The following is a 55,575-nucleotide window of genomic DNA, read 5'->3' as shown; positions in this document are numbered from 1 at the left end:
CCGCATCCGCATGGAGATCGACTCCAAGCCGGAAGTGCTGGACCGTCTGGAGCGGCGCCTGATTCAGCTCAAGGTTGAATCCCAGGCCCTGAAAAAAGAAGACGACGAGGCCGCGATCAAGCGCCTGGAAAAACTCCAGGAAGAGATTGTCCGCCTGGAGCGTGAATACGCTGACCTGGAAGAAGTCTGGACCTCGGAGAAAGCCGAAGTGCAGGGTTCTGCGCAGATCCAGCAGAAGATCGAGCAGTCGCGCCAGGAACTGGAAGCGGCGCGTCGTAAAGGCGATCTCAATCGCATGGCCGAGCTGCAGTACGGGGTGATTCCGGACCTGGAGCGCAGCCTGCAGATGGTCGACCAGCACGGCCACAGCGAGAACCAGTTGCTGCGCAGCAAGGTTACCGAGGAAGAGATTGCCGAAGTGGTGTCCAAGTGGACCGGCATTCCAGTGTCGAAAATGCTAGAAGGCGAGCGCGACAAGCTGCTGAAGATGGAAAGCCTGCTGCACGAGCGGGTGATTGGCCAGAACGAAGCCGTGGTGGCGGTGGCCAACGCTGTGCGCCGTTCCCGAGCCGGGTTGTCCGACCCGAACCGGCCCAGCGGTTCGTTCATGTTCCTCGGCCCGACCGGCGTGGGTAAGACCGAACTGTGCAAGGCCCTGGCGGAATTCCTCTTCGATACCGAAGAGGCCATGGTGCGGATCGACATGTCCGAGTTCATGGAGAAACATTCCGTGGCTCGCCTGATCGGTGCGCCACCAGGCTATGTCGGTTATGAAGAGGGCGGTTACCTGACCGAAGCCGTGCGTCGCAAGCCGTACTCGGTGATTCTTCTGGACGAAGTCGAGAAGGCGCACCCGGATGTGTTCAACATCCTGCTGCAGGTCCTGGAAGATGGCCGTCTGACGGACAGCCACGGGCGTACCGTGGATTTCCGCAATACGGTGATCGTCATGACCTCCAACCTGGGCTCGGCGCAGATCCAGGAACTGGTAGGGGATCGCGAGGCACAACGTGCGGCGGTGATGGACGCGGTGTCCACCCACTTCCGGCCGGAGTTCATCAACCGGGTCGACGAAGTGGTGATCTTCGAGCCTCTGGCACGGGATCAGATCGCCGGCATCACGCAGATCCAGTTGGGTCGCCTGCGCAGTCGCCTGGCGGAGCGCGAGCTGAGCCTGGAACTGAGCGACGAGGCCTTGGACAAGCTGATCGCTGTGGGTTACGACCCGGTGTATGGCGCACGGCCGCTGAAACGGGCCATCCAGCGCTGGATCGAGAACCCGTTGGCGCAGTTGATCCTCTCCGGCGGTTTCCTGCCGGGAGCCACGGTTACCGCCTCGGTGCAGGACGACGAAATCGTCTTCGCCTGATCACTGATCGGTGGGTTTATAGAGGAGGCCTCGCATTGCGAGGCCTTTTTTTTCACTAGGGCGTTGAACTGTAAGGAAAAGGCTTGTAAAGTGCGCCCCGCAGTCAGTCACCCCCGAGGTTTTTTCTGATCAAGAAGAAACCGGCAATGAAGTCGCAAATCATTGTCTTAAAAGCAATTTAAGGGGTTGACAGGGGTTTTTAAGATTGTAAAATAGCGCGCCTCAGAGACATGAACGTAGCGATACGAACAAGTCGAAGAGGATGAAGTAAAAAGTTGTAACTTGAAATATGTAGTTCCGTGATAGCTCAGTCGGTAGAGCAAATGACTGTTAATCATTGGGTCCCAGGTTCGAGTCCTGGTCACGGAGCCAATTTCAAACCGGGGTATAGCGCAGTCCGGTAGCGCGCCTGCTTTGGGAGCAGGATGTCAGGAGTTCGAATCCCCTTACCCCGACCATTTTTGGGTCGTTAGCTCAGTTGGTAGAGCAGTTGGCTTTTAACCAATTGGTCGTAGGTTCGAATCCCACACGACCCACCATTTTTGAAACCAGTTAGCGCTGGAATCGAATCTTAAGAACAGAGGCCAAAAGCGCTGTTCGAAGAAGGCGCCTCTAGAAGGTGCCTTTTTTTTACCGGGGTATAGCGCAGTCCGGTAGCGCGCCTGCTTTGGGAGCAGGATGTCAGGAGTTCGAATCCCCTTACCCCGACCATATTCACGAAAAAGGGCACCTCAATGAGGTGCCCTTTTTCGTATGCCCGTGGAAAAGTTCGCAGGCCCGCTGGCGTCGAGCCTGGGTAGGGTACCTACAGCCCTTGATGCCTCGATTGTGCTTGTGCTGAATGTTCTCCGTCGCTGTATTTGGCTGATGACTCGAGTCATGGCTGAAGCGGCGAGCCCTCTTTGTGGGGGAGGGCGTTTTCCAGGCAGTTGAGTCAACTGCCAATGATGTTGTACCGCGGTCCGTACGGCAGCCCGGTGATATTGCACGCACCGTGCTCGTCGACGATCAGGATGTCGTGTTCCCGATAACCGCCGGCACCGGGCAGGCCTTCGGGCAGCCTGATCATCGGTTCGATGGACACCACCATGCCGGGCTCAAGAATGGTCTCCACATCCTCACGAAACTCCAGCCCGGTCTCGCGCCCATAGTAGTGGTTGAGGATGCCGAACGAATGGCCATAGCCGAAGGTACGGTATTGCAGCAGGTCGTGCTCCAGGTAGAGGGCGTTCAGTTGTCGAGCGATATCGCTGCAGCGTGCGCCGGGCTTGACCAGTTGCAGCCCGGCTTCATGCACCTGGACGTTGATCTCCCACAATCGCAGGCAGGCGTCGGGGCAATGGCCGAGGAACAGCGTGCGCTCCAGGGCGGTGTAGTAGCCGGCGATCATCGGGAAGCAGTTGAGGCTCAGCACTTCTCCTGGGCTGACCCGTCTCGAGGTCAGTGGATTGTGTGCGCCATCGGTATTGAGCCCGGACTGAAACCAGGTCCAGGTATCCATCAGTTCGGCCCCCGGAAACGCCTCGGCAATCGCCCGCACCATGGCCTGGGTGGCGTGTCCGGCCACTTCGTATTCCGGTACCTGGTCGTGCAGGGCTTCGATGGCGGCGGCCCCGCCGATGTCTGCAATCCGCGCCCCCTGGCGGATCAGCGCTTGCTCTTCGGCGGACTTGAGCATGCGCAGGTTCATGCAGGGCGTGGCGATGTCCAGTAACTGTGCCTGGGGATAGAGCTCGGCAAAGGCCCGGTGATTGGGCAGGGTCAGATGATCGAACTCCAGCCCCAGGCGCGAAGCGCGGGGCAGGGCCTGCTTGACCGCGACGAAGAAATTGCCTCGCTGCCAGTCGGTGTAGATCACCTGGGCATCGCAGGTCGCCCGCCGCCCCGGTTGGCCGCCGTCGATATTGGCGCTGATCAGCACGCTGTGTTCCTGGGTCACCACGAGGGCGTACTGGCGGCCGAAGGAGCAATACAGGAAGCCGGCGTAGTAGTTGATGTTGTGGTACGAGGTGAACAGCGCGGCGTCAATGTCCTGTTGCGCCATGTAGGCCCGCAGGGCGCCCAGGCGTCGAGCGTATTCTTTGGGGGAGAAGGTGGCAGGGGCTTTGTCACCGTTGTGCAACTCAAGCGTCTGGGGCATCTGCATGGCCTGGGTCCTTGTCTGCTATGAGCGATGCATGGCGCCACACGGGGTGGGCCGTGACACTGCATTGCAGCAGATAGGGCGGGGGCAGGCATGTGCGGTACCGACCTTGAGCTGGTTGTCAGCGCTGTTTTGCGGGTCATGGCCATGGGCGCCGATGACGCTGGGGCAAGCGCTGGTTGTGCCGCAAACCTGGTATTTCTTATAGGTTTTGCCTGGCCCGTTGCTGCCGGGCGTGGCATTCTGGCCCTTCGCTGTTAAGGATCAACAGTAAGGAAGCGGCAAGGATGCAGAGCAGGCTCGCGGAATTTGATACCCATCTTTTGTCCGGAAACTCGCTGCATGAGCGAATGACGGGAACCATGACACTGGCCTCGGAACTGGGTTTCGATGCCCTGGTTTATGACTACAGCCCGGTGCCTTTCGATCAGGCAGGCGAGCTGATCATCCCCAGTGCCATGGTCTGCAATACCCCCAGAGACTGGCTGGAGCTCTGGTGCGATCAGGGTTACTACCATATCGACCCGGTCCAGCAGGTTGCTCTGGACAGCTCCTCGCCCTTTATCTGGTCCTACAAGCCCGAGGCGGAAACCGTCCTGCGTCAGGCCCTCGGGCAGCAGCACGCTCCGGTATCCAGTTACCTGCACCATCATCAAATGGCCCACGGCATGACCGTGCCCATCCATTTACCCAGGGGCGGTTTCGCCAGCCTCACCGGTTTGCGCTCCGGCAATGCCACGGTGGCATTACAGGACTTGCAACAGGTTCAGGGCCACTTCACCCTGCTTGCTCATGCGTTGCAGGAGCATCTCTATCCACAGCTCAGCAAATGCGTTCGCAGTTATCCGGTTGATCTGACCCGGCGTGAACGCGAGTGCCTGAAATGGGCTGCAGAGGGCATGACTTCCGGCGAGATTGCCGAGCGCCTGCAGCGTTCGCAGGCCACGATCAACCTGCACCTGACCTCGGCGATGCACAAGCTGGGCGCCAGGAATCGGGTTCAGGCGGTGGTTCGCGCGGTTCACTATCGCCTGCTGGGTAACTGAGGCGAGTAGCACAGGCTCTGCCGCACTGGAGGCGTCGGAGCGCGGAACGGAAGATTGAACGACACAGGCTGATTGTCATCAGGGAGCGATGCGCAATGAATGCAAGCAAACCACCACTGGAAGGCTATGCCTCCTTTGGCGTCCATCAGACGTGGTATCGGGTCACCGGGGATCTGCACAGCGGACTTACGCCCCTGGTGATTCTGCACGGCGGTCCGGGCTGCACCCATGACACCCTGGACGCCTTCAGGGATGTGGCCGCCAGTGGTCGGGCGATCGTTCAATTCGATCACCTGGGAAGTGGCCTCTCCACTCGTCTGGATGGCAAGCCGCCGTCGTTCTGGAGCCTTGAACTCTACCTGGAGCAGCTGGACAACCTCCTGGACCACCTGCGCATCAGCCAGGACTACGCCCTGCTGGGTCACTCCTGGGGAGCTGCGCTGGCCAGCGAGCACGGGGTGCGCGCGCCGGCCGGCTTGCGTGCGCTGATCCTGGCCAATGCGCCAGCCGACATGCGCACCTGGGAAGCCGAGACCCTGAAACTGCGCGCAGCCCTGCCTGAGGAGGCGTTGCAGGTGCTGACCTGGCATGAGCAGCCGGGCTCCCCTCGTGGCGCCGAATATGTGCAGGCCTGGCAGTTGTACTTTGAACGGCATGTATGTCGGCTGCGCCCGTGGCCTGAAGAGGTGGCGCGGATGTTTGCCCAGGGCCGTGGTACCGATGGCGCGGAGCGGGGGGGAGGTTTTCCGCTGATGGACAACCTGCGGGACTGGAGCATCGTCGAGCGCCTGGGACGCATCGAGGTGCCGACGCTTTTGATCTGTGGCCGCTACGATGAAGCCACGCCAGTTGTGGTCAGCCCCTACCTGGAGAAGATTCCCGGCATTCGCCTGGCGTTGTTCGAACACTCCAGCCACATGCCCCACGTCGAGGAGCGGGTCGCCTGCATGGGCACCGTCGTGAATTTTCTCGATGAATGCCTGTAACCGTACGCCAGCAGCCCCCGCTACGTTACGTAGCGGGGGCGTGGTTTTTCAGGGGCCTAGTGCAGCTTCAGGCGTGGATCGGTACCGCGGCCGATTCGGCTGCCAAGCATCAGCATCGCGGTGCGGAAGACTCCGTACAGCGCCATCTGGTGCATGCGATACAGCGAGATGTAGAACATCCGCGCCAGCCAGCCTTCGAGCATCACGCTGCCAGTGAGGTTGCCCATCAAGTTGCCCACCGCCGAGAAGCGCGACAGCGAGATCAGTGAGCCGTAGTCGGTGTACTTGTAGGTCGGCAGGTCCTTGCCTTCGATGCGCAGCTTCAGCGACTTGGCCAGCAACGAGGCTTGCTGGTGCGCGGCCTGGGCCCGTGGCGGCACATTACGGTCGCTGCCTGGTTGCGGGCAGGCGGCGCAGTCGCCGAAGGCAAAGATGTTCTCGTCGCGAGTGGTCTGCAGGGTCGGTAGTACCTGCAGTTGGTTGATGCGGTTGGTCTCCAGGCCGTCGATGTCCTTGAGGAAGCCTGGCGCGCGAATGCCCGCGGCCCAGACCTTGAGGCTGGCGGGAATGGTCTGGCCGTCGGCGGTGATCAGGCTGTCGGCGGTCACTTCGCTGACCGAGGCGTTGGTCAGCACCTTGACCCCGAGTTTCTCCAGGGTCTTGTGCACCGGGCCGCTGATGCGTTCGGGCAGGGCAGGCAGCACCCGTGGCCCGGCCTCGATCAGGGTGATGTGCATGTTTTCCGGGAGAATCCGGTCCAGCCCGTAGGCCGCCAGTTCATGGGCCGCGTTGTGCAGTTCTGCCGCCAGTTCCACGCCAGTGGCGCCGGCGCCGACGATGGCCACGCTGATCTGCTCCACGGCATCGGTCTGCCCGGCATGGGCTCGCAAGTAGTGGTTGAGCAGTTGCTGGTGGAAGCGCTCGGCCTGCTTGCGGGTGTCGAGGAACAGGCAATGCTGGGCCGCGCCCTGGGTGCCAAAGTCGTTGGTGGTGCTGCCCACGGCGATCACCAGGGTGTCGTAGCCCAGCTCCCGGGCCGGCAACAGCTCCACGCCTTCTTCGTCGTAGGTGGCGGCCAGTTGGATCTTCTTGCGCTGCCGATCGAGCCCGCTCATGCGGCCCAGCTGGAACTCGAAGTGGTTCCATTTTGCTTGGGCGACGTAGTTGAGTTCGTCTTCGGAAGAGTTCAGCGAACCGGCAGCCACTTCGTGGAGCAGCGGTTTCCAGATGTGGGTCAGGTTGGCGTCCACCAGCATCACACTGGCGGTGCCGCGCTTGCCCAGAGTCTTACCCAGGCGGGTCGCCAACTCCAGGCCGCCGGCGCCGCCGCCAACGATGACAATACGATGAGTCATGGGGATATCTCGCAAGGCTAAAAGAAATCGGTGCAGTCAACCGAGCGAGCGCGAAGCAGCTCATAGCGTCAGGTAACTGATGAAACGGCTCAACAGGCCCAGGGCGACAGTCACCGCAATCACCACCACGAGGAGCATCCACGGCCGGAAGGGCCGGCGCTCGACTCGATGCTGGGGCAGTTGCAGGTATTCTTCGACATGGCGTTGGTCGTCGGGGTTCAGGCGGCTGCTCATAAAAGACCTCGTCAGATAGACGTCGCAACGTTGAGGAATGTTACAGCGCGGTGTTATCCGGCATGAACGGAGCATAGCCGCTGCCGCGTGAGGGCTCGCTGGCACGGGCCCGGCGTTGGCAGGCAAGTGTGCTTTTTTACCATTGCCGGGCGGATTGCGCCATGGCTACACAGGCCGCATTGACCGGCGTTACAAACTGATGCCGACGTCGAAGAGGATGCTGCGGCCCAGGTTGCTGCGCAGGAACTCCGGCGCATCCGGGTGGGCGAACAGCACGCGGGCGAACGTCGGCCCCACCAGGGACAGCGAGCGCCAGCCCTGGCGCAGGTATTCGGTGGGGGGCGGGAAGTGGCTGTTGAGATCCAGGACTTCGCGTTTCAGGGCGGCGAAGGCAATGATGTCCAGCTCGCCGAGGTTCATTCCGCGCTCCTGATAGTTGTGGGCCTTCTTGCGCAAGGTCGGTGCCAGGCGCAGCAACAGTTCGCTGGCCGGGATGCGCTTGGGCTTGGCTTCGCGGCGCACCAGCTGGCTCAGGGAGAACGCGCTGCGCCGGCGCTGCAGTTCGTCGCGCCATTCATCGTTGAGCCTGCGGCCTTCGTCGAGGACGAAGAACACTTCGAAGCTGGCCTCGCGAAACAGCACATCGGGGGGCTCTTGCCCGGCGGCGGTGAACTCGTCGTTGCGGTAGGGAATGTTCAGGCCTTGCAGCAGGCGCTGGCAGACCCAACGCTCACGCTCCCATTTGCGGGCATTGGACAGGAACGCGTTGGCTTGTTCGGCCTGGATGGTAAGCAGGCGCAAAAAATCTGAGTCATCCATACCCCCAAGCTTAGCGCTCAAATATGACCTTAAAAACCACGGCCGTGCAAAAACCTCCGCAGGCGTTGCCGGCAACCTCGCTGGAGCCTGTCCAGGGGCGGTGTAGACTGTCTGCCGTCCAACCATTCGATAAGGAGTGCGCAGTGAAGCGCTGGTCAATGCTGTTGCTGGCCCTGTTGCCGTTGTGGGCCCAGGCCCTGGAAATAGGAGAGCGCCTGGCGCCCTGGACCCTGCTGGATCAATTCGACCAGCCCTACAGCCTCGATTCCCAGGCGCGGATCCTGTTGGTGGCACGCAGCATGGACGCCGCCAAAGTGGTGAACGCGGCGCTCAAGGACAAACCCAAGGGCTACCTGCAGGAGCGTCACGGGGTGTTTGTCGCCGATATCCAGCGCATGCCGACAGTGATCGCCAAACTGTTTGCGGTGCCGGCCATGAAGGATTACCCCTACCGAGTGATGCTAGATCGCGATGGGCGCGTGGCACCACGCTATCCCGCCGCCGAGGATCAGGTGCTGTGGCTGCAGCTGCAGGATGGGCAACTGGTCGCCCGGCAGGCGTTCGCCACGGCCGCGCAATTGGCTGCGGCGCTGGAGCGGGCCCAGCCATGATCAGCGCGGCGCTGCTGTCGCCGCAAAGCCTGATTGGCGGCTGGCTGCTGTATGTGCCAGTACTGATCTGGGCGGTACTGCGGGCGCCCTGGGTCGAGCTGTTTACCGACAGCCGGCGCCAGCACTTGCTGTTTGGCACGGTGTTCGCCTTGTTTCTGCTGTGGCTGGTGCGCCGGGATTTCGACACGGGGGTCTCCTACCACTTCATCGGCATGACCGCAGTAACCCTGCTGCTGGACTGGCCGCTGGCGATAGTTGGCGGCTTGATCGCACAGTTGGGCCTGCTGGCCCTGGGCCGGCAGGACCTGGCGGCGCTGGGGGTCAATGGAGCCTTGCTGATCCTGCTGCCGGTGGCGGTCACCGAGGCCTGCGCCTGGCTGGTGGAACGGGCCCAGCCGCGCAATCCCTTCGTCTATATCTTCTGCTCGGGGTTCTTTGCGGCGGCACTCTCGGCATTGTTATGCCTGCTCTGCGGCCTGGGCCTGCTGTGGTTCGACGAACGCTTTGCCATGCCCGAATGGCTGGAAGATTTTGTCGGCTACCTGTGGCTGATCATCTTCCCGGAAGCCTTTATCAACGGCATGGTGATCAGCGCCCTGGTGGTGTTCTGCCCGGAATGGCTGGAAACCTTCAACCGTACCCGCTACCTGTCGGCGCCCTGGAAAGACGAGGATCCGCGCCCTTGATCCATATCAATCCACGGTGTTTTGCCGGGCTGCATGCTCGGCAAAAATCTCAGGAGTGCGGTCATGAGTGTCTACCAGTGGGCCCGGCAGGAAGTGCGCGACAGTCTGCACAATGCTCAGCAGGAAGGTTTTGAACCGGGGTTGAGCCTACGCGCCCTGCTCAGTGCGGTGGTGCAGCAAAGCAAGAGTGTGCGCAGCATCGAGGACCTGGCAGACGAGCTGCAGTTTCTTGCGGAGAACCTCGACGACGATCAGGACTACAGCTTCATGCGGCCCTGACCGGCGCCGGGGTGAGCACTCAGTGAGCGCGAGGGGGCAGCTCTTCGGAGAACAGGTCGTCCTCGGCATCCGGGCTCACCGGAATCTTGTGCTCCTCGGCAGCCCAGGCGCCCAGGTCGATCAGCTTGCAGCGATCGGAACAGAAGGGCCGATTGATGTTGGCCGCGGTCCATTCCACAGGGGCGCCACAGGTTGGGCATTCGACGGTCAGGGGTTGGCTCATGACTGGCCTCCACGCAAAGTTAGGTAAAAGTGATGCAGGCGCTCGACCTCGCTGCGCAACCAGGCGTGGTCGCGGTCGTTGACCAGCACGTCATCGGCATGGCGCAGGCGTTCCTCACGGCTGGCCTGGGCCTGGAGAATCGCCTGGACCTGCTGTTCGCTGATCTGGTCGCGCTGCAGGGTACGCTCGATCTGCAGTTGCTGGGGCACGTCGATCACCAGAATCCGCTGGGTCATCCGCGACTGGCCGGATTCGATCAGCAGCGGCGACACCAGGATTGCGTAGGGCGATTCGGCGCGGGCCAGGTGGCTGACAATTTCCTCGGCGATCAGCGGGTGCAGCAGGGCTTCCAGCCAGCGACGCTGTTCGGGCACCTCGAAGATCAGCTTGCGCAGAGCCGCGCGATCCAGTTGGCCGTCGGCCTGCAGCACGCCTTGGCCAAAGTGCCGGGCAATCTGTTCCAGGGCCGGGCGGCCGGGCTCCACCACCCAGCGGGCGGCATGATCGGCATCGATCACATGCACCCCCAGGTCGATGAAGTGCTGGGCGGCGGCACTTTTGCCGCTGCCGATGCCGCCGGTCAGGCCGAGGGTCCAGGGTGTGTTAACGGAGCGAGTCATTGGAAACCGACAAACTGCAGATAGAAGTCGGTTATTTGACCACCCCAGAGCAAGGCAATCCAGCCGGCAATGGCCAGAAAGGGTCCAAAGGGGATTGGCGTCGAAGTCTTTTCCCGGCGCAGGCGCAGCAGGATCGTGCCGAGAATCGCCCCCAACAGGGATGACAGTAGCAGGGTCAGCGGCAGGATCTGCCAGCCGCCCCAGGCCCCGAACAGGGCCAGCAGCTTGAAATCACCGTGGCCCATGCCCTCCTTGCCGGTCAGCAGCTTGAACAGCCAGAACACCGACCACAGGAACAGGTAGCCGATCACCGTCCCCCACAGCGCATCCTCCAGGCTGATCAGCAGGCTGAAGCTGTTGGCGATCAGCCCCAGCCATAACAGTGGCAGCACCAGCACATCCGGCAGCAGCTGGTGATCGGCGTCGATCAGGCTCATTGCCAGCAGCCCCCAACTGAGGATCAGCATCAGCCCGGCCGCCCAGCCGAAGCCGAAGTGCCAGGCGATAAAACCCGAGATCAGCCCGCAGGCCAGTTCGGTCAACGGGTAGCGCGGGCTGATGGAGCTATTGCAGTGGGCGCAGCGGCCACGTAGCCACAGGTAACTGAGCAGCGGAATGTTTTCCCAGGGGCGGATCGCCTGCGCACAGTGCGGGCACTGGGAGTGCGGCAGCATCAGGTTGTAGGGCGCAGCCACAGGTTCCGGCTCCAGCCCCAGCACGTCGCGGGCCTGGGCTCGCCAGTCGCGTTCGAGCATTTTCGGCAGGCGCCACACCAGCACGTTGAGAAAGCTGCCGACGATCAGGCCCAATACCAGGGCCGCAGCCACGAAGGCCATGGGGTAGAGAGTGAGGGCGTCAGTCAGGGGCATGTTCAGATCGCTGTACCGAGTTGGAAGATAGGCAGGTACATGGCAACCACCAGGGCGCCGACGATACCCCCCAGGACCACCATGATCAACGGCTCCATGAGGCTGGTCAGGCTGTCCACCAGGTTGTCCACCTCGACCTCGTAATGGATCGCGACTTTTTCCAGCAGATGATCCAGGGTTCCGGACTCTTCGCCGATGGCGGTCATCTGGATCGCCATGGTCGGGAAGACGCCGCTGGCGCGCATGGCAAAGTTCAATTGCATGCCGGCGGCGACCTGCTGGCGGATCCGTTGCACCGCTTGCCTGAAGACAGGGTTGCCGCTGGCTCCAGCCACTGAATCCAGGGCCTGCACCAGGGGAACGCCGGCGGCGAAGGTGGTGGCCAGGGTCCGTGCGTAGCGGGCCACCGCGGATTTATGCAGCAGTGGCCCGGCCAGGGGCATGTGCAAAAGGCCGACATCCAGGCGGTCACGCAAGCTCGGGGAGCGCTGATAGGCCAGGCGCGCCGCAAGCCCGCCCAGCACACCGGCGGCCAGCAGCAGCGCCCCCTGCTGCTGGATGAAGTGTGACAGAGCGATGACCCACTGGGTGAGCAGTGGCAGCTCGGCATTGAAACCGGCGAACAGGCTCTGGAACTGGGGTACCACCTTGAGCAGCAGGATGCTGCTGACCACGACCGCCACGCCGATCACCGCCAAGGGATAGACCATGGCTTTCTTCAGCCGCGCCTTCAGGTTCTCGCTCTTTTCCTTATAGGTGGCGACTCTCTCCAGCAGGGTATCCAGGGCGCCGGCCTGCTCGCCGGCGTCCACCAGGTTGCAGTACAGCGGGTCGAAGTGGCGCGGCTGTCTGCGCAATGCCGTGGCCAGGCTGGAGCCGGCCTCGATGTCGCGCTTGAGGCTGGCCAGCAGTTGGCGCATCTGCGGATGCTCGAAACTTTCGGCAATGATGTCGAAGGATTGCAGCAGCGGCACCCCGGCCTGCATCAGCGTGGCCAACTGCCGGGTGAGCAGGGCAATGTCCCGTGCCCCTACTCGCTGATGCAGGCGCAGCCAGCCCTTGGGTTTGCGTCGGACTCGGGTTGGGGTGATGCCCTGTCTGCGCAATTGCGCCCTGATCAGGGCCGGGGTCGCGGCGCTGAGTTCTCCGGTGAGGGGGCGGCCCTGGCTGTCGGTGCCGTGCCAGAGATAGACACTGGTCGCGGGTGCTTTTACCGCCATGGTTCGATCCTTGGTGCAAGGGTGGATAGGGAGGCGCAAGCGCCCTGCTGTGTTCGAACGGGTGATAGATCACCCTGCCCCCCGGACGTTCCTTGGTGGGGGCGCGAGCCGACTGTCGGGCCGCCATGCACCTGTCCAAGCCTAGCTGGCGAGGCGCTGCCGGAGAGGGGCAGGGGCTGACGAAATTTGTCAGTTTGTGCGACTCCTTGTGCTCAAGGCCATGGGCTATCGCACCTGCAGGCCACGTAATCCGTGGGTTATCTCCTGGCACAGGCTGTGCTTCACGCCTTTGTGCTCATGCAACATTCGTCCATGCCAGGAGGCAACCCATGAAACATCAATCCGGTTTTACCCTGATCGAATTGCTGGTGGTGGTAGCCATCATCGGCATCCTCGCCACCGTGGCGATGCCGATGTATGCCAAGTACCAGGCGCGGGCCAAGGTGATTGCCGCGCTGTCCGAGGCGTCGGCCCTGAAGGTCAACGTCGAGGATCTGCTGAACCAGGGGACCGATCCGACCCTGGCCCTGGCCGGGGGCACGGCCCAGACCGCCAACTGCCGGATGAGTGCCGGCGGGACGGCGGCCACCGGTGAAGGAAGCATTGGCTGCACCCTGCTCAATGCGCCGGGGCCGGTGCTGAACAAGACCCTGACCCTGACCCGTTCGGCGACTTCAGGATGGACATGCACCACCACTGTGGAGGCCGACTATGCGCCCAAAGGCTGTGGTGCGGAGGGGGCTTGAGGAGGCTTTTCACGATTGGCCAGGCCGCGCTGAAAAAGCCGCAACTTGCATGCAGATTGGCGGGCAGTCATGCATTTTGCATGATGCCGAATTATTAAAGATTTTATAACTTATTGATTTTTATGAATATTTATAGGCTCCCAGACTTGGCACAGCACCTGCAATATCCCTCATAACCCTGTTGCCAGGACACGGCGCAGGCTTTCTTAAAGAACAGGAGTTACTCGTATGAAGAAGTTCGCTATCGCTGCCGCAACTGCTACCGCTCTGACCCTGACCATGGCTAACGCAGCATTTGCGCAGACCACTCAAAACACCCAGTCGCCCATGGTGGTGGCTGCCGGTGAAGTGACCAAGGCCAAAGAGGCCACCTCCGATACCTGGATCACCACCAAAGTGAAAAGCGATCTGGTAACCGAGAAAGGCATTCCTGGCACCGACATCAAGGTTGAAACCAACAAGGGCGTTGTTTCGCTGTCGTCCACTGTTGCGGTAACCGAGGCTCAGAAAGCTACCGCCGTGGCCATCACCAAGAAAATCAAAGGCGTCAAGGCAGTTTCCGCTGACGGCCTGAAAGCCGAGTAACACTCACGCTTCTCGCCTGGACAGGGAGAGGGTGCGGTAGACGAGCCGAGTGATACGTCTGCCGCTTCTCAAAAGGGTTCATGCGGAAGATCACAAGGACGTGATCATTACAGGCCCCGGCACTGAGTGTCGGGGCCTGTTCTATTGTGGGCGCCAGGCAGGCGCTGCAGGAGATACCGGCCGGGCTGGGTGGAGCCCGGCGCGAGAGGTTTATTCGCTGTCCAGGTGCAGCGGGGTGACTACCCGGCCATCGCTTTCGGCCTGGCCCAGGTTGGCATCGATGAAGTAGACCCGGTCGTCGGCCAGTTGGCCCTTGTCCACCAGGAAGTCCTTGATGCTGCTGGCGCGCTCCTGACCCAGTTGTCGCAACAGCACGTCGCTGCTGCTCCAGAACTTGATCAGACCTTCACGCAGCTTGGCGCTGCGTTCGTCGCGGCTGAGCTGGGTCCATTCCGCCGGCGGCTGCTGTTTCAGGCGGGTGCGGTAGATGCCTTCCAGCAGAGGGGCCTTTTCGCCCTCGGGAACCTGCAGCAGGGACGCCTGGGCGGGGACCTTGTCACCGCGGCGCTGGAGGATCTTGTAGTAGTTGTACTGGTATTCGCGCTCCAGCCGCTGTTCGGCGATCAGCGGGCCGTCACTGCTCTGGGCGCTGGTACCTTCGATTTCCAGGCGCAGGGTCGGACGCTCCTTGAGCGCCTTGGCCAGGGTGGTCAGGGCCGACTCGGATTCCTTGCTCAGGTCGCTGGAGCCTGGAGCGAAGGACACGTTGCTCAGGTCTTCCGAGCCACCACCGCTGACCAGCCCGCCAATGAACTTGAAGGGTGCCTGGGCGGCGCGCAGCACCAGATTGCGCAGGGTCTGCCAGACAATCGGCATCACGCTGAACTGCGGGTTGTTCAAATCACCGGAGATAGGCAGCTCGATGGAGATCTTGCCGTCCGTATCTTTCAGCAAGGCCACTGCCAGGCGGATCGGCAAATCCACGGCGTCCGGGCTGTCGACCTTTTCCCCCAGTTGCAACTGCTCGACCACCAGTTTGTTCTCGGCCTTGAGCTGGCCCTTGGTGATCATGTAGTGCAGGTCGAGGTTGAGCCGGCCCTTGCGGATGCGGAAACCGGCGAATTTCCCGGAGTAGGGGGTCAGGGTGGTCAGTTCCACTCGTTTGAAGCTGGTGGCGATATCCAGGGCGGCCATCGGATCGAACGGGTTGACGCTGCCCTTGATGGTCACCGGCGCATAGCGGTCGACCTTGCCCTTGACGTCCACGTCTGCCGGCTTGGCCTGGCGGCTGTCGATGGTGCCGACATGGCCGTTGAGCTGCTGGATGGCGGTAGCGAAGTTCGGCGTCAGGCTCAGGTCGGCGAAGTTCGCCGAACCGTCGTTGATGGCGATTTCACCGATGTGGATGCCCAGGGGCTTGCTTGAGCTGGGCTCGGCCTTCGTCGAGGATTTGCCACCACTGCTGGGTGGTTGTGGAATCAGCAGGTCGTCGATATTGGTGGTGCGGTCATCGTTGATGATGAAACGTGCATAGGGCTGCATCAGGTTGACCCGGCTGATGGTCAGGCTGTCACCGTGCTGATAGTTCAGGCCTTCGACCACCACTTGTTTCCATTTCACGAAGTCGCGGGTCTTGAGGGTGTCCAGGGTGTGCAACTGGTCCACATTGGCCCGGCCGGTGACGCTGAAAGTCAGGGGTTCGACTTTCTTCAGGTCCACTGCCAGGTCACTGCCGAGCATGCCGCTGCGCAGTTCCAGGCGGATGAACGGGCTGATATAGGACTGGGCGACGCGCAGGTCGATGTCCCGGGTCTGCACCTTGAGTTTGGCGCTGACGGGGTTGAGGTTGACCTCGCCGGTGGCGTTGACCTTGCCTTGTTTGCCCAGGCCGGTATCGAGCTTGAGGGTGAAGGGCGACTGGTTGAGGCTGTCGAAGTTCTGCAGGTCCAGGTTCAGCGGCCCCAGCTCCAGGGCTACGGCGGGCTTGGCCTTGCGATCGGCCAGGTGCACCTGGTAGTTGCGCAGTTGCACGTCCTTGAGCAGCACCTGCCAGGGTTTGCCTGGTACTGCCGGTTCCTTGGGCGCGTCGGCGGCGGCCGGCTCGGGTTTTGGCGCCGGTTTGGCCGGCTGACTGGCGAAGAGCTTTTGCCAGTCCAACTGGCCATCGGCTTCAAGGGCGGCCCAGGTTTCGAGCTTTTGGCTGCGGACCTTGCCGACAATCACGTGCTGCTTGGCCAGGTCGACTGTGGTTTCGCTGACGTCCAGGCGCTCCAGGCGCGCCAGTGGGCGACCGTCCGGGGCCTTGATGGCAAAGGGCGCGACGCTGATGGAGGTGTTGTCCAGCAGCAGCTCGGTTTCCTTGGTCAGGCTGAATTTGTAGTGGGTACTGAGGTTGACCACGCCGTCTTCCAGCACCAGCGGCACCGCATCGCGCACATAGGGCCACCAGGCTTTCATCTTGCCGTCGGTGACTTTCAAGGTGCCTTCGGAGGTCAGCGGCGTCACGCTGAAGTTGCCGCTCCAGTCGATCTGCCCGCCCTCGGGGCCGGTGGCCACCAGCGTCATGTCGGCGCTGTCGTCCGGCAGGGTACTGAGGTTCTTCAGCTCAAAATCGAGCTTGTTGTAGAGGAATTCGATGGGTTCGCTGGGGCGCAGGTCCTGGAAATGCAGGTAGCCGCCGGCCAGCTTGATGCGTTCGATGCGTACCGGGAAGGGTTTGGCGTTGGGGTCGCTTGGGGTCGGTTCGCTGGCCGGCAGCTTGAACAGGGCCAGGAGGTTGAGCTTGCCTTCCTTGTCGAAGAGGATTTCGGTCTTGGGCTGGTCCAGCTCGACATCCGCCAGGTGCAGCGCGCGTTTCCACAGGCTGTCCAATTGCAGATTGGCGTAGAGGCGATCGAAGGCGATCTGCTCCTTGCCCGGTTCACCGATGCTCAGGCCCCAGAGGGTCAGCTCCAGGCTGAAGGGGTTGAGCTCGATGCGCTGGATATGGGCTGGGGTGGTGGCGTAGTTGGCCAATTGCTGGTTGGCCACCCGCAAGGCAATGCCCGGCAGAATCAGAAAGCCCAGCAGACTGTAAAGGGCGAGAGCGGTCAACAAGGCGCAAAGAGCGCGAATCAATCCTTTGGTCATGCGAGGCTTCATCTATCTGAATCGGAAGTGCCTTGGAGTATGGCACGCGTTTACGGTTCCGAAACCACTCCAGTCTTCAGGATTGTTCAGATTTCCTGCTCTTGGTCAAAGTTGCAGGATCAAGGTTTTCAGTGGAGGTTGCCCGTCTTGGGAAGGGAAGTCCGCGGCGGGTACCAGGACCTGGCAGTCGCGCACCGGACGCCCGGCCTTCTCGGCGCAGCGCAATACTTGTTCACGCCAGTCCGGCATCGAGACCTTGGCCAGGTTGTTGCAGCAGATCAGCACGCCGTCTTCGGCGGTGGCCAGCAGTGCCGGCTTGAGCAGGCTCTGGTAATCACGCAGGAGGTCGACCGTACCGAAGGCGCTCTTGGCCCAGGCTGGCGGGTCCAGCAGTACCAGGTCGTACTGGCGCTGTTCAAGGCGCGGATAGCTGGGCAGTTTCTGCCCGCGGCGCTGGCTGATGGGCAGGCCCGCCAGTTGGCGGATGGCCGGGAAATAGTCCGACTGCACGAACTGCATCTGTGGCAATTGCGGGTTGAGCTGGCCGTTCTCCCGTCCGACGGCCAGGTTGCCCTCGGCGAAGTCCAGGTTGCACACCTCGCGCGCGCCGCCAGCTGCGGCGCTGAGGCCTACGCCACAGGTGTAGGCGAAGAGGTTGAGCACGCTTTTACCCGCGCTGTGCTGCTTGACCCAGCCACGGGCGTTGCGCAGGTCGAGAAACAATAGCGGGTCCTGCCCGGCGTGGCGTCCACGCACGCGGTAATTCAGGCCCCATTCGTGGCCAACCAGGTCCTCCAGGGCAGCCTCTTCGGCGCGGTACACCGAGTCTTCGCGGTCGATCCGCGAGTTGCCCCGGGAGCGGTCGTTGTAGACCAGCAGGGTCGACAGGTTCAGATGCTGATTGATGCTGTCGTGCAGTTGCAGCAGGGCGTCGCGTTCCAGCGTCTGGTGAAAGCTCTGTACCAGCAATTGCGGGCCATAGCGGTCGATGGTCAGGCCGCCGGCACCTTCCTGGCTGCCGTGGAACAGGCGATAGCAGTCGGTGCCTTGCTGATGCAGCTCGGCGAGCAGGTCCTGGCGGTGATCGAGAGCGGCGCGCAGCGCCTGATTCAAGGAGGACATGCGGAGCGCCTTGGAGCTGAGGAGTGAGGCGCGGCAGTTTACCAGCGTCCCGTCCGTTGTAGGAGCCAGCTTGCCGGCAAAGACGATCATGCGCACGCCTTGCCCGTAGGAGCCAGCTTGCTGGCGAAGGCGCTCTCACGGGCGCCTTCGCTGGCAAGCCAGCTCCTACAAGGAGGGCGGTTTGCGCGGAGGTTAGCGCTCGATCGCCAGGGCCACGCCCTGGCCACCGCCGATGCACAGGGTCGCCAGGCCCTTTTTGGCATCACGCTTGATCATTTCATGCAGCAGGGTCACCAGCACCCGGCAGCCCGATGCACCAATCGGGTGGCCGATGGCGATCGCACCGCCGTTGACGTTGACCTTGCTGGCGTCCCATTCCAGTTCCTTGGCCACCGACAGCGACTGCGCGGCGAAGGCTTCGTTGGCTTCGATCAGGTCCAGCTGGTCCAGGGTCCAGCCGGCCTTGTCCAGGCAGCGGCGGGTGGCCGAGACCGGGCCGATGCCCATGATCGCCGGGTCGACGCCGGCGTTGGCGTAGGCGGCAATTTTTGCCAGCACCGGCAGGCCCAGGGCCCGGGCCTTGCTGGCGCTCATCAGCATCACCGCGGCGGCGCCGTCGTTCAGCGCCGAGGCGTTGCCGGCGGTGACGCTGCCGTCTTTCTTGAACGCCGGCTTGAGCTTGGCCAGGGCTTCGGCGGTGGTGCCGGGGCGTGGCTGCTCGTCGGTGGCGAAGGTCAGGGGGTCGCCCTTGCGCTGGGGAATCTGGATCGGGGTGATCTCGTCGACAAAGCGCCCGGCCTCGATGGCCGCTGCGGCTTTGTGTTGGGAAGCGGCGGCGAAGGCGTCCTGGGATTCACGGCTGATGCCGTATTTCTCCACCAGGTTCTCGGCGGTGATGCCCATGTGGTAGTCGTTGAAGGCATCCCACAGGCCGTCGCTGATCATGGAGTCGACCATCTGGCTGTGGCCCATGCGCAGGCCGGTGCGGGCGCCGGGCAGCACGTAGTTGGACAGGCTCATGTTTTCCTGGCCGCCGGCGATGATCACCTCGGCATCGCCGCAGCGGATGGCCTGGGCGCCCAGGTGCAGGGCCTTGAGGCCGGAGCCGCAGACCTTGTTCAGGGTCATGGCGGGTACCGCGTGGGGCAGGCCGGCCTTGATCGCGGCCTGGCGGGCGGGGTTCTGCCCGGCGCCGGCGGTGAGCACCTGGCCCATGAGTACTTCGTCGACCTGGGCCGGGTCGATGCCGGTCTGGGCCAGCAATTGGCGGATGACCGCGGCGCCCAGGTCAACGGCGGGAATGTTCGCCAGGGAGCCCTGGAAACTGCCCACGGCGGTGCGGGTGGCGGCAACGATTACGACGTCTTGCATGATCGGGTCCTTGTGTTCGGTGGCGGGGACCTGTGGCGTGGTGCGGGTGTTGGCCGGGCGGCACAGGCACTGGAAATTGGCGAAATCATGGTTGCACACAACCCCGGGAGCCGGCCAATCGCGAACCGGCCGGTCGGGTTGTGCTTGAACGGTCGGTTTTTACAGGCCCATGCGTCGTTTCGCCCGGTGCACGGAACTGTCCCGTACCGCCCAGCGCAGCATCGGCGTGCTGCGCTTGACGCTGGCACGAATCAGTTGGCGTTGCAGCGGGTTCTGATTGACCTCGAGCATGGCGCTGGCCCAGTCCGGCAGCAGGTCGATGCCGGCCTGCATCATCAACGAACCGAAGGGTTTGGCCAGGCGGCTGGGGGCTGGGGCAGCCAGCAGCAGGCGCAGGACTTCCCGGCTGCGTTGGTCGCAGAGCAGTTGGGGGCGCATGGCCTGCAGGTAGTCGGCCACGGCGCGTCGCGAGCGCGGCACGTCCCGGGCTCCCAGGCGTTCGGCGATCAGGGCGATCTCGTCGTAGTAGCGATCCTGGTCAGCCCCGGAAAGATGAGGGTTGAGGTAACGCAAGTGCGCGGCAAGAAAGCTGCTGACCTCAGCCACGTGAACCCAGGTCAGCAGATCGGGGTCGCTGGCGGCATAGGGGCGGCCATCGGGGGCGGTGCCGACTATGTGCAAGTGAATGCTGCGTACCTTGTCGATCAGCCATTCGGCGTCCTGGCGGGAGCCGAAGGTGGTGCCGGAGATGAACTGCCCGGTGCGGCGCAGGCGGCCGATCATGTCCTGGCGAAAGTTCGAGTGATCCCAGACGCCGGCCAAGGCCAGAGGATGCAGGGCCTGCATCAACAGGGCGCTGATGCCGCCGATCAGCATGCTGCTGAAGTCGGCGTGCACCTGCCAACTGACGGACCCCGGCCCGAACAGGCCGGGGTCACCTTTGGGATGTTCCAGGTCGAGTTGGCCCAGAGACAGGCCGGACAGGCTCATGACCTGGCTTTCGATGCGGCTGCGAATGAATTCCATGACAGCTCGGTGTGGCTATTTAAAAAAGAAGCGCGGCGGATGCCGCGCCGGTTTCAAACGTTCAGGCGTTTGTCGATCAGGCCGTCCACCACGCTGGGGTCCGCCAGGGTCGAAGTGTCACCCAGGGTATCCAGTTCGTTGCAGGCGATCTTGCGCAGGATACGCCGCATGATCTTGCCCGAGCGAGTTTTCGGCAGGGCCGGAGCCCACTGGATCAGCTCCGGCTTGGCGAAACTGCCGATCTCGCGGCTGACCAGGGCCAGCAGTTCCTTCTTCAGTGCCTCGTCGGGCTCGACGCCCTGCATCGGTGTGACGAAGGCATAGATTCCCTGGCCCTTGAGATCATGGGGGTAACCGACCACCGCCGCTTCGGCGATGCTGTCGTGCAGCACCAGAGCGCTTTCCACTTCGGCGGTGCCGATGCGGTGCCCGGAAACGTTGATCACGTCGTCGATGCGCCCGGTGATCCAGTAGCTGCCATCCTCGTCGCGCCGGGCACCATCACCGGTGAAGTAATAGCCGGGGTAGGGAGCGAAATAGGTTTCGACCATGCGCTTGGGATCGCCATAGACGCTACGGATCTGCGCCGGCCAACTGGCCTTGATTGCCAGGATGCCGCTGCCTGCCCCATGGATTTCCTTGCCCTGGTCGTCCAGCAGCACCGGTTGTACGCCGAACATCGGGGTCGAGGCGCATCCGGGCTTGATCTGCCGGGCGCTGACCAGGGGGCTGAGCATGATGCCGCCGGTTTCGGTCTGCCACCAGGTATCGACAATCGGGCAGCGTTGTTCGCCGACCACGTTGAAATACCACTCCCAGGCTTCCGGGTTGATCGGCTCGCCGACGCTGCCGAGCAAGCGCAGGCTGGCGCGGGAGGTGTTCTGTAGCGGGGCGCTGCCTTCGCGCATCAGGGCACGCAGAGCGGTGGGCGCGGTGTAGAAGATGTTCACCTGATGCTTGTCCACCACCTCCCAGAAACGCGAGGTGCTGGGGTAGTTGGGCACACCTTCGAAGATCAGCGTGGTCGCGCCGTTGGCCAGGGGGCCGTAGAGGATGTAGCTGTGGCCGGTGACCCAGCCGACGTCGGCGGTGCACCAGAAGACTTCGCCGTCGCGGTAGTCCAGCACGTACTTGAAGGTCATGGCGGCCTGTAGCAGGTAGCCGCCGGTGGTGTGCAGCACGCCCTTGGGTTTGCCGGTGCTGCCGGAGGTGTAGAGGATGAACAGCGGGTCTTCGGCGTCCATCGGCTCGGGGGCGCATTGGTTGCTGGCGCCAGCCACGGCCTGTTCATAGGGAATGTCGCGATCTGGCACCCAGTCCACCGGGTTGCGGGTGCGTTCGACCACCAGCACGCTGCTGACATCCGGGCAACTGAGCAGGGCCTTGTCGACGTTGCTCTTCAGCGGAATCAGTTTGCCGCCGCGCACGCCTTCATCGGCGGTGATCACGGTGCGGCAGTCGGCGTTGAGAATGCGGTCGCGCAGGGCCTCCGGCGAAAAACCGCCGAACACCACCGAATGCACCGCGCCGATCCGGGTGCAGGCGAGCATGGCGTAGGCCACTTCGGGAATCATCGGCATGTAGATGCACACCCGGTCGCCCTTCTTCACGCCACGGCTTTTCAGCACGTTGGCCAGGCGGCAGACCCGGTCGTGGAGTTCCTGGTAGGTGATGCGCTGGGAGTCTGCCGGGTTGTCACCTTCCCAGATGATCGCCGCCTGATTGCCGCGTTTTTCCAGATGACGGTCGATGCAGTTGTAGCTGACGTTGAGTTGGCCACCGCGAAACCAGTTGGCCTCGCCGGTGCGCATGTCGTGGCTGTGGACGCTGTCCCAGGGGCTGCTCCAGTGCAGGAAACGCCTGGCCTGCTCGGCCCAGAACTGGTCCGGCTGCTCAATGGACTGGCGGTAGAGGTGGTGGTAGTCGTCCTGGCTCATTTGTGCCGCCCGGCGGACGGCATCGGCTTTCGGAAAAGTGCTGATATCGAACATGACGGTTCCTTATTCTTGTTTTGCGACAAGTCATAAGGGTGCGCACAAGTGCCGGGAAGGTTCAAGTGGGGAAGGGCCGGGGCCCGGACAGGAGCCGGTGTGGCCGGCTCCTGGGGTGACAGGGTCGATCAGCCGCGGTGACGGCCGCGGAAGTAGTTGATCAGGCCTTGGGTCGATGCGTCGTCGGCCAGGGTTTCGTCGCTGCCGACCAGGCGGTTGTAGACGCCTTTGCCCAGCTCCTTGCCCAGCTCCACGCCCCACTGGTCGAAGGCGTTGATGCCCCAGACCACGCTTTGCACGAAGACCTTGTGTTCATACAGCGCCACCAGTGCGCCAAGGCGCCGCGGGCTGATGCGCTCCACCACCAGGGTGTTGCTCGGACGGTTGCCGGGAATCACCTTGTGCGGTGCCAGTTTCGCGATTTCGGCTTCGCTCAGGCCTTTCTCGCGCAGTTCGCTCTCGGCTTCGGCGCGGGTCTTGCCCAGCATCAGTGCCTGGCTCTGGGACAGGCAGTTGGCGTACAGCCACTGATGGTGGTCGGCCACCGGGTTGAAGCTGACGATCGGCACGATGAAGTCGGCCGGAATCAACTGGGTGCCCTGGTGCAGCAACTGGTGGTAGGCATGCTGGCCGTTGCAGCCCACGCCGCCCCAGATCACCGGGCCGGTATCGGTGGCCACCGGGGTGCCGTCCTGGCGCACGCTCTTGCCGTTGGATTCCATGTCCAATTGTTGCAAGTGCTTGGTGATGTTGCGCAGGTAGTGGTCGTACGGCAGGATCGCGTGGCTCTGCGCGCCCCAGAAATTGCCGTACCACACGCCCAGCAGCGCCAGCAGCACCGGCATGTTCTGTTCGAATGGGGCGCTCTGGAAATGCTGGTCCATGGTGTAGGCACCGGACAGCAGCTCCTTGAAGTTGGACATGCCGATGGCCAGGGCGATCGGCAGGCCGATGGCGGACCACAGCGAGTAGCGCCCGCCGACCCAGTCCCACATCGGGAAGATGTTCTCTTCGCGAATGCCGAAGGCCACTGCCGCCGCATTGTTGCTCGACACGGCGATGAAGTGGCGGTGCAGTTCGGCCTCCGAGCCGCCCTGGGCCAGGTACCAGGCCCGTGCTGCCTGGGCGTTCTTCAGGGTTTCGAGGGTATTGAAAGACTTGGAGGAAACGATGAATAGCGTAGTTTCTGCCCGGATTTTCGCAGAAAGCTCATGGAACTCGCTGCCATCGATGTTCGCCAGGTAATGGCAGCGCACGCCTTTCTGGGCGTAGGACAACAGCGCTTCGGAAACCAGCTCCGGGCCGAGGAAGGAGCCGCCGATGCCGATGTTCACCACGTCGGTGATGGGCTTCTCGGTGTAGCCGCGCCACAGGCCGTCGTGGATGCGGCCCACCAGCTCGGTGATCTGGTTCAGTACCTTGTGCACTTCGGGCATCACGTTGACACCGTTCACCGACAGCTTGTCGCCCACCGGGCGGCGCAGTGCGGTGTGCAAGGCCGGGCGGCCTTCGGAAGCGTTGACCAGTTCGCCGGTGATCATGGATTTGATGGCGTCTGAGAGGCCGACTTCCTTGGCCAGGTTCACCAGCAGGTCGCGGGTTTCGCTGGTGATCAGGTTCTTCGAATAGTCGAGAAACAGCCCGCAGCTGCTCAGGGTGAATTGGCTGAAGCGCTGCGGATCGGCATTGAACGCCTCGCGCATGCTGAAATCCTGCATGGCTTGGCGGTGGTCTTTCAACGCTTGCCAGGCGGGCAGAGCGGTAACGTCATGAGGAGTGCGGTAGTACGCCATCGCTGCGGTTTTCCTTTTGCTTGAACTGCCTTTTGGACACTGAAAAGCCCGGAACGTCCTGCGCGGTCTCAAGGACCCGTTGGGCCGGCCCTGTGCTGATACGTTTAATCACTCGGGGGGATAACAGTAACCCCGGCGTGCTGTTCTGTCTTGGCTTTGTCCGACTGGTGGCCAGTACTATTTTGTACTCAGCGAGCCTGCCTGGTCTGGATTCGGGCTTTCAATGGGTAGAAATAGGGGGAAGCGTCAGGCGACCTGATCTGCAATCGCAGGGCTGGTAAGGCTCTGCTCATTGCCAGGGGCCATGTGCAGCATGCGCGGCTTGAAACCGAGCAGTTCGGCTTCACTGCAGGGAGCATAGGTACAGAGGGTCGCTCGATCACCGACCTTGGCCTTGAACATGATGGTGTACATGGGGTGTTCCCTGGGGCGGATCCTTGAACGGGGCCCGCAGTCATGGGCTGCAGGCCCCAGCCGGCGGCAGTTTGCCCGAAGGTTGGAGTTCGGGCAATCGGGCGTTCATGCCGGTGTGTCGAGGTCCAGGTGCAGGTTGTCGATCAACCGTGTCGCGCCCAGATAGGCTGCCACAAGAATCACCAGTTCACGGTCTTGCGCGGTGGCTGGACGCAGGTTCTGTGCCTGGCGGATTTCCAGGTAGTCACGGCGCAGACCGGCGGCTTCAAGCTGCTGCTGTTGTTCGGCCACAAGCTTGGGATAGTCGCGTTCGCCGTTCCTGATGGCCTGGGCAATCTGGCTCAGGCTGCGGTACAGCACCGGGGCGATAGCGCGCTGCTCTTCGCTCAGGTAGCCGTTGCGCGACGACAGGGCGAGGCCGTCGGCGGCACGTACCGTTGGCTCACCGATGATCTGGATCGGCATGTTCAGGTCGTGCACCAGGGCCCGAATCACTGCCAACTGCTGGTAGTCCTTCTGGCCAAACACCGCGAGATCGGGCTGGACCATGTTGAACAGCTTGCTGACCACTGTAGCCACGCCTTCGAAATGCCCGGGACGGCTGGCGCCGCACAGGCCTTCGGACAGCTGAGGAACGCTGACCCGGGTCTGCCCGGCCATGCCGTCGGGGTACATTTCTTCGACGCTGGGGGCAAACAGCAGGTGGCAACCGGCTTCCAGCAATTTTTCCTGGTCGGCGGCGAGGGTGCGTGGGTACTTGTCCAGGTCTTCGCCGGCACCGAACTGCAGTGGGTTGACGAAGATGCTGGCGACCACGAAGTCCACCCGCTGGGCGGCTTTGGCCACCAGGGCGGCGTGGCCACTGTGCAGGTTGCCCATGGTGGGCACGAAGCCGATCCGCTTGCCCTCACTGCGCGCGCGGGCGACCGCGGCGCGCAATTCGCGCACGGTTTTGACTGTATTCATGCAGAGAACCCGTGTTCGGCGCCAGGGAAGGTGACGGCTTTGACTTCTTCGACATAGGCGCTCAAGGCGGCCTGGATACTGTCCTTGCCTGCCATGAAGTTCTTCACGAACTTCGGCGAGCGGCCGCTGAGGGACAGCCCCAGCATGTCGTGGAGCACCAGGACCTGGCCGTCGGTAGCATTGCCGGCACCGATACCTATTACCGGGATCTTCACCGCCTGGGTGATTTCCGCCGCCAGTTCACTGGGCACGCACTCCAGCAGCAGCATTGCCGCGCCGGCCTGCTCCAGGGCGATGGCATCGGCACGCATCTGCCGCGCCTGGCTTTCATTGCGGCCCTGGACCTTGTAGCCGCCCAGAACGTTCACGGTCTGTGGCGTCAGCCCCATGTGCACGCAGACCGGCACTCCACGCTCGTTCAGCAGGCGCACCGGCTCGGCCAGCCAGGCTGCGCCTTCGATCTTGAGCATATGGGCGCCGGCCTGCATCAGCTGGGCCGAACTGCTCAGGGCCTGTTCAGTGGTGGCGTAGGACATGAATGGCAGGTCGGCCAGGATCAGCGCCCCGTTGTTGCCGCGCTTGACCGCCGCGACGTGATAGGTCATGTCAGCGGTGCTGACGGGCAGGGTGCTGTCGTGTCCTTGCAGCACCATGCCCAGGGAGTCGCCTACCAGCAGGACTTCGACGCCTGCCTCGCAGCAGGTGTGGGCGAAGGTGGCGTCGTAGCAGGTCAGCATGGTGATTTTCTCACCTTTCTGCTTGAGGCTTTGCAGGGTGGTCAGAGTGATATCTGGCATGAAAGGGGTCCTCATTTCAGGCGCTTTGGAAACTACTGCGAGTAACGCGCGTGATTCTTCGTTATTCAGGCGCACGGTCTTTTGTCGTGCTTATACAGCCTGGTTCCAAGCGATTTGAACGGGCTTGCGGGAGTCGCGCCTGTGGCGTCGGGCCCATCATTCTGTGCCCAGAAGAGGTGCCATGCCAGCGGGTGCCACCGCCGTTGCACAACTGCCCCTGCCTGGCGTTTCCCGGGCTCGCCGCGAACCGGCCTCACTTGAATTGCGCCCTTTAGCGCCGTGATGGCGGCAACGGGACGCCTATAGTCGTGAGGAGAACTCGGGAAGTCAATTAGATGTGTTACCGCATTGTTACGCTGCCAGTGTTACCGCCGTTACTGATGCGTTTCAGCGGTCAGGCCAGGCGTTCCAGGCCGACAAATGGGCAGGCAGCGAGCAGTTCGTGCAGGGTGCGGCCGTCAGCCAGTTGCAGGTCGGCAGGGGCCAGTTCCGCCAACGGGTAGAGCACGAAGGGGCGTGCCTGCATGTGGTAATGGGGGACTTTGAGGCGGGGTTCGTCGATCAGTCGATCGCCGAACAACAGGATGTCCAGATCCAGGGTACGTGGGCCCCAGCGCTCATTTCGCTCGCGGCCTTGCTGGTTTTCGATGGCCTGCAAGGCGTCCAGCAGGGCTAGCGGCGCCAGCGCGCTGTCCAGCGCTGCGACGGCGTTGGTATAGCGTGGCTGGCCTGGGAGCAATGAGTCGCTCTGGTAGAAGGCCGATACGCCGTGCAGGCGGCTTTCGGGCAACTGCGCGAGGGCCTCGGCGGCACTGCGCAGTTGTGCTTCAGGGGCTGCCAGATTGCTGCCCATGCCGATGTAGATGCGTTCCATCTATTACTCGCCCGATGCGCCGCTGCTGCGCTTGCGCTTGGCACCGCTGCTGCGCCGGCGCTTGCGTGGCGCGCCACTGGCGTCTTCCTTGCCGCTGAGGTCGCGGATCATGTCGCGGCGTTCGGCGTCATTGGCGTCCTGATAGTCGGTCCACCATTCTCCCAGGCCATCGGTCTGCTCGCCGGCGCTTTCGCGCAGCAGCAGGAAGTCGTAGCCGGCACGGAAGCGCGGATTGTCCAGCAACTGGTCGGCGCGCTTGCCGCTGCGCCGTGGCAGGCGTTCCTGCATATCCCAGATTTCGCGGATCGGCATGGTGAAGCGCTTGGGAATAGCGATGCGCTGGCACTGTTCGGCGATCAGCTCGTGGGCGGCTTCCTGCATGGCCGGAATCGGCGGCATGCCACGCTCCTGCAGGCGCAGCACCCGGGCCGGCAGGGCTGGCCAGAGCAGGGCGGCGAACAGGAAGGCTGGGGTCACCGGCTTGTTCTGCTTGATCCGCAGGTCGGTGTTGACCAAGGCTTCGCTGATCAGCGTATGGGTGTAGGTCGGGTTGTACTCCAGGGCTTCGGCGCTGGCCGGGAACAACGGGTCGAACAGTTGCAGGTCCACCAGCATTTCGAAGGTGTCCGCCGCGTAGCCGGAGAGGAACAGCTTGAGCACTTCTTCGAACAGGCGCGCCGAGGGGATTTCCCGCAGCATCGGTGCCAGTTCGCGAATGGGCGCGGCGGTGTGTTTCTCGATGCCGAAGTTCAGTTTTGCTGCAAAGCGTACTGCTCGAAGCATACGTACCGGGTCTTCCTGATAACGCTGGCGAGGATCGCCGATCAGGCGGATCAGGTTGTTGCGAATGTCGTGTACGCCATTGGCGTAATCGAGAATGCGCTCGCTGACCGGATCGTAGTACAGGGCATTGATGGTGAAGTCGCGACGTTGCGCGTCCTCTTCCAGGGTGCCATAGACGTTGTCCCGCAGGATCCGCCCGCTTTCGTTGCGCGATGACTGGTTACTGTCCTCGTCGTCTTCGTTTTGCGGGTGATTGGCGCGGAAAGTCGCAACTTCGATGATTTCGCGACCGAAGTGGATGTGCACCAGCTTGAAACGCCGGCCAATGATGCGCGCGTTACGGAACTCGGCCTTGACCTGTTCCGGCGTGGCGCTGGTGGCGACGTCGAAGTCCTTGGGGGTGATATTGAGCAGCATGTCGCGCACGCAGCCACCCACCAGGTAGGCCTGGTAGCCGGCGTTCTGCAGGCGTTCGACGATATTCACCGCATACCGGCTGAACTGGGCACGTTGCAGCGAATGCTGGCTGCTATTGAGCACTTCAGGCGTGCTGCGTTTATGTTGCGTACGACGCAAGGGAGAACGGAATGACTGGAACAGCTTCTTCAGCATGGGATGCACTGTTTGAAGGAATATTCGGCCAAAACGAAGAGTGGCCGCATGATGGGCGGGGATTCTAGCATTTAGTCGAAGGATGGTGTAGGAAGCTGCCGCGACTTGTACAGGCTGGCGCTGAGCTGCGGTTTGGCGAGGTTGGATGGGGGCGGGGGAGTAAAAACACGAATTCCGGAAACCACAAGGGGAGCCGAAGCTCCCCCAGAATAGTTGCGTGCTCTATTTTTATTATTGGTTTCGGGCTTCTTGTTTTTGTTAAACGCCCTTGTCATCTGGTTTACCCAGGATGACCCTCCCAATCGGGAGCCAAGAGCAAACGGATTGCTTTGATCGCTGAGTTGCAATGACCTTTCGATCCAACCAGTTCAGGCTCTGCCTTAGGGCAGTTTTTGTTGTTCTCGGCCTGGTTGTGGGGCAAGCCCCAAATACAACGCCTCTCCAAAAGAATCAGTTAGCTGCGCCTCCGCCGTGTTGTTTTTATTATGCGTGAGTCGATTCGTCTTATTTTTATTGTCTTGTGCATTGCTTGTTATTGTTCTTGTACCAAACATATAGCAGGTGCCGTGCCAACTTTTGCGATCCCCAGTAAAACAAGGGGTTAGGCGTGCCGTTGGGTGTTTTTCAGGGCAAAAAAAACCGGGGCTTCGTTACCTTTAGCCCCGGTTCCTGTTACGTGCGATGGAGCAGGTAACAGTTTTTTTCACAAAAGCGAGTGTTACCCGCGTTTTCGTCAGCCGTGGTTCAGCTTTCGCTGGCGACCCCACTCTTGCGTCGTGGGATGCCCAGGCGCTGACGACGTTCCCACAGGCATTTGCGGCTGACGCCCAGTTTGCGTGCCAGCTCGGTCTCGGTCATGTGGTCCTGGTGTTCGAGGACGAAGTGCTGGAAGTAGTCCTCCAGGGACAGGTCTTCGGTCGGTTCGTGGCTGGTGTTACCCGCTTGTGGGGGCAGGCCGACGAAGTCGTCGTCTTCCAGGTCGCTCAGTTCGATGTCGATGCCCAGCAGGTCGGCCGAGATTTCCGGGCTTTCGCACAGAATGACCGCACGCTCGACAGCGTTCTCCAGTTCGCGCACGTTCCCCGGCCAGGAGTAATGGCGGATGGCCTGTTCTGCATCGGCGGCGAACTTAAGGTCCGTGCGGCCGACGCGCGCGCTCTGGCGGGCCAGAAAGGCATTGGCAATTTCATTGACGTCTGCACCGCGCTCACGCAGGGCCGGCAGTTTCAGGGCAATCACGTGGAGGCGGTAGTACAGGTCTTCACGGAACTGGCCTATTTTCGACAGGCTTTTCAGGTCGCGGTGAGTGGCTGCAATCAGGCGCACATCGACTTTCTGTGACTGTACCGAGCCGACACGGCGGATTTCGCCTTCCTGCAGTACTCGCAGCAATCGCGCCTGCGCCTCCAGCGGTAGCTCGCCAATCTCGTCGAGGAACAGGGTGCCGCCGTCCGCAGCTTCTACCAGGCCGGCACGGCCGGCGCTGGCACCGGTGAACGCGCCTTTCTCGTGGCCGAACAGTTCGGACTCGATCAGGGTTTCCGGAATGGCTGCGCAGTTCACCGAAATCATCGGTGCCTTGGCACGCTTGGACAGGTTGTGCAGGGCCCGGGCTACCAGTTCCTTGCCGGTACCGGATTCACCCTGAATCAGTACATTGGAGTCAGTGGGCGCCACTTTGCGGATCTTGCTGTACAGATCCTGCATGGGAGCGCAGGAACCGATGATGCCGATTTCGCCATTGTTGTTGCCCGCACCGGCCCGCTCCGCAGTGGCGCCAGCCTTGGCGGCCGGACGGTCTGGCGGGGAATTTTCGGCGCTTTGCCGATCCCGCAGGATCCGCGCCACGGCCTGGAGCATTTCATCGTGATCGAACGGCTTGGCGATGTAGTCCACCGCACCCATTTTCATCGAGTCCACGGCTGAGCGCAGGCTGGCGTAGCTGGTCATGATCAGCACCGGAGTGCCCTGGCCGAGCTTGATCAATTCGGTGCCCGGGGCGCCTGGCAGGCGCAAGTCACTGACGATCAGATCGAAAGTGGGAATGCTGAAGCGTTCCTGTGCCTCCTGCACTGAGCCGGCTTCGCTGACCTGGTACTGGTTGCGTTCCAGCAGGCGGCGCAGGGCGGAGCGGATAATGGTTTCGTCTTCGACGATCAGAATATGCGGCATTGATTCAATTCTCTCGACGGTCTCAGTTCACAGCGGACGTCGCTTCGACATGACGCGGTAAAGTCACCCGGATACGGGTGCCGCGTTGGCTTTGAGGATCGGCCGGGCTGTCGATGGTGATTTGTCCATAATGCTCTTCAACGATGGAATAGACCAGTGCAAGGCCCAGACCGGTGCCTTCCCCAGGGTCCTTGGTGGTGAAAAACGGTTCGAACAATCGGTCCATGATGTTCTTCGGAATGCCGCTGCCTTCGTCCTCCACGATCAGGTCGACCGTGTGCTCGAAAGCCTCGCTCTTGACGCGTACCGCGCTGCCAGGAGGGGAGGCGTCGCGGGCGTTGGAAAGGAGGTTGATCAGTACCTGGGCAAGGCGCTGGGGATCACCGTCGACCCAGTGGTCGGGATCGCACAGGTTGAAGAACTGCACCTCGAAATTGCGCCGGTTCAACGCCAGCAGGCCAATGGCGTCCTGGGCCACTTCGGCCAGGCACACCGCCTCGTCGTTGTGCTGATGGCTGCCGGCGTGGGCGAAGCTCATCAGCGACTGGACGATGCGCGAGATGCGTTTGGTCTGTTCGAGGATCTGCTCGCTGATTTCCGTCAGTTCGCCGTCCTCTTCCCGTTCTTCGCGCAGGTTCTGCGCCAGGCAGGCGATGCCGGTAATCGGGTTGCCGATCTCATGGGCCACCCCGGCCGCCAGGCGCCCGATGCTGGCCAGGCGTTCGGAGTGCACCAGCTTGTCTTCCAGGGTCTGGGTTTCGGTCAGGTCTTCCACCAGCAGTACCAGGCCGCTGTTGCCCGGGGCCAGAGGCTCATCGATGGCGGCCTTGTGCAGGTTCAGCCAGCGGGTCTGGCCATCGAGGGCCAGGTGCTGTTTGTGCAAGTGTTCGTCCGGCAGGTTGATAAAGCCCTGCAGCAGGTCCTTCCACGGGTTGGTAATGGTGCTCAGGCGCGAGCCCACCACGTGCTGGGCTGGTATGCCTGTGAGCTCCTCCATGGCCTTGTTCCACATGAGGATCTCCTGGTCCTTGGCCAGGGAGCAGACCCCCATCGGCAGCTCTTGCAGGGTTTGCCGGTGATAGCGGCGCAGGGCATCGAGCTCGGCGGCCAGGCCGGTGAGGCGTGAGTGGTAGTCCTCCAGCCGGCTTTCGATGAAGTGGATGTCCTCGGTGACGTAGTTTTCTCCACCGGCCTTGTAGGGCAGGAAGGTTTCCACCATGTCCTGGGCGACGCTGGGGCCCATCAATCCGGACAGGTTGGCTTCGATGCGGTCGCGCAGGCGCCGCAGGGCGTAAGGTCGGCGTTCGTCAAAGGGCAGATACAGATCACGCAGGGCCTGCTCCACTTCCTTCTGGGCTGCCTTGGCCCCCAGCGGCTTGGCCAGTTGGGTGGCGAACTCCTGGGGCGAGGCGGCGTGCAGTTCCCGGCGCTGCGGACGGCGCACGTTGTCCACGGCACAGGCTTCGGCGGCGCTGGCCTCCTCGGTGCTGGCATTGGTGAACAGCGAGATCAGGGTGAACATCAGGACGTTGGCCGCCAGCGAGGCGATGGCCGCCATATGCCAACTGGTGTCGTCCAGGACGTAGATCATGTTCAGCAGCGGGATGTAGAAACCCTGCAGGTTGCCGATCAACGGCAGCAGCATGGTCACCAGCCACACCAGGATCCCCGCCAGCAGGCCGGCGATGAAGCCCCGGCGGTTGGCGGTCGGCCAGTACAGTACCGACAGCACGCCCGGAAGAAATTGCAGGGTGGCGACAAAGGCCACGATCCCCAGGTTGGCCAGGTCCTGCTCGGCGCCCAGCAGCAGGTAGAAGGCGTAGCCGGCCATGATAATGGCGACGATCAGGGCGCGGCGGGTCCACTTCAGCCAGCGGTAGATGTTGCCCTCCGCCGGCGGCTGGTAGAGCGGCAGCACCAGGTGGTTCAGGGCCATCCCCGAGAGCGCCAGGGTGGTGACGATGATCAGGCCGCTGGCGGCCGACAGCCCGCCGACATAGGCCAGCAGAGCCAGGGCCGGGCTGTTGGCGGCGATGCCGATGCCCAGGGTGAAGTATTCCGGGTTGGTGGTAGCGCCGAGCTTGAGGCCGGCCCAGAGAATCAGCGGCACTGCCAGGCTCATCAGCAGCAGGAACAGCGGCAGCCCCCAACTGGCGCTGACCAGGGCGCGAGGGTTGAGGTTCTCGGTAAAGGTCATGTGGTACATGTGCGGCATGACGATTGCCGAGGCGAAGAACACCAGTAGCAGGGTGCGCCACGGGCCTTCCTGAAGGGGTGTATGCAGTGCGGCAAGGGCAGTCTGGTTCTGCAGCAGCCAGAGTTCCAGTTGTTGCGGGCCGTCGAATACCCCGTACAGCGCGTACAGGCCGACACCGCCAATGGCGATCAGCTTGATCACCGATTCGAAGGCAATGGCGAACACCAGGCCTTCATGTTTTTCTCGGGTGGCGATATGCCGCGAGCCGAAGAAGATCGTGAACAAGGTGATCAGCGCGCAAAAGCTCAGCGCCACCCGATGTTGCACTGGCTCGTGGGTGAGAATGCCAATGGAGTCGGCCACGGCCTGGATCTGCAGCGCCAGTAATGGCAGCACGCCGATCAGCATGAAGATCGTGGTCAGCGCACCGGCCCAGGTACTGCGAAAACGGAAGGCGAACAGGTCGGCCAGGGATGACAGCTGGTAGGTGCGGGTGATTTTCAGGATCGGGTAGAGCAGTACCGGTGCCAGCAGGAAGGCCCCGGAAACCCCCAGGTAGCTGGACAGGAAGCCATAGCCGTACTGGTAGGCCAGGCCGACCGTGCCGTAGAACGCCCAGGCGCTGGCATAGACCCCGAGTGACAGGGTGTAGGTCAGCGGGTGGCGAATGATCGAGCGGGGGATCATCCCGCGCTCACTGATCCAGGCAACGCCGAACAGCACCGCCAGGTAGGCGGCGCTGATCAGGATCATCTGGGTCAGGCTAAAGCTCATCGGCATCTTTTTGGCTCTGCAGGATGAAGGTCACGACGATCAGAATCAGCCAGAGCAGATACGGGCGATACCAGGCGCCAGTAGCATCGATCCACCAATCCATGATGGCGGGGGAGAACAGATAGATCCCCACTACCAGGAGCAGGACCAAGCGATAGATGTACATCTCGGCCTCTCTTTATTGTGTGCGTGCCCGAAAACGTGCGGCGATGGTAACGGATGGGCGCCAAGCTGCAAGTGGCGTCAGCTTAATTGCGCTTCCGGCACGCTCAGTGTGCGTGGAATCAGGGCGGCATCCCAGTGGGCCATGCCCCAGGCCATTATCTGCGCGACGCTGGCGCCATCGAGGTCGGCCGGTGGCTTCTGGCCCAGTGCCCGCAGGGCGCGCAGCAGCAGGGGCGGGGCCTGATCCTCGGTCAGCGGGGGCGAGCGGTAGGACTTGCCCAGTTTGTGCCCGTCCGGCTGGGTGATCAGCGGTACATGCAAGTAGCGGGGCTGGGAAAGGCCCAGCAGTTCCTGCAGGTACAGCTGGCGCGGTGTGGAATCCAGCAGGTCGGCGCCGCGCACGATATCAGTGATGCCTTGCCAGGCATCGTCGAGCACCACGGCCAGTTGGTAAGCGTAGAGACCGTCGCGGCGGCGGATCACGAAGTCCCCCACTTCCCGACCCAGGTGCTGGCGGTATTCGCCCTGGACCCGGTCGACGAAGCGATACTCCAGTTCGGGTACCCGCAGGCGGATCGCGGCGTCGTCCTGGGCGTGGCCGAGGTTGCGGCACAGTCCCGGGTAAATGCCATGGTAGGGCTCCAGCTGTTTGCGCGAACAGGTGCAGGCATAGGCCAGGCCCTGCTGCAACAGGCGATTGAGGACTTCGCCATAGGCGTCGTGGCGATCGCTCTGGCGGATCATTTGCCCGTCCCATTCGAAGCCGTAGCTTTCCAGAGCCTTGAGAATGGCCGCCTGGGCACCGGGCTCTTCCCTGGGAGGGTCAAGGTCCTCCATGCGCAGCAGCCAGCGGCCGCCGACGGCGCGGGCATCAAGATAGGAGGCAAGCGCGGCAACCAGAGAGCCGAAATGCAGATAGCCGCTGGGAGTGGGGGCGAAGCGCCCGATGTACGAGGAAGAGGTGGAGGCAGTCATGGAGCGGATGTTACTTCGTCTGGCCCCGGGGTGACGATGGTGCCGGGGGATCGCTTTGGCGAGCGGGCTTGCTTTTGCAGGGAAGGTAGAAACGAAAACGGAGCGTGGGTACGCTCCGTTTCAGGTTCCAGCCGGCGATTATTTGCCGACCTGTTTTTCCTTGATTTCCGCCAGTGTCTTGCAGTCGACGCACATGTCGGCGGTTGGGCGGGCTTCCAGCCGGCGGATGCCGATCTCGACGCCGCAGGATTCGCACCAGCCGTATTCTTCGTCTTCGATCAGTTGCAGGGTCTTGTCGATCTTCTTGATCAACTTGCGCTCGCGATCGCGGGCCCGCAGTTCGAGGCTGAACTCTTCTTCCTGGCTGGCACGGTCAGCCGGGTCGGGGAAGTTGGCCGCTTCGTCTTTCATGTGATCAACAGTGCGGTCGACTTCCTGCATCAAGTCCTGTTTCCACTTGTTCAGGATCTTGGTGAAGTGCTCGCGCATGGGCTTGCCCATGTACTCTTCGCCCGCAGTTTCAACATAAGGTTCAAAACCGCTGATCGATTGAATCTGTTGCTTTGCTTGGGTGGGCATGAATGGACCGCCTCTACTCTTGTAATCCATTGCGCAGGATTGCTCCATCTCCGACACTTGCCGGCCCTGCGGCTGCAAGCGGGCGAACTTACCAGATCAAACCAGAGCGCGCTACTCCCGGTTGTCGAGCCTATGTCCTGCTTCGTCCATGGATATGGGAAAAGCCTGACATGGCTTGCTGATCGGTTCGTTCAATCATTGATTTTAGTCAAGTCTGCGGGTTGTGTTGGCGCCAGTTGGCGCAAGCAACAGACCGCTCGGATCCGCCTGGGTTCTCCCGGGCTTGATCAGATGGGTAGAATCGGTCCTTTGCTCCCCCCTCGAATCAATGAAGGAAGGCTAATGGCTCAGCCCTACAGTGCGCGTAGTCGCGCTATCGAACCTTTCCATGTCATGGCCTTGCTGGCCCGCGCCAATGAGCTGCAAGCCGCCGGGCATGATGTGATTCACCTGGAAATCGGCGAACCGGACTTCACCACCGCCGAGCCGATCATCAAGGCCGGGCAGGCCGCGCTGAGCGCCGGCAAGACGCGCTACACCGCAGCCCGCGGAATTCCCGAGCTGCGAGGGGCGATTTCCGGCTTCTATCAGCAGCGTTACGGCCTGGACATCGATCCCGAGCGGATCATGATCACCCCCGGTGGTTCCGGTGCCTTGCTGTTGACCAGCAGCCTGCTGGTGGACCCGGGCAAGCACTGGCTGCTGGCGGACCCGGGTTATCCGTGCAACCGGCATTTTTTGCGTCTGGTGGAAGGCGCTGCGCAGTTGGTCCCGGTGGGGCCGGATGTGCGTTACCAACTGACGCCGGACCTGGTGGAGCGCTATTGGGATCAGGACAGCGTGGGCGCCCTGGTGGCCTCGCCGGCGAACCCCACCGGCACGGTCCTGAGCCGGGACGAGTTGGCGGGGTTGTCCACCGCGATCAAGGCTCGCAACGGGCATCTGGTGGTGGACGAGATCTACCATGGCCTGACCTATGGCACCGATGCCGCCAGCGTTCTGGAAGTGGATGACAGCGCTTTCGTCCTGAATAGTTTCTCCAAATATTTCGGCATGACCGGCTGGCGCCTGGGCTGGCTGGTAGCTCCGCCGGCAGCCGTGGGTGAACTGGAAAAGCTGGCACAGAACCTCTATATCAGTGCGCCGAGCATGGCCCAGTATGCTGCGCTGGCTTGCTTCGAGCCGCAGACCCTGGATATCCTCGAGGAGCGCCGCGCCGAGTTCGGGCGCCGCCGGGATTTCCTGCTGCCAGCCTTGCGTGAGTTGGGTTTCGGCATCGCTGTGGAGCCTGAAGGGGCGTTCTATTTGTACGCGGACATCAGCGCCTTTGGCGGTGATGCCTTCGCCTTTTGCCGGCACTTCCTGGAAACCGAGCACCTGGCCTTTACCCCTGGCCTGGACTTCGGCCGGCATCAGGCTGGCCATCATGTGCGCTTTGCCTATACCCAGAGCCTGGAACGCCTGCAGGAGGCGGTTGAGCGTATCGCCCGTGGCCTGCAGAGCTGGCACGCCTGATGCGCTTCGATCCTCCCCTGGAAGAGGGGCGTCTGCTGCGTCGTTACAAGCGCTTCCTGGCAGACATCGAAACCACCACCGGCGAGCTGTTGACCATCCATTGCCCCAATACCGGCTCGATGCTCAATTGCATGGTCGAGGGCGGGCAGGTGTGGTTCAGCCGCTCCAATGACCCCAAGCGCAAGTTGCCGGGCACCTGGGAAATCAGCGAAACCCCTCAAGGCCGCCTGGCCTGCGTCAACACCGGGCGGGCCAACGGGCTGGTGGAAGAAGCCTTGCGCTCGGGGCTTATCAGCGAGTTGAACGGCTTCACCGGGCTCAAGCGCGAGGTGCCTTACGGGCAAGAGAACAGCCGTATCGATTTTCGCCTGGATTACCCGGACGGCCCGGCGTATGTCGAGGTCAAAAGCGTCACCCTGGGCTTCGATGGCACGCCGGTGGCAGCGTTTCCCGATGCCGTGACCCAGCGCGGCGCCAAGCATCTGCGGGAACTGGCGAGCCTGGCCCGGGAGGGCGTGCGGGCGGTTCAGCTGTATTGCGTCAACCTTTCGGGCATCGACGCGGTGCGGCCGGCGCAGGAGATCGATCCGGGTTACGCCGCTGCCCTGCGCGAAGCCCGCGCGGCGGGGGTTGAGGTGCTGGCCTATGGTGTGTGCCTGACGGCCGAGCAAGTGTGCATCGACCGACGTCTTGAAGTGTTGCTCGGGGATTAGAGGTCCACCCAGATCCCCTGGCTGTCTTCATGGCAGCCGATGCTCTCCAGGAACTGGCCGGCGCAAGGTCCGGCCACGCACTCTCCGCTCTCGATCAGAAACAGGGCGCCATGGGTGGCGCACTGGATCAGGCTGGCGCTGGGGTCGAGGAACTGGTCAGCCTGCCACTCCAGCGCCACTCCCCGGTGCGGGCAGCGATTGGCATAGACATAGGCCCGCTGCTCGCGCCGCACGGCGAACAGCTTCAGCCCGGAGAGCTGGAAGCCCCGGCTGCCGGCTTCGGGCAGATCGTTGCCGGCGCAAAGAAATTTCATGGCTATCCTCTTGGTCCGAAGGCTCTGCGTCCAGGCTGTCACAGTTTCTTTCCGGCTGCAGGATGAAACATGTCGGCGCTTGACGGCTAAATGAAAACAATTATCAAATGGCCGCCCCGCCCGTTACGGGACGCTTGTTCCTTTCGATGCCCGGCCTGTCCGGCATGTCACATGGACAGCAGCTGCGCGGGCCCCCACTTTAATGAAGGAAATGTTCTTATGCGCCTGAGTGCCTGCGCCATTGCGTTCTGTGCCGGATTGCTGGTGAGCCAGTGGGCCACCGCTGATGAGTTGCCGCAGCGTTGGGTCAGTGCCGGTGGGGCCTTGTCCGAGTGGATAACGGCTCTGGGGGCCGAGTCCAAGCTGGTGGGCGTCGATACCACCAGCCAGCACCCGGAGTCGCTCAAGGCGCTGCCGAGCATCGGCTATCAGCGTCAGTTGTCGGCCGAAGGCATTCTCAGCCTGCGGCCGCAGATTCTGGTGGGTACCGAGGAGATGGGGCCGCCGCCAGTGCTTTCGCAGATCCGCAGTGCCGGGGTCAAGGTCGAACTGTTTTCCGCCCAGGCCGACTTGCCGACCTTGCAAGCTACCCTGCAGCATCTGGGGCTATTGCTGGGCCGAGAAGAGCAGGCCGGGCAACTGTTCCAGGGCTATCAGCAACAACTTGGGCAGCAGCAGGCGTGGGTCGCCCAGGCTCAAGCGCAGCACGCGGCGCCCGGGGTGCTGTTGTTGCTCGGGCATGCCGGCGGCAAACCCCTGATCGCCGGCAAGGACACCGCCGCGAATTGGCTATTGCAACAGGCCGGTGGGCGCAATCTGGCGACTCATACCGGCTATAAGCCATTCTCGGTCGAATCCCTGGCGGGCTTGAATCCGGATGTACTGGTGTTCTCCGATCGCAGCCTGACCGGCGATGCCGCTCGTGCCGCACTGTTCAAGGAGAACCCGGTGCTGGCATCCACACCGGCGGCCAAGGCCGGGCGGGTGGTGGAACTGGACCCGACCTTGCTGGTGGGAGGCCTGGGCCCTCGCTTGCCTGATAGCCTGAAACGCCTCTCCAGCGCCTTTTATCCCCAGGCCAAGCCGGCCCAATGAGTCGTCTGGTCAAGCCTCGAACACTGTTTATCGGGCTGGGCGTCCTGTGCCTTGTGGCGATCTGGCTGTCCCTGGCCCTGGGCCCTGTCAGCCTGCCCTTGTTTGATACCTTGCGTGCCGCCTTGCGCCTGCTTGGATTGCCGATCGACGGGCAGGGCCTGGAGCAGGCGGAACTGATCCTGGGACAGATTCGCTTGCCCCGGACTCTGCTCGGTCTTGCGGTGGGCGGAGTTCTGGCGCTGTCCGGGGTCGCCATGCAGGGGCTGTTTCGCAACCCCCTGGCAGACCCGGGGCTGGTGGGGGTTTCCAGTGGTGCAGCATTGGGTGCGGCCATCGCCATTGTTGGCGGCTCGATGTTCGGCGGCCTGCCAGAGGCTGTCGGCCCTTATTTGCTCTCCCTGTGTGCCTTCCTTGGCGGCCTTGGGGTGACGGCGCTGGTGTATCGCCTGGGGCGGCGCAACGGGCAGACCCATGTGGCAACCATGCTGCTGGCGGGGATTGCCCTGACGGCGCTGGCCAGTTCGGCGGTGGGGTTGTTCACCTATCTGGCGGACGACGCCACGTTGCGCACTCTGACTTTCTGGAACCTGGGCAGCCTGAATGGTGCCAGTTACCAGCGCTTGTGGCCCTTGCTGCTGGTGACCGCCGCGGTTGCGCTGTGGCTGCCGCGCCGAGCCAAGGCGTTGAATGCACTGCTGTTGGGCGAGTCCGAGGCCAAGCACCTTGGCATCGATGTCGAAGGTCTCAAGCGCGAGCTGGTGTTCTGCACCGCGCTGGGTGTGGGCGCTGCCGTGGCGGCGGCGGGAATGATCGGTTTTGTCGGCCTGGTGGTGCCGCATCTGGTGCGACTGTTGTCCGGTCCGGATCACCGGACCTTGCTCCCGGCCTCGATCCTGGCCGGAGCCAGCCTGCTGCTGTTGGCTGACCTGGTGGCGCGCCTGGCGCTGGCGCCTGCCGAGTTGCCCATCGGTATCGTCACGGCCTTTATCGGTGCGCCATTCTTTCTGTACCTGTTGTTGCGAGGGCGTGCCTGATGCTGCGAGTCGAGAACCTGCATGTGCGGCGCGGCGGCAAAGACGTCCTGGCTGGCATCGACCTGCAGTTGCTGCCGGGCGAGGTGCTGGGAGTCCTCGGCCCTAATGGTGCAGGTAAAAGCAGCCTCTTGGGGGGCTTGAGTGGTGAACTGGCGGCTCATCAGGGGCAGGTGCTGCTGGATGATCAGGAACTGGCTCATTGGTCGGGCGCCGAGCGTGCGCAGCGCCTGGCAGTGCTGCCCCAGGCTTCGAGCCTGGATTTCGCCTTTCGTGTGGAGGAGGTGGTGGCGCTGGGGCGTTTGCCCCATCAGACCGGGCGCGTGCGTGACGAGGAAATCGTCAACGCTGCTTTGAATGCTGCCGATGTGGCGCACCTGTCGGGGCGCAGCTATCTCGCGCTGTCCGGCGGCGAGCGCCAGCGGGTGCATCTGGCGCGGGTCCTGGCGCAACTGTGGCCGGGCCAGCCAGGGCACAACCTGCTGCTGGATGAGCCGACTTCTGCACTCGACCCCTTGCACCAGCACGTCACCTTGCAGGCCATTCGAGCCTTCGCCGACCGCGGCGCGGCGGTGCTGGTCATCCTGCATGACCTGAATCTGGCTGCGCGTTATTGTGACCGGGTCTTGTTGCTTGAAGGCGGCCGCCCGCATTCATTGGGAACACCGACCGCGGTACTGCGGCCTGAGCCCCTGAAGGCGGTGTTCGGCCTGGAAGTTCTGGTGCAGGAGCATCCCGAACGCGGGCACCCGTTGATCATCGCCCGCTGAGGCGAAGCCCGGAGAGACCTGATGCGCGTATTGCCATTGTTGCTGGCCATGCTGCTGGCCGCCTGTCACAGCATGCCGGGGATCCTGCCGCCGCCGGTGGCTTCGGCGCCCGGCAGTATCATTGAGCTGCGCAGTGCCAAGGCGCTGACCCCTGTCGAACTGGTAGGGCGCCTGGCACGGGCCCCCCGAGTGATCATTGGCGAGCAGCATGACAATCCCGATCATCATGTCCTGCAACTCTGGCTCTTGCGCTCCATGGCCCGGGAGCGGCCACAGGGCAGTCTGTTGCTGGAAATGCTCAACCCGGATCAGCAGCCAGAAGTCGATGGGGTAAAACGCTCCATTGATGGGGGGCGGTTGCCTGATGACCTACCCGGCAGGTTGGCCTGGCAATCAGGCTGGGACTGGAGCCTCTACGGCCCGCTGGTGGGTTTTGCCCTGCGTCAGCCCTATCCCTTGCTCGCTGCCAATCTGGATCGCCAGGAGGTGCGTGCCATTTATGCACGGGCGCCCGTCCTGACCGGCACACGGAGCAACGCACCGTCGGTGATCGAGGCATTGGCCGGGCAAATCCGCGAATCGCACTGTGGCTTGCTGCCGGAGAGCCAGGTGCCGGCAATGCGGGCGGTGCAGCAGCAACGGGACCGACGCATGGCTGAACAGCTGCTGGCGGCTCCGGCTCCGGCCCTGTTGCTGGCCGGGGCGTTTCACGGTCGCAAGGATCTTGGCGTGCCTCTGCATCTTGCCGATCTGGACCGAAGCCAGGAGGTGGTGGTGTTGATTCTGGCGGAGCAGGGGCAACAGGTTGCCGCGGCATCGGCCGACTACGTCTGGTATACGCCGCCCCAGCCCGCCAAGGACTATTGCGCGCAACTGAGGCCCTGATCGGAGGGCTTTTCTGCGGGCAAAAAAAGACCCGGCAAGAGCCGGGTCAAATAACCGTGATTAGCCTGATGAGGAGATAATCTGAGAGTCCGAACCACTGGTCTTCCAGGTTATCGACTGATCTCGCGACCAGTTGTGATAATCATAACGATTCTCATTTCGAAGTCAACAAGGCTTTTCAGATTTCTGCATATTTTGCCAAACGTCCGTTTGGATCTGCCTGGAATCCGGGGTCAGTTCGAGTTGTTCAAGGTCATGAGCCGGGTCACTTCCTTGTTCAACAGGTCGATGCGGCGCGCCATACTTTCGATCAGGCTGTGGGCAATGCGCGGATTGCTCTGGGTCAGGCTGAGAAACTGGTCCTTGGGAATCAGCATGATTGTGCTGGGTTCGCTGGCGATCACGCTGGCGCTGCGTTTTTCTCCGGTGAACACTGCCATGGCGCCGAAAATCTCGTCCTTGGGGACGTCGCCGACCTTGTGCCCGTCGACGAAGGCCTGTGCATGGCCTTCGAGTATTACAAACACATGATCTGCCTCATCCCCCTGGGTAATCAGCCTTTCGCCCGCCTCCACGCGCTTGAAGCCGTTGCTGCTGCGCAACTCTGGCGGCTTGAGACGGGCAATGGCATCGGACAGCAGGGCGGTCTGGCCGATCAGGTACTGTACGAGCAGTTCCGAGCGTTGTACGTCGGCCTGGATGTGCCGAAACACTTCAGTCCTCAGATAGGGAATCAGTTGCAGCGGCGTATCGCAGTGCAGTTGCCACTGCGGGAGTTCGATGCCGCGCCGCAGCCCCACCAGGTCGCCTTCATGCAGGTAGAACAGTGGCCGCTCTTCGACACTGGCCTGGATCACGCCACTTGCCAGGAGGAACAACTGGTCGCCGGGCAATACGCTGGACAGCTCAGCGATGGGGCCAAGCTCCAACGTCGGGCCGCTGGGCGCAAGCCCGTCCAGCAATTGCGGCGGAATGCTCTGCAGTCTGTTGATCAAGGCGTCGGCGTAAGCCGGCTGCTCCCCCATTAGATACATTTGGCTCTGCCAGTCAGTTTTTGTGACGAGAGGAAATGGCGTCCAGTTGCTTGTTCAACGCCTCTTTGCGTTCGGCGGGAAGGTCGTTCCAGTGCATGTCCATCAGGGCGCCCTCGATGGCATAGAGCAAGACTTTCGACGCACGAAAACCACGGGTCCGCACGGCCCGGTAGGCGTCCACCGCACCCAGGCGGCGCAAGTCGGAAGCGCTATGGATGCCCACTGCATGCAGCCATTGTGCCGATGTCTTGCCAAGGTTCTTCAGGTGTTGCAGTTCATCATTCATTAAGCCTCCTGGCGATGGCCGAATGGTGAGTGGGCAGCCTCAGAGGAGTGTAGCGCTCAGTAGAAAACGCGCTGTTCTTTGGTCGGGTTTGGCGCAAATGCTTCTAAGGGCGCAGCGGTGAAGCTCAAAGGGAGGGGGGGGGCAGGCCATGCGAAGGGCGGGGTGCAGGCGAGAAAGCGGACCAGGTCCGGCGCTGAACAGAACGCCGGACAAAGACGGACGGCGGGGGTCAGCGAGTGCGGTAACGCAGGCGGGTGCCGAAATTGACCGACATGAGAATCTCGTCGGCACTCAGTTCCACCGGAAAGTAGGCGCCGGAAATCTGTGCATGGGCGAGGCTGGCGCCTTCCATGGACGAGTTTCTCAAGTCCAGCCCCCGCAGATCCGCGGAGCGAAAGTAGGCGTCAGTGAAATCGATGCCTTGTGCGTTCAGTTCCCGCAGGTCGAGGCCGCGGAAATCCCCGCCGCGCATGTCGATGGGTTGATCTTTCGGGCGTTCGCGGTTGAAGCCGACGATGTCGTCTTTATGCAGCAGGGCGTAAAGCGGAGTGTCGAGAAGTTTCGGTTGGCTCATGGCGACGTCACCAGTGTTGGATTTATGACGCCAGTATAGTGCCACTATTTTTCAGCCGTGAAGTCTTTGCCACTTCACGGCTGAAATGACCGTTTACAGGCCTGGGAGGCGTTGGCGAATGTTGGCAACCAGGGCGTCCAGGCTGCCGCTTTCGTTGGTTTCTATGCGCTTGCTGCGCAGCAGCTCTTCGTCGGTCAGCGCTTCGCGAGTGGCTTGCTGGTTGGCAATCACTTCCAAAGTGGCGTCGGATGGATCGTTCTGATCGGCCTGGCGCTGGGCCAGCCAGCTGGCAACCACTGCCTCAGGAGCGTTGCAGTCGATGATCAGGCAGGGCGTACCAGTGGCCTCGGCCACTTTGGCCGCGGCATCGCGCTGGGCACGTTTGAGGTAGGTCGCGTCGATCACTACCGGGAAGCCGGCACGCAGGATGGTTTCGGCGATTTCATGCAGGCGCGCGTAGGTGGCGCTGCTGGCTTCGCTGCTATAGATGCCAGCGTGTGGGTCGTTGGGCACCTGTTGCTCGCCGAACAGGCGCTTGCGCTCTACGTCGGAGCGCAGGCGAACGGCGCCCAGTGCCTCTACCAGGCGCATGGCCACGCGGCTCTTGCCGACCGCCGAAATGCCTGAGGTGATGGCCAGGAAACGCGATGGAATGGTGCTGTAGCTTTCCGCCAGATTGGCGTAGTTGCGGTACTGGCGCAGGGTGGTGGCGCGCTGCACCGGCGTGGCTTCGGCAGGCATGCTGAACAGACTGACCTTGGCGCGTACCAGGGCACGGTAGGCCTTGTAGAAATTGAGCAGCTCCAGGCCCTGGTAGTCGCCGGTCAGCTCCAGGTACTGGCTGATGAAGCGTCGCGCCAGGCTCTTCAGACCGCGGTCTTCCAGGTCCATGGCAAGGAAGCCGGTATCGGCGTAGACGTCGGTGAAACGAAACGGTTCGTTGAATTCGATGCAGTCGAAAATCACCACCTTGCCGTCGATCAGAGTGGCGTTGCCCAGGTGAATATCGCCATGGCATTCACGGATGAAACCTTCGCTCTTGCGTTGGGCCAGCAGAGGCTTGAGGCGTTCGAAGCTGGTTTCGGCCCAGGCTTGCAGGGCTTCAAGTTGTTGCAGATCGGCCTTCTCGCTGAGGAATGGGCGGATTTGTTCGAAGTTCTGACGCACCGGAGCCATCACGCTCTCCGGGGTGCCGGCTTCATGCTCAGCTGGAACCTTGGGCGCGCTAAGGTGGAAGTGGGCGATCTGCCTGGCCATCTCATCGATGTGCGCAGTGGTCAGCTCGCTGTTGGCCTGCAAGGTGCTGAGCAACTGGCTTTGCGGGAACTGACGCATTTTCAGTACGTATTCGATAGCCGGACCATCGCCGCCCAGTACCGGGGCTTCGGCGCTACCGGTGATCGGCAGGACTTCCAGGTACAGGTCCTCGGTCAGGCGCTGGTTCAGGCGCAACTCTTCGCCGCAGAAGTGCTCGCGGGCGTCCAGGCTGGTGAAGTCGAGGAAGCCGAAATTGACCGGCTTCTTCACTTTATAGGCAAAGGGGCCGGTGAGCAGAACCCAGGAGATGTGGGTTTCGATGACCTGAAACCCTTCTACGGGATGAGGAAACAAGGCGGGGTTTTGCAGGGCAGCGATCAGTGACTGGCTCACAGGCGATCCTTCAGAGTCGGGAAAATCGAGGGCGTCATTATGGCCGCTGAACGCACTAAGGCAAACCTCGGGTGGCGCATGTTGACGATGAATAAAGTGCGTATAATCCGCCGCCATGACTCGTACCCGATCCCCTCGTTCTGCTAAAAAAACGCCGTCTGGTGGCCTGCGCCCCTGGCTGGGCTGGGCCCTCAAGCTCAGTCTGGTCGGTCTGGTGGTGCTCGCCGGCTTTGCGGTTTACCTCGATGCCGTGGTCCAGGAAAAATTCTCCGGCAAGCGCTGGACCATTCCGGCCAAGGTCTACGCCCGCCCGCTTGAGCTGTTCGTCGGACAAAAGCTCAGCAAGGACGATTTCCTCACGGAACTCGACGCTCTGGGCTATCGCCGTGAAAGTGTCGCCAACGGCCCGGGCGCAGCCTCGGTCAATGGCAATACCGTGGACCTGAACACCCGCGGCTTCCAGTTCTATGAAGGGCTGGAGCAGGCTCAGCCGGTGCGCGTGCGCTTCTCCGGCGATTACGTGGCGGAACTGTCCGGCAGCAAGGGGGCCAAGCTCGCGGTGGTGCGCCTGGAGCCATTGCTGATCGGCGGCCTGTACCCGAAGAACCTCGAAGACCGGATCCTGATCAAGATCGATCAGGTTCCGCCGTATCTGCTGGAAACTCTGGTGGCGGTGGAAGACCGCGACTTCTATTCACACCACGGGGTGTCGCCCAAGTCGATTGCCCGTGCGATCTGGGTCAACACTTCGTCCGGCCAGATGCGCCAGGGCGGTAGTACCCTGACCCAGCAGTTGGTGAAAAACTTCTTCCTGACCAACGAGCGCAGCCTGTCGCGCAAGCTCAATGAAGCGATGATGGCGTTGTTGCTGGAGCTGCATTACGACAAGCGCGAGATTCTCGAGGCCTACCTCAACGAGGTCTTCGTCGGCCAGGACGGTCAGCGTGCGGTGCACGGCTTCGGTCTGGCCAGCCAGTTCTTCTTCAGCCAGCCCCTGTCCGAACTCAAGTTGCACCAGGTGGCGCTGTTGGTCGGGATGGTCAAAGGGCCTTCCTATTACAACCCGCGGCGCTACCCGGAACGTGCCCTGGAGCGGCGTAACCTGGTGCTCGATCTGCTGGCACAGCAGGGCGTGGCTACCCCGGAACAGGTGGAGGCGGCGAAGAAGATGCCGCTGGGCGTAACCAAGCGCGGCAGCCTGGCGGACAGTTCCTTTCCCGGTTTCCTCGACCTGGTCAAGCGCCAGTTGCGCGAAGACTACCGTGATGAAGACTTGACTGAAGAAGGCCTGCGGATCTTCACCAGTTTCGATCCGATCCTGCAGATGAAAGCTGAAGCCTCGGTCAACGACACCTTCAAGCGCCTGGCCGGGCGCAAGGGCTCGGAAGACGTCGAGGCGGCAATGGTGGTGACCAACCCGGAAACGGGTGAGGTCCAGGCCATGATCGGCAGTCGTCAGGCCAGCTTTGCCGGTTTCAACCGGGCCTTGGATGCGGTGCGCCCGGTGGGCTCGTTGATCAAGCCGGCGGTCTACCTGACCGCCCTGGAAAAGCCCAGTCAGTACACCCTGACCAGTTGGCTGTCGGATGAGGCGTTCTCGGTAAAAGGCGCGGACGGGCAGGTGTGGAAGCCGCAGAACTATGACCGGCGCTCCCACGGTACGGTGTTCCTGTACCAGGGCCTGGCTCACTCCTACAACCTGTCTACCGCACGGCTCGGCCTGGAAGTGGGTGTGCCCAATGTCCTGAAGACCCTTGGGCGCCTGGGGGTGACCCGCGAGTTCCCGGCCTTCCCATCGATGCTGCTGGGGGCAGGGGGCATGAGCCCGATGGAAGTGGCGACCATGTACCAGACGCTGGCCAATGGCGGCTTCAATACGCCGATGCGCGGGATTCGCAGCGTGTTGACAGCGGAAGGCGAGCCGCTCAAGCGCTATCCGTTCCAGATTCAGCAGCGCTTCGATGCCGGCTCGATCTATCTGATTCAAAGCGCGATGCAGCGGGTGATGCGCGAAGGCACCGGCAGCTCGGTGTACAACGTGTTGCCCAAGACTCTAGCGTTGGCGGGCAAGACCGGTACCAGTAACGATTCCCGTGACAGCTGGTTCGCCGGTTTCAGCCAGGACCTGCTAGCCGTGGTCTGGCTGGGCCGCGACGATAACGGCAAGACGCCGTTTACCGGTGCTACCGGCGCCTTGCAGGTGTGGACCAGTTTCATGCGCAAGGCCGACCCGCTGCCGCTGGATATGCCGCAGCCGGACAACGTGGTTCAGGCCTGGGTCGATTCGCGTACCGGGCAGGGCTCCGATGCCAACTGTCCGGGGGCTGTGCAGATGCCGTATATTCGCGGCAGCGAACCGCCTCCCGGTGCTTCCTGTGGGGGAGAAAACCCGGCAGGCGGCGATTCGGTGATGGATTGGGTCAAGGGCTGGATGAACTAAGCGATGAGGGTTTGACGTGAACAAGTGGTGGATTCCAGCTATTACAGCTCTGGCGTTGCTCAACGGTTGCGCCAGTGTGCAGCGCGGCTCTATTCCCGTCGTGGATTCCGGCACTGCCGTGTCCAACAGCGAGCGGATTTCCGCCTCCGGAGGCTTTCGCCAGACGACCATCAAGCGCCCGGCGCAGGCTCAGGCACAGGCGATTCCGGAAGATTCCGGCGTAGTGGTAATGGTTCCGGGCGGCGGCGCTACGGCCTCTGCGCCGATCAGCAGTTCGCCCATTACTCCGGGGCCGGTCACTTCAGGGCCTATTACCCCGGGTCCGGTGGACGGCTCCGGTTATCAGTCGGCACCGATCAGTCAGGGCACTTACAACATGCCCTCTACGCCCAGTGGCATCCCTTCGGCCCGGGCCGGTGGTCTGTCGGCCGATGAGCAACTGGATGGCCCGGTGCTGGCGTTGCTGACCACTGCGCAACAACAGCAGTCCAGTGGTGACTTGAACGGTGCTTCCTCCAGCCTCGAGCGAGCGCAGCGTGTTGCGCCACGCGAGCCGCAGGTGCTGTATCGCCTGGCTCAGGTACGCATGGCCCAGGGGGATGCGCCCCAGGCCGAGCAGTTCGCTCGCCGTGGCCTGAGCTTTGCCAACGGCCGCCCTGATCTCCAGGCAAGCCTGTGGGAGCTGATTGCCCAGGCGCGTGAGAAACAGGGTGATGCCGCAGGTGCAGCGCAGGCGCGCCAGAAAGCTCGGGTTTCGCTGTGATGGATGGGCGCTTTCCCAGGATCGCCGAACAGTTGCTGCTGATCGAGCGTGAGTTGCGTGTGCAGGGCCTGTGGGACGACGTTGTGCCCAGTGCCGAGGCACTGGCCAGCACTCAGCCCTTTGCCGTGGATACTCTGGAGTTCGAGCAATGGCTGCAGTGGATCTTTCTGCCCCGCATGAAGATGATTCTGGAGCAGGATTTGCCGCTGCCCAATGCGTCAGGTATTCAGGAAATGGCCGAGATGGTGTTCTCCACTCGCTCGATGCAGGGGCGCGACCAGCAGTTGCGAGTTCTGCTCAAAGAGTTTGATCAGCTCATCGTTGCTACTCGCTGAAACACGACTGCCAGGCATGCCTGGCAGTCGCCTCCCTCCATGCTGCCCACTTCAGTCTCGTTCTCTCGAAGTGACAACTTCGAAGGGTTCATGTCTGTCCGTGCATTGCTGTTGTTGCAGTGCATGACGTTCCTCTCGGCTCTCTGGCAATGGGGTTTCGCCCAAAGTCCGGGTTCGCATTTCTGAGTTGCTTGCCGAAGATTGCGCAATTGAAGCGCAGACAGCAGTCGTTTTTGGGTTTTTTCTTGCGTTCTCATGCGCTTAGTTCGAATTAACCACATAGACGACTTGACTTGAAGAGGACGAAACAGAAGAATCCAAAGTCCGCTGTAGAGGGACTGCCAGAAGCAGACCCACTCAGCAGATCATGAGGCGCATATCCGCGCCGAAGTGCTACACCCGCAACGCGTTACCTCGCGCTGGGTGGGAAAACCCCGCAACACTTTGGGGCGCTCCCAATACTTGCTCAGTCAGTGCTGACGTAGTCGGCGACCACCGTCGCTCATGCTCTGCTGAGAAGTAAACCTATTAAGACCCGCTCCCTTTTGAGGGCGGTATTCTGGCGTTTTAGAGGTGAACAACGTGGAGCTTTTATCTGGCGGTGAGATGCTCGTCCGCTTTTTGCGTGACGAAGGCGTCAAATATATCTACGGGTACCCGGGTGGTGCTCTCCTTCATGTTTACGATGCCCTGTTCAAAGAACCGGAAGTGACCCACATCCTGGTTCGTCACGAACAAGCGGCGACCCATATGGCTGACGGCTATGCCCGTGCCACCGGTAAAGCCGGCGTGGTACTGGTGACCTCCGGCCCGGGCGCGACCAATGCCATTACCGGTATTGCCACCGCCTATATGGACTCGATTCCCATGGTGATCATTTCCGGCCAGGTGCCCAGCACCATGGTGGGCACCGACGCGTTCCAGGAAACCGACATGATCGGTATCTCCCGGCCGATCGTGAAGCACAGCTTCATGATCAAGCACGCTTCGGAAATCCCGGAAGTCATGAAGAAAGCCTTCTACCTGGCGCAATCCGGTCGTCCTGGTCCGGTGGTGGTCGATATCCCCAAGGACATGACCAACCCGGCTGAAAAGTTCGAATACGTTTTCCCCAAGAAAGCCAAGCTGCGCTCCTACAGCCCAGCTGTTCGCGGTCACTCCGGGCAAATCCGCAAGGCGGCAGAAATGCTCCTGGCGGCCAAGCGCCCTGTGCTTTATGCAGGCGGCGGCGTGATTCTCGGCGGCGGTTCCGCACCGCTGACCGAACTGGCCAAGATGCTCAATCTGCCAGTGACCAATACCTTGATGGGTCTGGGCGCCTATCCGGGCACCGACCGGCAGTTCGTGGGCATGCTCGGCATGCACGGCAGCTACACCGCCAACCTGACCATGCACCATGCCGACGTGATCCTGGCCGTGGGCGCGCGCTTCGATGACCGGGTGATCAACGGTGCGCCGAAGTTCTGCCCGAATGCCAAGATCATCCATGTCGATATCGACCCGGCTTCCATCTCCAAGACCATCAAGGCCGATGTGCCTATCGTCGGTCCAGTGGAGAGCGTCCTGACCGAAATGGTCGCGGCACTCAAGGAAATCGGCGATACCCCGAACAAGGAGACGGTCGCCAGTTGGTGGAAGCAGATCGAGGAATGGCGTGGCGATCGCGGCCTGTTCCCTTACGACAAGGGCGACGGCAGCATCATCAAGCCACAGACCGTGATCGAAACCCTGTGCGAAGTCACCAAGGGCGATGCCTATGTGACCTCCGACGTGGGGCAGCACCAGATGTTCGCGGCGCAGTACTACCGGTTCAACAAGCCCAACCGCTGGATCAACTCCGGTGGCCTGGGCACCATGGGCTTCGGTTTTCCGGCGGCCATGGGCGTGAAATTGAGCTTTCCGGATAATGATGTCGCCTGCGTCACCGGTGAAGGCAGTATCCAGATGAACATCCAGGAGCTGTCGACCTGTCTGCAGTACGATCTGCCGGTCAAGATCATCAATCTGAACAATGGTGTGCTGGGGATGGTGCGCCAGTGGCAGGACATGAGCTACGGCAGCCGTCATTCGCACTCCTACATGGAATCGCTGCCTGACTTCGTCAAGCTGGTCGAAGCCTATGGTCACGTGGGCATGCGTATCACGGATCTGAAGGATCTGAAGCCGAAGATGGAAGAAGCGTTCGCCATGAAGGATCGCCTGGTGTTCCTCGATATCCAGGTCGACACCAGCGAGCACGTCTATCCGATGCAGATCAAAGACGGCTCCATGCGCGATATGTGGCTGAGCAAGACGGAGCGTACTTAATCATGCGGCACATTATTTCCTTGCTTCTGGAAAACGAACCGGGTGCTCTGTCTCGTGTTGTAGGTCTGTTCTCGCAACGCAACTACAACATCGAAAGCCTGACGGTGGCGCCGACTGAAGACCCGACACTGTCGCGTCTGACCCTGACCACCGTTGGCCATGACGAGATCATCGAGCAGATCACCAAGAACCTGAACAAGCTGGTTGAGGTGGTGAAGCTGGTAGACCTGTCGGAAAGCGCGCACATCGAGCGTGAACTGATGCTGGTCAAGATCAAGGCCACTGGCGCCCAGCGCGCCGAGGTCAAGCGCACTACCGATATTTACCGTGGGCAGATCGTTGATGTCAGCGCCAGCGTGTATACCGTTCAACTGACCGGTACCAGCGACAAGCTCGACAGCTTCATTCAATCGATCGGCACCGCATCGATTCTGGAAACCGTACGCAGTGGTGTCACCGGGATTGCCCGTGGCGACAAAGTACTGAGCATCTAACTCAAATTAGCGAATGGCCGGAACGGCCTGATATAGGGGAAATTCATGAAAGTTTTCTACGATAAAGACTGCGACCTGTCGATCATCCAGGGTAAGAAAGTTGCCATCATCGGCTACGGTTCCCAGGGCCACGCTCAAGCATGCAACCTGAAGGATTCCGGCGTAGACGTGACAGTCGGCCTGCGTAAAGGCTCGGCTACTGTTGCCAAGGCTGAAGCCCACGGCCTGAAAGTAACCGACGTTGCTGCAGCCGTTGCCGGTGCCGACCTGGTCATGATCCTGACCCCGGATGAGTTCCAGTCCCAGCTGTACAAGAACGAAATCGAGCCGAACATCAAGAAGGGCGCCACTCTGGCCTTCTCCCACGGCTTCGCGATCCACTACAACCAGGTTGTGCCTCGTGCCGACCTCGACGTGATCATGATCGCGCCGAAGGCTCCAGGCCACACCGTACGTTCCGAGTTCGTCAAGGGCGGTGGTATTCCTGACCTGATCGCGATCTATCAGGACGCTTCCGGCAACGCCAAGAACGTTGCCCTGTCCTACGCCGCAGGCGTGGGCGGCGGCCGTACCGGCATCATCGAAACCACCTTCAAGGACGAGACTGAAACCGACCTGTTCGGTGAGCAGGCTGTTCTGTGTGGCGGTACCGTCGAGCTGGTCAAAGCCGGTTTTGAAACCCTGGTTGAAGCTGGCTACGCTCCAGAAATGGCCTACTTCGAGTGCCTGCACGAACTGAAGCTGATCGTTGACCTCATGTACGAAGGCGGTATCGCCAACATGAACTACTCGATCTCCAACAACGCTGAATACGGCGAGTACGTGACTGGTCCAGAAGTCATCAACGCCGAATCCCGCCAGGCCATGCGCAATGCTCTGAAGCGCATCCAGGACGGCGAATACGCGAAGATGTTCATCAGCGAAGGCGCTACCGGCTACCCATCGATGACCGCCAAGCGTCGTAACAACGCCGCTCACGGTATCGAAATCATCGGCGAGCAACTGCGCTCGATGATGCCTTGGATCGGTGCCAACAAAATCGTCGACAAAGCCAAGAACTAAGTTCGAGTCTTGTCAGGGAAAACGCGGCCTAGGCCGCGTTTTTTCGTTTGCATGGATAGGTTCTGGTATAAAGCTGGATCCTTTGTGGCCGAATCGCGGCCCTGGGTATCTGTCGAAACTTTTCACACCGTTGCAAGGTAATGTCCATGAGCGAACGTCCCGAAGAGCCAAACCAGGCCTCTGACGCCGAAAGCCTGCTACCGATCGATGAGCATGTCGAAGAAGGGCATGACGCTGAAGGCCGTAAAGTCCGGCATCGTGGTATCTATCTTCTGCCGAATCTGTTCACCACTGCGAACCTGTTCGCGGGGTTCTATTCCATCATTAGCTCCATGAGCGCCCAGAGTGCAATGAGCGCCGGAGATGCGGCCGGGGCGAGCAAGTACTTTGCCTTTGCCGCGATCGCCATTTTCGTGGCCATGGTGCTTGATGGCCTGGATGGGCGTGTTGCCCGCATGACCAACACACAGAGTGCTTTTGGCGCTGAATACGACTCGCTGTCCGATATGGTTGCATTCGGCGTAGCGCCGGCGTTGTTGGCCTTTGGCTGGGCCCTGGGTGACATGGGCAAGGTCGGCTGGATGGTCGCCTTCATCTATGTGGCAGGCGCGGCCTTGCGCCTGGCGCGTTTCAATACTCAAGTCGGTACTGCCGACAAGCGTTATTTCATCGGCCTTGCCAGCCCGGCAGCGGCAGGTGTGGTGGCCGGTATCGTCTGGGCATTCAGCGACTACGGGATCCAGGGGTCGAAGATGTCGTTCCTGGTGGCGTTGATGGTGGCCGCCGCAGGCATGCTGATGGTCAGTAACATCAAGTACAACAGCTTCAAGGACCTGGACCTGAAAGGGCGTGTACCTTTTGTGGCGATCCTGGCGGTGGTACTGGTGTTTGCAGTGGTGTTCAGCGATCCGCCGCGCATTCTGCTTTTGGTGTTCCTCGCCTATGCGGCGTCGGGCCCTATCCAGTACCTGTTGCACCTGCGTCGTCGCAAAAGCGTCGAGTGATGTAATTTCCCCCATACTCCGCAGTCTATTGGTACATCTGTCCTCCAATACTGCGGAGTTGCCATGTTATTCAAATTCCCCAAGTCGTCCGACTGCAATGAGTCCCAGGTTACGCCCGAATCTCTTTACCTCTCTCGACGCAGCCTGCTCAGTGGTGCGGTTGCGGGCATGGCGTTTGCCAGCTTGCCGCGATGGGCAGCAGCACAGGACGCATCGCGTTATGCCGATGTTGAGCCGGGCCAGGCTCCCGGGTGGTTCTCCGACAAGCTGTCGACCACTCAGTGGCAAGCTGTAACCGTCAGGGATGAGGCGATCACTCCTTTCAAGGACGCGACTCACTACAACAATTTCTACGAATTCGGCACTGACAAGGGGGACCCGGCGGCCAACGCGGGCGCGCTCAAGACTCAGCCTTGGAGTGTGGTCGTGGATGGTGAGGTGGCTAAGCCAGGCCGCTACGCCCTGGAAGATTTCATGAAGCCCTACTCGCTGGAGGAGCGTATTTATCGACTGCGTTGCGTAGAGGCCTGGTCGATGGTGATTCCCTGGATAGGTTTTCCAATCTCTGCCTTGCTCAAGCAGGTGGAGCCCACCAGCAACGCCAAGTTCATTCGCTTTGAAACGTTGCAGGATCCCAAGAGTATGCCGGGCCAGCGCTCCGGCTTTGCCTTGATCGACTGGCCCTATGTCGAGGGATTGCGTCTTGATGAGGCGATGAATCCATTGGCGATTCTTGCGGTGGGGATGTACGGGCGTGAACTGCCTAACCAGAATGGTGCGCCGCTGCGCCTTGTAGTGCCTTGGAAATATGGCTTCAAAAGTGTGAAGTCGATTGTGCGCATCAGTCTGGTCAGCGAGCAGCCCAAGACTACCTGGCAGAGCATTGCGGCCAACGAATATGGTTTTTACGCGAATGTGAATCCGACGGTTGATCATCCGCGCTGGACCCAGGCTCGGGAACGGCGTCTACCCAGCAGTCTGTTCAGTCCCAATGTGCGGGAAACCCAGATGTTCAACGGTTACTCGGATGAAGTCGCTTCTTTATATAGCGGCATGGATCTGCGGAAGAACTACTGATGCGTTATTCGTTCTGGCGTATCGGCGTCTTCATCGCTGCAGCTATCTGGCCGCTGTATTGGCTGTATGAGGCCTGGGCTTCGGTACTGGGGCCGGACCCGGGCAAGGTGCTGGTTGATCGCCTGGGGTTGGGCACGCTGGTGCTGTTGTTGATCACCTTGGGCATGACTCCTTTGCAAAAACTCACGGGGTGGCCGGGCTGGATCGCTGTGCGCCGACAGTTGGGGTTGTGGTGCTTCGCTTATGTAGTGCTGCACCTGAGTGCTTATGGGGTATTCGTCTTGGGGTTGGACTGGTCGCAGCTGGGAGTTGAGTTGCGCAAGCGCCCCTATATCTTTGTCGGAAGCCTGGGGTTCCTCTTTCTGTTGTTATTGGCTGTGACGTCCAATCGTTATAGCCAGCGTCGCTTGGGCGCGCGTTGGAAGAAGCTGCATCGCCTGGTTTATCTCATCCTGGGGCTGGGGCTGCTGCATATGCTATGGATTGTCCGGGCGGACCTGAAGGAGTGGGCGGTCTACGCTTCTATAGGGGGGCTGTTGTTGTTGCTGCGTGTTCCCCCTGTAATGCGCCGGATTCCGCGCCTAATCGCAAAGAAAGCATCTTCTGCAACAAAATCGTAATTAACCCTTGACGGCAGATTCTACAGGTCTATAATTCGCCCCACTTCCGGCGCAGTCGAAACGGAAAACTCCTTG

Annotated in this window: 51 protein-coding genes, 4 tRNA genes and 1 pseudogene (1 of these 56 only partly in view); 27 read left to right on the top strand and 29 right to left on the bottom strand. The window is 61.7% G+C overall.

The annotated features are described in order from the left end of the window. The 5 genes from clpB to AC1RCO_RS23860 form a co-directional block, all read left to right on the top strand. On the top strand, positions 1-1,369 hold the 3' portion of the coding sequence (gene clpB, locus AC1RCO_RS23880; protein WP_011063533.1) for an ATP-dependent chaperone ClpB. 1,196 nt of this gene lie to the left of the window's left edge; only the last 1,369 of its 2,565 coding nucleotides appear in the window; its start codon lies off the left edge, out of view; it ends in the stop codon at positions 1,367-1,369. 296 nt (positions 1,370-1,665) lie between these two features. Next, positions 1,666-1,741: transfer RNA gene (locus tag AC1RCO_RS23875), tRNA-Asn, on the top strand. A 9-nt stretch (positions 1,742-1,750) separates the two neighbouring features. After that, positions 1,751-1,827, top strand: a tRNA-Pro gene (locus tag AC1RCO_RS23870). Between the two features lie 5 nt (positions 1,828-1,832). Next, positions 1,833-1,908 (top strand) — tRNA-Lys (locus tag AC1RCO_RS23865). A 95-nt stretch (positions 1,909-2,003) separates the two neighbouring features. Beyond that, positions 2,004-2,080, top strand: a tRNA-Pro gene (locus tag AC1RCO_RS23860). A 223-nt stretch (positions 2,081-2,303) separates the two neighbouring features. Here the strand turns inward: AC1RCO_RS23860 and AC1RCO_RS23855 are convergent. Then, positions 2,304-3,515, bottom strand: coding sequence for an aminopeptidase P family protein (locus tag AC1RCO_RS23855; protein WP_492618106.1), 1,212 nt, complete (start codon positions 3,513-3,515; stop codon positions 2,304-2,306). A gap of 284 nt (positions 3,516-3,799) precedes the next feature. Between AC1RCO_RS23855 and AC1RCO_RS23850 the strand changes: the two genes are divergently transcribed. Then, the gene (locus tag AC1RCO_RS23850) at positions 3,800-4,558 is read left to right on the top strand and encodes a LuxR family transcriptional regulator (protein ID WP_011063531.1); all 759 of its coding nucleotides are present in this window, start codon (positions 3,800-3,802) and stop codon (positions 4,556-4,558) included. A 95-nt stretch (positions 4,559-4,653) separates the two neighbouring features. Continuing rightward, positions 4,654-5,544 carry a proline iminopeptidase-family hydrolase gene (locus AC1RCO_RS23845; RefSeq protein WP_065363667.1) on the top strand — a complete coding sequence of 297 codons (891 nt, stop codon included), beginning with the start codon at positions 4,654-4,656 and terminating at the stop codon, positions 5,542-5,544. 56 nt (positions 5,545-5,600) lie between these two features. On the opposite strand, the gene AC1RCO_RS23840 is transcribed toward AC1RCO_RS23845, so the two are convergent. The 3 genes from AC1RCO_RS23840 to AC1RCO_RS23830 all read right to left on the bottom strand — a co-directional run bounded on the left by AC1RCO_RS23840 (position 5,601) and on the right by AC1RCO_RS23830 (position 7,952). Beyond that, a complete protein-coding gene (locus tag AC1RCO_RS23840) occupies positions 5,601-6,899 on the bottom strand; it encodes an NAD(P)/FAD-dependent oxidoreductase (protein ID WP_011063529.1) in 1,299 nt (432 codons plus the stop codon). A 60-nt stretch (positions 6,900-6,959) separates the two neighbouring features. Continuing rightward, on the bottom strand, positions 6,960-7,133 hold the full coding sequence (locus AC1RCO_RS23835; protein ID WP_015637073.1) for a DUF3094 family protein: 174 nt from the start codon (positions 7,131-7,133) through the stop codon (positions 6,960-6,962). 189 nt (positions 7,134-7,322) lie between these two features. Continuing rightward, positions 7,323-7,952 (bottom strand): DUF1780 domain-containing protein, encoded by a 630-nt coding sequence (locus tag AC1RCO_RS23830; RefSeq protein WP_011063528.1) that lies wholly within the window; start codon positions 7,950-7,952, stop codon positions 7,323-7,325. 143 nt (positions 7,953-8,095) lie between these two features. Between AC1RCO_RS23830 and AC1RCO_RS23825 the strand changes: the two genes are divergently transcribed. The 3 genes from AC1RCO_RS23825 (at position 8,096) to AC1RCO_RS23815 (ending at position 9,528) form a co-directional block, all read left to right on the top strand. After that, positions 8,096-8,563: a hypothetical protein gene (locus AC1RCO_RS23825; RefSeq protein ID WP_026019989.1), complete on the top strand. Its 468-nt coding sequence runs from the start codon at positions 8,096-8,098 to the stop codon at positions 8,561-8,563. Further along, a complete protein-coding gene (locus AC1RCO_RS23820) occupies positions 8,560-9,249 on the top strand; it encodes an energy-coupling factor ABC transporter permease (protein WP_047289276.1) in 690 nt (229 codons plus the stop codon). Before AC1RCO_RS23825 ends, AC1RCO_RS23820 begins: the two co-directional genes overlap by 4 nt. 63 nt (positions 9,250-9,312) lie before the next feature. Next, on the top strand, positions 9,313-9,528 hold the full coding sequence (locus AC1RCO_RS23815; protein ID WP_011063525.1) for a hypothetical protein: 216 nt from the start codon (positions 9,313-9,315) through the stop codon (positions 9,526-9,528). A gap of 19 nt (positions 9,529-9,547) precedes the next feature. On the opposite strand, the gene yacG is transcribed toward AC1RCO_RS23815, so the two are convergent. Genes yacG through AC1RCO_RS23795 form a run of 4 tightly spaced genes read right to left on the bottom strand, consistent with a single transcriptional unit; the run spans position 9,548 to position 12,460 of the window. After that, on the bottom strand, positions 9,548-9,751 hold the full coding sequence (gene yacG, locus AC1RCO_RS23810; RefSeq protein WP_047289273.1) for a DNA gyrase inhibitor YacG: 204 nt from the start codon (positions 9,749-9,751) through the stop codon (positions 9,548-9,550). Continuing rightward, positions 9,748-10,371 carry a dephospho-CoA kinase gene (coaE, locus tag AC1RCO_RS23805; RefSeq protein ID WP_011063523.1) on the bottom strand — a complete coding sequence of 208 codons (624 nt, stop codon included), beginning with the start codon at positions 10,369-10,371 and terminating at the stop codon, positions 9,748-9,750. The genes yacG and coaE overlap by 4 nt, the downstream gene beginning before the upstream one ends. Then, positions 10,368-11,240, bottom strand: a complete 873-nt coding sequence (locus tag AC1RCO_RS23800; RefSeq protein WP_401156648.1) for a prepilin peptidase — start codon at positions 11,238-11,240, stop codon at positions 10,368-10,370. Before AC1RCO_RS23800 ends, coaE begins: the two co-directional genes overlap by 4 nt. Before the next feature lie 2 nt (positions 11,241-11,242). Continuing rightward, positions 11,243-12,460, bottom strand: coding sequence for a type II secretion system F family protein (locus AC1RCO_RS23795; protein WP_015637067.1), 1,218 nt, complete (start codon positions 12,458-12,460; stop codon positions 11,243-11,245). 329 nt (positions 12,461-12,789) lie between these two features. Between AC1RCO_RS23795 and AC1RCO_RS23790 the strand changes: the two genes are divergently transcribed. Next, a complete protein-coding gene (locus AC1RCO_RS23790) occupies positions 12,790-13,206 on the top strand; it encodes a pilin (protein WP_093409840.1) in 417 nt (138 codons plus the stop codon). Positions 13,207-13,434: 228 nt separating this feature from the next. Continuing rightward, the gene (locus tag AC1RCO_RS23785) at positions 13,435-13,791 is read left to right on the top strand and encodes a BON domain-containing protein (RefSeq protein ID WP_011063519.1); all 357 of its coding nucleotides are present in this window, start codon (positions 13,435-13,437) and stop codon (positions 13,789-13,791) included. A gap of 210 nt (positions 13,792-14,001) precedes the next feature. Here the strand turns inward: AC1RCO_RS23785 and AC1RCO_RS23780 are convergent, their stop codons facing one another. From AC1RCO_RS23780 to dksA, 16 genes and pseudogenes are all read right to left on the bottom strand, one after another. Continuing rightward, the gene (locus AC1RCO_RS23780; protein ID WP_258611187.1) at positions 14,002-16,920 is read right to left on the bottom strand and encodes a DUF748 domain-containing protein; all 2,919 of its coding nucleotides are present in this window, start codon (positions 16,918-16,920) and stop codon (positions 14,002-14,004) included. A gap of 105 nt (positions 16,921-17,025) precedes the next feature. Continuing rightward, complete coding sequence (locus tag AC1RCO_RS23775) at positions 17,026-18,042, bottom strand: class I SAM-dependent rRNA methyltransferase (protein ID WP_011063517.1); 1,017 nt, start codon at positions 18,040-18,042, stop codon at positions 17,026-17,028. 192 nt (positions 18,043-18,234) lie between these two features. Continuing rightward, positions 18,235-19,413, bottom strand: coding sequence for an acetyl-CoA C-acetyltransferase (locus tag AC1RCO_RS23770; protein WP_492618105.1), 1,179 nt, complete (start codon positions 19,411-19,413; stop codon positions 18,235-18,237). A gap of 159 nt (positions 19,414-19,572) precedes the next feature. Then, positions 19,573-20,439, bottom strand: a complete 867-nt coding sequence (locus AC1RCO_RS23765; RefSeq protein WP_011063515.1) for an oxygenase MpaB family protein — start codon at positions 20,437-20,439, stop codon at positions 19,573-19,575. Positions 20,440-20,492: 53 nt separating this feature from the next. Further along, entirely contained in the window at positions 20,493-22,430 is a 1,938-nt protein-coding gene (acs, locus tag AC1RCO_RS23760; protein ID WP_492618104.1) for an acetate--CoA ligase, read from the bottom strand. Positions 22,431-22,558: 128 nt separating this feature from the next. Further along, on the bottom strand, positions 22,559-24,223 hold the full coding sequence (gene pgi / locus AC1RCO_RS23755; protein WP_011063513.1) for a glucose-6-phosphate isomerase: 1,665 nt from the start codon (positions 24,221-24,223) through the stop codon (positions 22,559-22,561). Between the two features lie 246 nt (positions 24,224-24,469). Continuing rightward, positions 24,470-24,619: pseudogene (locus AC1RCO_RS23750) on the bottom strand (aspartate 1-decarboxylase); the annotation flags it as partial. A gap of 123 nt (positions 24,620-24,742) precedes the next feature. Next, positions 24,743-25,603 (bottom strand): pantoate--beta-alanine ligase, encoded by an 861-nt coding sequence (panC, locus tag AC1RCO_RS23745; protein ID WP_041119923.1) that lies wholly within the window; start codon positions 25,601-25,603, stop codon positions 24,743-24,745. Further along, positions 25,600-26,400: a 3-methyl-2-oxobutanoate hydroxymethyltransferase gene (gene panB / locus AC1RCO_RS23740; RefSeq protein WP_492618103.1), complete on the bottom strand. Its 801-nt coding sequence runs from the start codon at positions 26,398-26,400 to the stop codon at positions 25,600-25,602. Before panB ends, panC begins: the two co-directional genes overlap by 4 nt. Before the next feature lie 394 nt (positions 26,401-26,794). Continuing rightward, entirely contained in the window at positions 26,795-27,274 is a 480-nt protein-coding gene (folK, locus tag AC1RCO_RS23735) for a 2-amino-4-hydroxy-6-hydroxymethyldihydropteridine diphosphokinase (RefSeq protein WP_492618102.1), read from the bottom strand. Between the two features lie 3 nt (positions 27,275-27,277). Next, entirely contained in the window at positions 27,278-28,669 is a 1,392-nt protein-coding gene (locus AC1RCO_RS23730) for a polynucleotide adenylyltransferase PcnB (protein WP_011063509.1), read from the bottom strand. Between the two features lie 744 nt (positions 28,670-29,413). Further along, on the bottom strand, positions 29,414-30,841 hold the full coding sequence (locus tag AC1RCO_RS23725) for a sigma-54-dependent transcriptional regulator (protein WP_041119922.1): 1,428 nt from the start codon (positions 30,839-30,841) through the stop codon (positions 29,414-29,416). A gap of 22 nt (positions 30,842-30,863) precedes the next feature. Further along, positions 30,864-33,818 carry a sensor histidine kinase gene (locus AC1RCO_RS23720; RefSeq protein WP_011063507.1) on the bottom strand — a complete coding sequence of 985 codons (2,955 nt, stop codon included), beginning with the start codon at positions 33,816-33,818 and terminating at the stop codon, positions 30,864-30,866. Beyond that, positions 33,802-33,978: a hypothetical protein gene (locus AC1RCO_RS23715; RefSeq protein ID WP_003176118.1), complete on the bottom strand. Its 177-nt coding sequence runs from the start codon at positions 33,976-33,978 to the stop codon at positions 33,802-33,804. The genes AC1RCO_RS23720 and AC1RCO_RS23715 overlap by 17 nt, the downstream gene beginning before the upstream one ends. 77 nt (positions 33,979-34,055) lie before the next feature. Further along, complete coding sequence (gene gluQRS / locus AC1RCO_RS23710) at positions 34,056-34,952, bottom strand: tRNA glutamyl-Q(34) synthetase GluQRS (RefSeq protein WP_410037574.1); 897 nt, start codon at positions 34,950-34,952, stop codon at positions 34,056-34,058. 138 nt (positions 34,953-35,090) lie between these two features. Next, positions 35,091-35,531 carry an RNA polymerase-binding protein DksA gene (dksA, locus tag AC1RCO_RS23705; protein WP_011063504.1) on the bottom strand — a complete coding sequence of 147 codons (441 nt, stop codon included), beginning with the start codon at positions 35,529-35,531 and terminating at the stop codon, positions 35,091-35,093. Positions 35,532-35,873: 342 nt separating this feature from the next. On the opposite strand from dksA, the gene AC1RCO_RS23700 reads away from it, so the two are divergent. Further along, positions 35,874-37,046, top strand: coding sequence for a pyridoxal phosphate-dependent aminotransferase (locus tag AC1RCO_RS23700; RefSeq protein ID WP_072445064.1), 1,173 nt, complete (start codon positions 35,874-35,876; stop codon positions 37,044-37,046). Next, positions 37,046-37,759 (top strand): DNA/RNA nuclease SfsA, encoded by a 714-nt coding sequence (gene sfsA / locus AC1RCO_RS23695; RefSeq protein ID WP_041119917.1) that lies wholly within the window; start codon positions 37,046-37,048, stop codon positions 37,757-37,759. Before AC1RCO_RS23700 ends, sfsA begins: the two co-directional genes overlap by 1 nt. Here the strand turns inward: sfsA and AC1RCO_RS23690 are convergent. Continuing rightward, on the bottom strand, positions 37,756-38,073 hold the full coding sequence (locus tag AC1RCO_RS23690; RefSeq protein ID WP_065363678.1) for a Rieske (2Fe-2S) protein: 318 nt from the start codon (positions 38,071-38,073) through the stop codon (positions 37,756-37,758). The genes sfsA and AC1RCO_RS23690 overlap by 4 nt on opposite strands. A gap of 219 nt (positions 38,074-38,292) precedes the next feature. Between AC1RCO_RS23690 and AC1RCO_RS23685 the strand changes: the two genes are divergently transcribed. From AC1RCO_RS23685 to AC1RCO_RS23670, 4 genes are read left to right on the top strand one after another with little or no spacing between them, the layout of a single operon-like run. After that, positions 38,293-39,168 carry a heme/hemin ABC transporter substrate-binding protein gene (locus AC1RCO_RS23685; RefSeq protein ID WP_011063500.1) on the top strand — a complete coding sequence of 292 codons (876 nt, stop codon included), beginning with the start codon at positions 38,293-38,295 and terminating at the stop codon, positions 39,166-39,168. Next, entirely contained in the window at positions 39,165-40,202 is a 1,038-nt protein-coding gene (locus AC1RCO_RS23680) for a FecCD family ABC transporter permease (RefSeq protein WP_011063499.1), read from the top strand. The genes AC1RCO_RS23685 and AC1RCO_RS23680 overlap by 4 nt, the downstream gene beginning before the upstream one ends. Next, on the top strand, positions 40,202-40,969 hold the full coding sequence (locus AC1RCO_RS23675; protein ID WP_011063498.1) for a heme ABC transporter ATP-binding protein: 768 nt from the start codon (positions 40,202-40,204) through the stop codon (positions 40,967-40,969). The genes AC1RCO_RS23680 and AC1RCO_RS23675 overlap by 1 nt, the downstream gene beginning before the upstream one ends. A gap of 21 nt (positions 40,970-40,990) precedes the next feature. Further along, positions 40,991-41,854: a ChaN family lipoprotein gene (locus AC1RCO_RS23670; protein WP_019092859.1), complete on the top strand. Its 864-nt coding sequence runs from the start codon at positions 40,991-40,993 to the stop codon at positions 41,852-41,854. Between the two features lie 233 nt (positions 41,855-42,087). On the opposite strand, the gene AC1RCO_RS23665 is transcribed toward AC1RCO_RS23670, so the two are convergent. From AC1RCO_RS23665 to AC1RCO_RS23650, 4 genes are all read right to left on the bottom strand, one after another. Beyond that, the gene (locus AC1RCO_RS23665; RefSeq protein WP_019092858.1) at positions 42,088-42,888 is read right to left on the bottom strand and encodes a Crp/Fnr family transcriptional regulator; all 801 of its coding nucleotides are present in this window, start codon (positions 42,886-42,888) and stop codon (positions 42,088-42,090) included. Positions 42,889-42,901: 13 nt separating this feature from the next. Then, a complete protein-coding gene (locus tag AC1RCO_RS23660; protein WP_011063495.1) occupies positions 42,902-43,174 on the bottom strand; it encodes a TfoX/Sxy family protein in 273 nt (90 codons plus the stop codon). 229 nt (positions 43,175-43,403) lie between these two features. Then, positions 43,404-43,748: a pentapeptide repeat-containing protein gene (locus tag AC1RCO_RS23655; RefSeq protein WP_011063494.1), complete on the bottom strand. Its 345-nt coding sequence runs from the start codon at positions 43,746-43,748 to the stop codon at positions 43,404-43,406. Between the two features lie 93 nt (positions 43,749-43,841). Then, the gene (locus tag AC1RCO_RS23650; protein WP_123397765.1) at positions 43,842-45,398 is read right to left on the bottom strand and encodes a bifunctional aminoglycoside phosphotransferase/ATP-binding protein; all 1,557 of its coding nucleotides are present in this window, start codon (positions 45,396-45,398) and stop codon (positions 43,842-43,844) included. Between the two features lie 115 nt (positions 45,399-45,513). On the opposite strand from AC1RCO_RS23650, the gene mrcB reads away from it, so the two are divergent. From mrcB to msrQ, 9 genes are all read left to right on the top strand, one after another. Then, positions 45,514-47,838 carry a penicillin-binding protein 1B gene (gene mrcB, locus AC1RCO_RS23645; protein ID WP_072445080.1) on the top strand — a complete coding sequence of 775 codons (2,325 nt, stop codon included), beginning with the start codon at positions 45,514-45,516 and terminating at the stop codon, positions 47,836-47,838. A gap of 16 nt (positions 47,839-47,854) precedes the next feature. Beyond that, on the top strand, positions 47,855-48,601 hold the full coding sequence (locus AC1RCO_RS23640; RefSeq protein ID WP_011063491.1) for a tetratricopeptide repeat protein: 747 nt from the start codon (positions 47,855-47,857) through the stop codon (positions 48,599-48,601). After that, the gene (locus tag AC1RCO_RS23635; RefSeq protein ID WP_492618101.1) at positions 48,601-48,936 is read left to right on the top strand and encodes a YqcC family protein; all 336 of its coding nucleotides are present in this window, start codon (positions 48,601-48,603) and stop codon (positions 48,934-48,936) included. The genes AC1RCO_RS23640 and AC1RCO_RS23635 overlap by 1 nt, the downstream gene beginning before the upstream one ends. A gap of 582 nt (positions 48,937-49,518) precedes the next feature. Then, positions 49,519-51,243, top strand: coding sequence for an acetolactate synthase 3 large subunit (locus AC1RCO_RS23630; RefSeq protein ID WP_026019946.1), 1,725 nt, complete (start codon positions 49,519-49,521; stop codon positions 51,241-51,243). Positions 51,244-51,245: 2 nt separating this feature from the next. Then, positions 51,246-51,737, top strand: coding sequence for an acetolactate synthase small subunit (gene ilvN / locus AC1RCO_RS23625; RefSeq protein ID WP_011063488.1), 492 nt, complete (start codon positions 51,246-51,248; stop codon positions 51,735-51,737). Positions 51,738-51,782: 45 nt separating this feature from the next. Beyond that, positions 51,783-52,799, top strand: a complete 1,017-nt coding sequence (ilvC, locus tag AC1RCO_RS23620; protein ID WP_007959661.1) for a ketol-acid reductoisomerase — start codon at positions 51,783-51,785, stop codon at positions 52,797-52,799. Between the two features lie 146 nt (positions 52,800-52,945). Beyond that, complete coding sequence (gene pssA / locus AC1RCO_RS23615) at positions 52,946-53,803, top strand: CDP-diacylglycerol--serine O-phosphatidyltransferase (protein WP_011063487.1); 858 nt, start codon at positions 52,946-52,948, stop codon at positions 53,801-53,803. A gap of 63 nt (positions 53,804-53,866) precedes the next feature. Further along, positions 53,867-54,880: a protein-methionine-sulfoxide reductase catalytic subunit MsrP gene (gene msrP, locus AC1RCO_RS23610; RefSeq protein ID WP_019092854.1), complete on the top strand. Its 1,014-nt coding sequence runs from the start codon at positions 53,867-53,869 to the stop codon at positions 54,878-54,880. Next, positions 54,880-55,500: a protein-methionine-sulfoxide reductase heme-binding subunit MsrQ gene (gene msrQ / locus AC1RCO_RS23605; RefSeq protein ID WP_220223288.1), complete on the top strand. Its 621-nt coding sequence runs from the start codon at positions 54,880-54,882 to the stop codon at positions 55,498-55,500. Before msrP ends, msrQ begins: the two co-directional genes overlap by 1 nt. Positions 55,501-55,575: the final 75 nt, after the last annotated feature.

It is taken from the genome of Pseudomonas sp. GW823-FHT03E05, from assembly GCF_058796855.1.
The sequence above is the reverse complement of the archived record's forward strand: the minus strand, read 5'-3'. Positions and strand labels throughout refer to the sequence as shown.

What these genes read in the sequence shown, in the direction of transcription:
- AC1RCO_RS23855 (WP_492618106.1), bottom strand. Translation starts at nt 3,515, where the DNA reads ATGCAGATGCCCCAGACGCTTGAGTTGCACAACGGTGACAAAGCCCCT.
- AC1RCO_RS23850 (WP_011063531.1), top strand. Translation starts at nt 3,800, where the DNA reads ATGCAGAGCAGGCTCGCGGAATTTGATACCCATCTTTTGTCCGGAAAC.
- AC1RCO_RS23845 (WP_065363667.1), top strand. Translation starts at nt 4,654, where the DNA reads ATGAATGCAAGCAAACCACCACTGGAAGGCTATGCCTCCTTTGGCGTC.
- AC1RCO_RS23840 (WP_011063529.1), bottom strand. Translation starts at nt 6,899, where the DNA reads ATGACTCATCGTATTGTCATCGTTGGCGGCGGCGCCGGCGGCCTGGAG.
- AC1RCO_RS23835 (WP_015637073.1), bottom strand. Translation starts at nt 7,133, where the DNA reads ATGAGCAGCCGCCTGAACCCCGACGACCAACGCCATGTCGAAGAATAC.
- AC1RCO_RS23830 (WP_011063528.1), bottom strand. Translation starts at nt 7,952, where the DNA reads ATGGATGACTCAGATTTTTTGCGCCTGCTTACCATCCAGGCCGAACAA.
- AC1RCO_RS23820 (WP_047289276.1), top strand. Translation starts at nt 8,560, where the DNA reads ATGATCAGCGCGGCGCTGCTGTCGCCGCAAAGCCTGATTGGCGGCTGG.
- AC1RCO_RS23815 (WP_011063525.1), top strand. Translation starts at nt 9,313, where the DNA reads ATGAGTGTCTACCAGTGGGCCCGGCAGGAAGTGCGCGACAGTCTGCAC.
- yacG (WP_047289273.1), bottom strand. Translation starts at nt 9,751, where the DNA reads ATGAGCCAACCCCTGACCGTCGAATGCCCAACCTGTGGCGCCCCTGTG.
- coaE (WP_011063523.1), bottom strand. Translation starts at nt 10,371, where the DNA reads ATGACTCGCTCCGTTAACACACCCTGGACCCTCGGCCTGACCGGCGGC.
- AC1RCO_RS23800 (WP_401156648.1), bottom strand. Translation starts at nt 11,240, where the DNA reads ATGCCCCTGACTGACGCCCTCACTCTCTACCCCATGGCCTTCGTGGCT.
- AC1RCO_RS23795 (WP_015637067.1), bottom strand. Translation starts at nt 12,460, where the DNA reads ATGGCGGTAAAAGCACCCGCGACCAGTGTCTATCTCTGGCACGGCACC.
- AC1RCO_RS23790 (WP_093409840.1), top strand. Translation starts at nt 12,790, where the DNA reads ATGAAACATCAATCCGGTTTTACCCTGATCGAATTGCTGGTGGTGGTA.
- AC1RCO_RS23785 (WP_011063519.1), top strand. Translation starts at nt 13,435, where the DNA reads ATGAAGAAGTTCGCTATCGCTGCCGCAACTGCTACCGCTCTGACCCTG.
- AC1RCO_RS23780 (WP_258611187.1), bottom strand. Translation starts at nt 16,920, where the DNA reads ATGACCAAAGGATTGATTCGCGCTCTTTGCGCCTTGTTGACCGCTCTC.
- AC1RCO_RS23775 (WP_011063517.1), bottom strand. Translation starts at nt 18,042, where the DNA reads ATGTCCTCCTTGAATCAGGCGCTGCGCGCCGCTCTCGATCACCGCCAG.
- AC1RCO_RS23770 (WP_492618105.1), bottom strand. Translation starts at nt 19,413, where the DNA reads ATGCAAGACGTCGTAATCGTTGCCGCCACCCGCACCGCCGTGGGCAGT.
- AC1RCO_RS23765 (WP_011063515.1), bottom strand. Translation starts at nt 20,439, where the DNA reads ATGGAATTCATTCGCAGCCGCATCGAAAGCCAGGTCATGAGCCTGTCC.
- acs (WP_492618104.1), bottom strand. Translation starts at nt 22,430, where the DNA reads ATGTTCGATATCAGCACTTTTCCGAAAGCCGATGCCGTCCGCCGGGCG.
- pgi (WP_011063513.1), bottom strand. Translation starts at nt 24,223, where the DNA reads ATGGCGTACTACCGCACTCCTCATGACGTTACCGCTCTGCCCGCCTGG.
- panC (WP_041119923.1), bottom strand. Translation starts at nt 25,603, where the DNA reads ATGAATACAGTCAAAACCGTGCGCGAATTGCGCGCCGCGGTCGCCCGC.
- panB (WP_492618103.1), bottom strand. Translation starts at nt 26,400, where the DNA reads ATGCCAGATATCACTCTGACCACCCTGCAAAGCCTCAAGCAGAAAGGT.
- folK (WP_492618102.1), bottom strand. Translation starts at nt 27,274, where the DNA reads ATGGAACGCATCTACATCGGCATGGGCAGCAATCTGGCAGCCCCTGAA.
- AC1RCO_RS23730 (WP_011063509.1), bottom strand. Translation starts at nt 28,669, where the DNA reads ATGCTGAAGAAGCTGTTCCAGTCATTCCGTTCTCCCTTGCGTCGTACG.
- AC1RCO_RS23725 (WP_041119922.1), bottom strand. Translation starts at nt 30,841, where the DNA reads ATGCCGCATATTCTGATCGTCGAAGACGAAACCATTATCCGCTCCGCC.
- AC1RCO_RS23720 (WP_011063507.1), bottom strand. Translation starts at nt 33,818, where the DNA reads ATGCCGATGAGCTTTAGCCTGACCCAGATGATCCTGATCAGCGCCGCC.
- AC1RCO_RS23715 (WP_003176118.1), bottom strand. Translation starts at nt 33,978, where the DNA reads ATGTACATCTATCGCTTGGTCCTGCTCCTGGTAGTGGGGATCTATCTG.
- gluQRS (WP_410037574.1), bottom strand. Translation starts at nt 34,952, where the DNA reads ATGACTGCCTCCACCTCTTCCTCGTACATCGGGCGCTTCGCCCCCACT.
- dksA (WP_011063504.1), bottom strand. Translation starts at nt 35,531, where the DNA reads ATGCCCACCCAAGCAAAGCAACAGATTCAATCGATCAGCGGTTTTGAA.
- AC1RCO_RS23700 (WP_072445064.1), top strand. Translation starts at nt 35,874, where the DNA reads ATGGCTCAGCCCTACAGTGCGCGTAGTCGCGCTATCGAACCTTTCCAT.
- sfsA (WP_041119917.1), top strand. Translation starts at nt 37,046, where the DNA reads ATGCGCTTCGATCCTCCCCTGGAAGAGGGGCGTCTGCTGCGTCGTTAC.
- AC1RCO_RS23690 (WP_065363678.1), bottom strand. Translation starts at nt 38,073, where the DNA reads ATGAAATTTCTTTGCGCCGGCAACGATCTGCCCGAAGCCGGCAGCCGG.
- AC1RCO_RS23685 (WP_011063500.1), top strand. Translation starts at nt 38,293, where the DNA reads ATGCGCCTGAGTGCCTGCGCCATTGCGTTCTGTGCCGGATTGCTGGTG.
- AC1RCO_RS23680 (WP_011063499.1), top strand. Translation starts at nt 39,165, where the DNA reads ATGAGTCGTCTGGTCAAGCCTCGAACACTGTTTATCGGGCTGGGCGTC.
- AC1RCO_RS23675 (WP_011063498.1), top strand. Translation starts at nt 40,202, where the DNA reads ATGCTGCGAGTCGAGAACCTGCATGTGCGGCGCGGCGGCAAAGACGTC.
- AC1RCO_RS23670 (WP_019092859.1), top strand. Translation starts at nt 40,991, where the DNA reads ATGCGCGTATTGCCATTGTTGCTGGCCATGCTGCTGGCCGCCTGTCAC.
- AC1RCO_RS23665 (WP_019092858.1), bottom strand. Translation starts at nt 42,888, where the DNA reads ATGTATCTAATGGGGGAGCAGCCGGCTTACGCCGACGCCTTGATCAAC.
- AC1RCO_RS23660 (WP_011063495.1), bottom strand. Translation starts at nt 43,174, where the DNA reads ATGAATGATGAACTGCAACACCTGAAGAACCTTGGCAAGACATCGGCA.
- AC1RCO_RS23655 (WP_011063494.1), bottom strand. Translation starts at nt 43,748, where the DNA reads ATGAGCCAACCGAAACTTCTCGACACTCCGCTTTACGCCCTGCTGCAT.
- mrcB (WP_072445080.1), top strand. Translation starts at nt 45,514, where the DNA reads ATGACTCGTACCCGATCCCCTCGTTCTGCTAAAAAAACGCCGTCTGGT.
- AC1RCO_RS23635 (WP_492618101.1), top strand. Translation starts at nt 48,601, where the DNA reads ATGGATGGGCGCTTTCCCAGGATCGCCGAACAGTTGCTGCTGATCGAG.
- ilvN (WP_011063488.1), top strand. Translation starts at nt 51,246, where the DNA reads ATGCGGCACATTATTTCCTTGCTTCTGGAAAACGAACCGGGTGCTCTG.
- ilvC (WP_007959661.1), top strand. Translation starts at nt 51,783, where the DNA reads ATGAAAGTTTTCTACGATAAAGACTGCGACCTGTCGATCATCCAGGGT.
- pssA (WP_011063487.1), top strand. Translation starts at nt 52,946, where the DNA reads ATGAGCGAACGTCCCGAAGAGCCAAACCAGGCCTCTGACGCCGAAAGC.
- msrP (WP_019092854.1), top strand. Translation starts at nt 53,867, where the DNA reads ATGTTATTCAAATTCCCCAAGTCGTCCGACTGCAATGAGTCCCAGGTT.
- msrQ (WP_220223288.1), top strand. Translation starts at nt 54,880, where the DNA reads ATGCGTTATTCGTTCTGGCGTATCGGCGTCTTCATCGCTGCAGCTATC.